At 68.8% G+C, this 54709-nt stretch carries 61 protein-coding genes and 1 pseudogene (1 of these 62 cut by a window edge); 34 read left to right on the top strand and 28 right to left on the bottom strand.

Annotation, left to right across the window (positions count from 1 at the left end):
- The 6 genes in view from AB0H36_RS20620 to AB0H36_RS20595 are tightly spaced (at most 20 nt apart) and all read left to right on the top strand, a layout consistent with a single transcriptional unit that may run on beyond the window.
- Positions 1 to 1522 carry the 3' portion of an ATP-binding cassette domain-containing protein gene (locus AB0H36_RS20620; protein ID WP_360525374.1) on the top strand. 44 nt of this gene lie to the left of the window's left edge, so 1522 of the gene's 1566 nt are visible here — the last part of the coding sequence; its start codon lies off the left edge, out of view; it ends in the stop codon at positions 1520 to 1522.
- A complete protein-coding gene (locus AB0H36_RS20615; protein ID WP_360525371.1) occupies positions 1519 to 2577 on the top strand; it encodes a pyridoxal-phosphate dependent enzyme in 1059 nt (352 codons plus the stop codon). Before AB0H36_RS20620 ends, AB0H36_RS20615 begins: the two co-directional genes overlap by 4 nt.
- An 8-nt stretch (positions 2578 to 2585) precedes the next feature.
- A complete protein-coding gene (locus tag AB0H36_RS20610) occupies positions 2586 to 3035 on the top strand; it encodes a phytanoyl-CoA dioxygenase family protein (protein WP_360525368.1) in 450 nt (149 codons plus the stop codon).
- Positions 3032 to 3841: a DUF364 domain-containing protein gene (locus AB0H36_RS20605; protein ID WP_360525365.1), complete on the top strand. Its 810-nt coding sequence runs from the start codon at positions 3032 to 3034 to the stop codon at positions 3839 to 3841. Before AB0H36_RS20610 ends, AB0H36_RS20605 begins: the two co-directional genes overlap by 4 nt.
- The gene (locus AB0H36_RS20600) at positions 3838 to 5073 is read left to right on the top strand and encodes an MFS transporter (RefSeq protein ID WP_360525362.1); all 1236 of its coding nucleotides are present in this window, start codon (positions 3838 to 3840) and stop codon (positions 5071 to 5073) included. The genes AB0H36_RS20605 and AB0H36_RS20600 overlap by 4 nt, the downstream gene beginning before the upstream one ends.
- 20 nt (positions 5074 to 5093) lie before the next feature.
- Positions 5094 to 5759 (top strand): DUF1707 domain-containing protein, encoded by a 666-nt coding sequence (locus AB0H36_RS20595; protein ID WP_360525359.1) that lies wholly within the window; start codon positions 5094 to 5096, stop codon positions 5757 to 5759.
- A 12-nt stretch (positions 5760 to 5771) separates the two neighbouring features.
- Here AB0H36_RS20595 and AB0H36_RS20590 read toward each other — a convergent pair whose 3' ends face one another.
- Complete coding sequence (locus tag AB0H36_RS20590) at positions 5772 to 7322, bottom strand: phospholipid carrier-dependent glycosyltransferase (RefSeq protein WP_360525521.1); 1551 nt, start codon at positions 7320 to 7322, stop codon at positions 5772 to 5774.
- A 186-nt stretch (positions 7323 to 7508) separates the two neighbouring features.
- Between AB0H36_RS20590 and rsmI the strand changes: the two genes are divergently transcribed.
- Together rsmI and metG (AB0H36_RS20580) are read left to right on the top strand one after the other, a co-directional pair.
- Positions 7509 to 8360: a 16S rRNA (cytidine(1402)-2'-O)-methyltransferase gene (gene rsmI, locus AB0H36_RS20585; RefSeq protein ID WP_360525356.1), complete on the top strand. Its 852-nt coding sequence runs from the start codon at positions 7509 to 7511 to the stop codon at positions 8358 to 8360.
- A 29-nt stretch (positions 8361 to 8389) separates the two neighbouring features.
- Positions 8390 to 9955, top strand: a complete 1566-nt coding sequence (gene metG / locus AB0H36_RS20580) for a methionine--tRNA ligase (RefSeq protein WP_360525353.1) — start codon at positions 8390 to 8392, stop codon at positions 9953 to 9955.
- Here the strand turns inward: metG (AB0H36_RS20580) and AB0H36_RS20575 are convergent.
- The 3 genes and pseudogenes from AB0H36_RS20575 to AB0H36_RS20565 all read right to left on the bottom strand — a co-directional run.
- On the bottom strand, positions 9912 to 10382 hold the full coding sequence (locus AB0H36_RS20575) for a nitroreductase family deazaflavin-dependent oxidoreductase (protein WP_360525350.1): 471 nt from the start codon (positions 10380 to 10382) through the stop codon (positions 9912 to 9914). The genes metG (AB0H36_RS20580) and AB0H36_RS20575 overlap by 44 nt on opposite strands.
- Before the next feature lie 95 nt (positions 10383 to 10477).
- Positions 10478 to 11746, bottom strand: a complete 1269-nt coding sequence (locus tag AB0H36_RS20570; protein ID WP_360525347.1) for a helix-turn-helix transcriptional regulator — start codon at positions 11744 to 11746, stop codon at positions 10478 to 10480.
- Between the two features lie 236 nt (positions 11747 to 11982).
- A pseudogene (locus AB0H36_RS20565) lies at positions 11983 to 12171 on the bottom strand (sigma factor); the annotation flags it as partial.
- A gap of 94 nt (positions 12172 to 12265) precedes the next feature.
- On the opposite strand from AB0H36_RS20565, the gene AB0H36_RS20560 reads away from it, so the two are divergent.
- The 16 genes from AB0H36_RS20560 (at position 12266) to AB0H36_RS20485 (ending at position 26573) form a co-directional block, all read left to right on the top strand.
- Positions 12266 to 13177: an NADP-dependent oxidoreductase gene (locus AB0H36_RS20560; protein ID WP_360525344.1), complete on the top strand. Its 912-nt coding sequence runs from the start codon at positions 12266 to 12268 to the stop codon at positions 13175 to 13177.
- A 105-nt stretch (positions 13178 to 13282) separates the two neighbouring features.
- Positions 13283 to 13708, top strand: coding sequence for a DoxX family protein (locus AB0H36_RS20555; protein WP_360525341.1), 426 nt, complete (start codon positions 13283 to 13285; stop codon positions 13706 to 13708).
- Between the two features lie 31 nt (positions 13709 to 13739).
- Positions 13740 to 14174, top strand: coding sequence for a hypothetical protein (locus tag AB0H36_RS20550; RefSeq protein WP_360525338.1), 435 nt, complete (start codon positions 13740 to 13742; stop codon positions 14172 to 14174).
- On the top strand, positions 14171 to 14560 hold the full coding sequence (locus AB0H36_RS20545) for a YciI family protein (RefSeq protein ID WP_360525335.1): 390 nt from the start codon (positions 14171 to 14173) through the stop codon (positions 14558 to 14560). The genes AB0H36_RS20550 and AB0H36_RS20545 overlap by 4 nt, the downstream gene beginning before the upstream one ends.
- Positions 14557 to 15819 carry a sigma-70 family RNA polymerase sigma factor gene (locus AB0H36_RS20540; RefSeq protein ID WP_360525332.1) on the top strand — a complete coding sequence of 421 codons (1263 nt, stop codon included), beginning with the start codon at positions 14557 to 14559 and terminating at the stop codon, positions 15817 to 15819. The genes AB0H36_RS20545 and AB0H36_RS20540 overlap by 4 nt, the downstream gene beginning before the upstream one ends.
- Positions 15820 to 15860: 41 nt before the next feature.
- Positions 15861 to 17615 (top strand): methionine--tRNA ligase, encoded by a 1755-nt coding sequence (metG, locus tag AB0H36_RS20535; protein ID WP_360525329.1) that lies wholly within the window; start codon positions 15861 to 15863, stop codon positions 17613 to 17615.
- A gap of 64 nt (positions 17616 to 17679) precedes the next feature.
- A complete protein-coding gene (locus tag AB0H36_RS20530; protein WP_360525326.1) occupies positions 17680 to 18105 on the top strand; it encodes an SRPBCC domain-containing protein in 426 nt (141 codons plus the stop codon).
- Positions 18106 to 18122: 17 nt separating this feature from the next.
- A complete protein-coding gene (locus AB0H36_RS20525; protein ID WP_360525323.1) occupies positions 18123 to 19037 on the top strand; it encodes a TatD family hydrolase in 915 nt (304 codons plus the stop codon).
- Positions 19034 to 19945 carry a hypothetical protein gene (locus AB0H36_RS20520; protein ID WP_360525320.1) on the top strand — a complete coding sequence of 304 codons (912 nt, stop codon included), beginning with the start codon at positions 19034 to 19036 and terminating at the stop codon, positions 19943 to 19945. Before AB0H36_RS20525 ends, AB0H36_RS20520 begins: the two co-directional genes overlap by 4 nt.
- Complete coding sequence (locus tag AB0H36_RS20515; protein ID WP_360525317.1) at positions 19927 to 20541, top strand: nitroreductase family protein; 615 nt, start codon at positions 19927 to 19929, stop codon at positions 20539 to 20541. Before AB0H36_RS20520 ends, AB0H36_RS20515 begins: the two co-directional genes overlap by 19 nt.
- A gap of 215 nt (positions 20542 to 20756) precedes the next feature.
- Positions 20757 to 21875, top strand: coding sequence for a ubiquitin-like domain-containing protein (locus tag AB0H36_RS20510; RefSeq protein ID WP_360525314.1), 1119 nt, complete (start codon positions 20757 to 20759; stop codon positions 21873 to 21875).
- Between the two features lie 73 nt (positions 21876 to 21948).
- Positions 21949 to 22767 carry a 16S rRNA (adenine(1518)-N(6)/adenine(1519)-N(6))-dimethyltransferase RsmA gene (rsmA, locus tag AB0H36_RS20505; RefSeq protein ID WP_360525311.1) on the top strand — a complete coding sequence of 273 codons (819 nt, stop codon included), beginning with the start codon at positions 21949 to 21951 and terminating at the stop codon, positions 22765 to 22767.
- Between the two features lie 3 nt (positions 22768 to 22770).
- Complete coding sequence (locus tag AB0H36_RS20500; RefSeq protein WP_360525308.1) at positions 22771 to 23709, top strand: 4-(cytidine 5'-diphospho)-2-C-methyl-D-erythritol kinase; 939 nt, start codon at positions 22771 to 22773, stop codon at positions 23707 to 23709.
- Between the two features lie 95 nt (positions 23710 to 23804).
- On the top strand, positions 23805 to 23996 hold the full coding sequence (locus AB0H36_RS20495) for a type II toxin-antitoxin system prevent-host-death family antitoxin (protein ID WP_360525518.1): 192 nt from the start codon (positions 23805 to 23807) through the stop codon (positions 23994 to 23996).
- A 2-nt stretch (positions 23997 to 23998) separates the two neighbouring features.
- On the top strand, positions 23999 to 24388 hold the full coding sequence (locus AB0H36_RS20490) for a type II toxin-antitoxin system VapC family toxin (RefSeq protein ID WP_360525304.1): 390 nt from the start codon (positions 23999 to 24001) through the stop codon (positions 24386 to 24388).
- A gap of 286 nt (positions 24389 to 24674) precedes the next feature.
- Positions 24675 to 26573: a translation factor GTPase family protein gene (locus tag AB0H36_RS20485; protein ID WP_360525302.1), complete on the top strand. Its 1899-nt coding sequence runs from the start codon at positions 24675 to 24677 to the stop codon at positions 26571 to 26573.
- Between the two features lie 4 nt (positions 26574 to 26577).
- Here AB0H36_RS20485 and AB0H36_RS20480 read toward each other — a convergent pair whose 3' ends face one another.
- Positions 26578 to 27423: a fructosamine kinase family protein gene (locus AB0H36_RS20480; RefSeq protein ID WP_360525299.1), complete on the bottom strand. Its 846-nt coding sequence runs from the start codon at positions 27421 to 27423 to the stop codon at positions 26578 to 26580.
- 49 nt (positions 27424 to 27472) lie between these two features.
- On the opposite strand from AB0H36_RS20480, the gene AB0H36_RS20475 reads away from it, so the two are divergent.
- Complete coding sequence (locus tag AB0H36_RS20475) at positions 27473 to 29263, top strand: ABC-F family ATP-binding cassette domain-containing protein (RefSeq protein ID WP_360525296.1); 1791 nt, start codon at positions 27473 to 27475, stop codon at positions 29261 to 29263.
- 463 nt (positions 29264 to 29726) lie between these two features.
- Here AB0H36_RS20475 and AB0H36_RS20470 read toward each other — a convergent pair whose 3' ends face one another.
- On the bottom strand, positions 29727 to 30224 hold the full coding sequence (locus tag AB0H36_RS20470) for a MarR family transcriptional regulator (protein WP_360525293.1): 498 nt from the start codon (positions 30222 to 30224) through the stop codon (positions 29727 to 29729).
- Between the two features lie 96 nt (positions 30225 to 30320).
- Between AB0H36_RS20470 and AB0H36_RS20465 the strand changes: the two genes are divergently transcribed.
- Together AB0H36_RS20465 and AB0H36_RS20460 are read left to right on the top strand one after the other, a co-directional pair.
- Positions 30321 to 31109, top strand: a complete 789-nt coding sequence (locus AB0H36_RS20465) for a methyltransferase domain-containing protein (protein WP_360525290.1) — start codon at positions 30321 to 30323, stop codon at positions 31107 to 31109.
- The gene (locus tag AB0H36_RS20460; RefSeq protein ID WP_360525287.1) at positions 31109 to 31456 is read left to right on the top strand and encodes a VOC family protein; all 348 of its coding nucleotides are present in this window, start codon (positions 31109 to 31111) and stop codon (positions 31454 to 31456) included. The genes AB0H36_RS20465 and AB0H36_RS20460 overlap by 1 nt, the downstream gene beginning before the upstream one ends.
- A 1-nt stretch (position 31457) precedes the next feature.
- Here AB0H36_RS20460 and AB0H36_RS20455 read toward each other — a convergent pair whose 3' ends face one another.
- The 17 genes from AB0H36_RS20455 to AB0H36_RS20375 all read right to left on the bottom strand — a co-directional run bounded on the left by AB0H36_RS20455 (position 31458) and on the right by AB0H36_RS20375 (position 45195).
- Positions 31458 to 33920 (bottom strand): FtsX-like permease family protein, encoded by a 2463-nt coding sequence (locus tag AB0H36_RS20455; protein WP_360525284.1) that lies wholly within the window; start codon positions 33918 to 33920, stop codon positions 31458 to 31460.
- 1 nt (position 33921) lies between these two features.
- Positions 33922 to 34701 carry an ABC transporter ATP-binding protein gene (locus AB0H36_RS20450; RefSeq protein ID WP_360525282.1) on the bottom strand — a complete coding sequence of 260 codons (780 nt, stop codon included), beginning with the start codon at positions 34699 to 34701 and terminating at the stop codon, positions 33922 to 33924.
- Between the two features lie 100 nt (positions 34702 to 34801).
- Positions 34802 to 35470, bottom strand: a complete 669-nt coding sequence (locus AB0H36_RS20445) for a response regulator transcription factor (protein ID WP_360525279.1) — start codon at positions 35468 to 35470, stop codon at positions 34802 to 34804.
- Positions 35467 to 36651 carry a sensor histidine kinase gene (locus AB0H36_RS20440; RefSeq protein ID WP_360525276.1) on the bottom strand — a complete coding sequence of 395 codons (1185 nt, stop codon included), beginning with the start codon at positions 36649 to 36651 and terminating at the stop codon, positions 35467 to 35469. The genes AB0H36_RS20445 and AB0H36_RS20440 overlap by 4 nt, the downstream gene beginning before the upstream one ends.
- Before the next feature lie 145 nt (positions 36652 to 36796).
- A complete protein-coding gene (locus AB0H36_RS20435; RefSeq protein WP_360525273.1) occupies positions 36797 to 37438 on the bottom strand; it encodes a TetR/AcrR family transcriptional regulator in 642 nt (213 codons plus the stop codon).
- 57 nt (positions 37439 to 37495) lie between these two features.
- Positions 37496 to 38497, bottom strand: a complete 1002-nt coding sequence (locus tag AB0H36_RS20430; protein ID WP_360525270.1) for an acyl-CoA desaturase — start codon at positions 38495 to 38497, stop codon at positions 37496 to 37498.
- Between the two features lie 250 nt (positions 38498 to 38747).
- Positions 38748 to 40019 (bottom strand): tyrosine-type recombinase/integrase, encoded by a 1272-nt coding sequence (locus AB0H36_RS20425; protein WP_360525266.1) that lies wholly within the window; start codon positions 40017 to 40019, stop codon positions 38748 to 38750.
- Positions 40019 to 40201 (bottom strand): helix-turn-helix domain-containing protein, encoded by a 183-nt coding sequence (locus AB0H36_RS20420; RefSeq protein WP_360525263.1) that lies wholly within the window; start codon positions 40199 to 40201, stop codon positions 40019 to 40021. The genes AB0H36_RS20425 and AB0H36_RS20420 overlap by 1 nt, the downstream gene beginning before the upstream one ends.
- 14 nt (positions 40202 to 40215) lie before the next feature.
- A complete protein-coding gene (locus AB0H36_RS20415; RefSeq protein WP_360525260.1) occupies positions 40216 to 41808 on the bottom strand; it encodes a replication initiator in 1593 nt (530 codons plus the stop codon).
- On the bottom strand, positions 41805 to 42005 hold the full coding sequence (locus tag AB0H36_RS20410; RefSeq protein ID WP_360525258.1) for a hypothetical protein: 201 nt from the start codon (positions 42003 to 42005) through the stop codon (positions 41805 to 41807). The genes AB0H36_RS20415 and AB0H36_RS20410 overlap by 4 nt, the downstream gene beginning before the upstream one ends.
- On the bottom strand, positions 42002 to 42394 hold the full coding sequence (locus tag AB0H36_RS20405) for a WhiB family transcriptional regulator (protein ID WP_360525255.1): 393 nt from the start codon (positions 42392 to 42394) through the stop codon (positions 42002 to 42004). Before AB0H36_RS20405 ends, AB0H36_RS20410 begins: the two co-directional genes overlap by 4 nt.
- Positions 42391 to 42750, bottom strand: a complete 360-nt coding sequence (locus AB0H36_RS20400) for a hypothetical protein (RefSeq protein WP_360525253.1) — start codon at positions 42748 to 42750, stop codon at positions 42391 to 42393. The genes AB0H36_RS20405 and AB0H36_RS20400 overlap by 4 nt, the downstream gene beginning before the upstream one ends.
- Positions 42743 to 43840: an FtsK/SpoIIIE domain-containing protein gene (locus AB0H36_RS20395; protein WP_360525250.1), complete on the bottom strand. Its 1098-nt coding sequence runs from the start codon at positions 43838 to 43840 to the stop codon at positions 42743 to 42745. The genes AB0H36_RS20400 and AB0H36_RS20395 overlap by 8 nt, the downstream gene beginning before the upstream one ends.
- Positions 43840 to 44118, bottom strand: a complete 279-nt coding sequence (locus AB0H36_RS20390; RefSeq protein ID WP_360525247.1) for a hypothetical protein — start codon at positions 44116 to 44118, stop codon at positions 43840 to 43842. Before AB0H36_RS20390 ends, AB0H36_RS20395 begins: the two co-directional genes overlap by 1 nt.
- A gap of 6 nt (positions 44119 to 44124) precedes the next feature.
- On the bottom strand, positions 44125 to 44397 hold the full coding sequence (locus tag AB0H36_RS20385) for a hypothetical protein (protein WP_360525244.1): 273 nt from the start codon (positions 44395 to 44397) through the stop codon (positions 44125 to 44127).
- Positions 44397 to 44759, bottom strand: coding sequence for a hypothetical protein (locus AB0H36_RS20380; protein WP_360525241.1), 363 nt, complete (start codon positions 44757 to 44759; stop codon positions 44397 to 44399). Before AB0H36_RS20380 ends, AB0H36_RS20385 begins: the two co-directional genes overlap by 1 nt.
- 25 nt (positions 44760 to 44784) lie before the next feature.
- Positions 44785 to 45195 (bottom strand): plasmid replication, integration and excision activator, encoded by a 411-nt coding sequence (locus tag AB0H36_RS20375; RefSeq protein ID WP_360525238.1) that lies wholly within the window; start codon positions 45193 to 45195, stop codon positions 44785 to 44787.
- Between the two features lie 139 nt (positions 45196 to 45334).
- On the opposite strand from AB0H36_RS20375, the gene AB0H36_RS20370 reads away from it, so the two are divergent.
- Together AB0H36_RS20370 and AB0H36_RS20365 are read left to right on the top strand one after the other, a co-directional pair.
- Positions 45335 to 46180, top strand: coding sequence for a winged helix-turn-helix domain-containing protein (locus AB0H36_RS20370; RefSeq protein ID WP_360525235.1), 846 nt, complete (start codon positions 45335 to 45337; stop codon positions 46178 to 46180).
- Positions 46177 to 46863 carry an HAD family phosphatase gene (locus tag AB0H36_RS20365; RefSeq protein WP_360525232.1) on the top strand — a complete coding sequence of 229 codons (687 nt, stop codon included), beginning with the start codon at positions 46177 to 46179 and terminating at the stop codon, positions 46861 to 46863. The genes AB0H36_RS20370 and AB0H36_RS20365 overlap by 4 nt, the downstream gene beginning before the upstream one ends.
- Before the next feature lie 456 nt (positions 46864 to 47319).
- On the opposite strand, the gene AB0H36_RS20360 is transcribed toward AB0H36_RS20365, so the two are convergent.
- Positions 47320 to 47805 carry a hypothetical protein gene (locus AB0H36_RS20360; RefSeq protein ID WP_360525229.1) on the bottom strand — a complete coding sequence of 162 codons (486 nt, stop codon included), beginning with the start codon at positions 47803 to 47805 and terminating at the stop codon, positions 47320 to 47322.
- A gap of 815 nt (positions 47806 to 48620) precedes the next feature.
- Here AB0H36_RS20360 and AB0H36_RS20355 point away from each other — a divergent pair.
- Entirely contained in the window at positions 48621 to 48881 is a 261-nt protein-coding gene (locus AB0H36_RS20355) for a hypothetical protein (protein WP_360525226.1), read from the top strand.
- Between the two features lie 166 nt (positions 48882 to 49047).
- Here the strand turns inward: AB0H36_RS20355 and AB0H36_RS20350 are convergent, their stop codons facing one another.
- Positions 49048 to 49452: an NUDIX domain-containing protein gene (locus tag AB0H36_RS20350; protein WP_360525224.1), complete on the bottom strand. Its 405-nt coding sequence runs from the start codon at positions 49450 to 49452 to the stop codon at positions 49048 to 49050.
- A gap of 695 nt (positions 49453 to 50147) precedes the next feature.
- Here AB0H36_RS20350 and AB0H36_RS20345 point away from each other — a divergent pair.
- Both AB0H36_RS20345 and AB0H36_RS20340 read left to right on the top strand, forming a co-directional pair.
- Positions 50148 to 50597, top strand: coding sequence for a DUF4304 domain-containing protein (locus AB0H36_RS20345; protein WP_360525221.1), 450 nt, complete (start codon positions 50148 to 50150; stop codon positions 50595 to 50597).
- 133 nt (positions 50598 to 50730) lie between these two features.
- Entirely contained in the window at positions 50731 to 51174 is a 444-nt protein-coding gene (locus tag AB0H36_RS20340) for a hypothetical protein (protein WP_360525219.1), read from the top strand.
- A gap of 84 nt (positions 51175 to 51258) precedes the next feature.
- Here AB0H36_RS20340 and AB0H36_RS20335 read toward each other — a convergent pair whose 3' ends face one another.
- The gene (locus AB0H36_RS20335; protein ID WP_360525216.1) at positions 51259 to 51531 is read right to left on the bottom strand and encodes a MafI family immunity protein; all 273 of its coding nucleotides are present in this window, start codon (positions 51529 to 51531) and stop codon (positions 51259 to 51261) included.
- Positions 51532 to 51855: 324 nt separating this feature from the next.
- On the opposite strand from AB0H36_RS20335, the gene AB0H36_RS20330 reads away from it, so the two are divergent.
- Positions 51856 to 52227 (top strand): hypothetical protein, encoded by a 372-nt coding sequence (locus tag AB0H36_RS20330; protein ID WP_360525213.1) that lies wholly within the window; start codon positions 51856 to 51858, stop codon positions 52225 to 52227.
- Positions 52228 to 52299: 72 nt separating this feature from the next.
- Here AB0H36_RS20330 and AB0H36_RS20325 read toward each other — a convergent pair whose 3' ends face one another.
- The gene (locus tag AB0H36_RS20325) at positions 52300 to 52551 is read right to left on the bottom strand and encodes a bacteriocin immunity protein (protein ID WP_360525210.1); all 252 of its coding nucleotides are present in this window, start codon (positions 52549 to 52551) and stop codon (positions 52300 to 52302) included.
- 251 nt (positions 52552 to 52802) lie between these two features.
- Here AB0H36_RS20325 and AB0H36_RS20320 point away from each other — a divergent pair, with 251 nt between their 5' ends.
- Positions 52803 to 53576: a DinB family protein gene (locus AB0H36_RS20320; protein ID WP_360525207.1), complete on the top strand. Its 774-nt coding sequence runs from the start codon at positions 52803 to 52805 to the stop codon at positions 53574 to 53576.
- A 397-nt stretch (positions 53577 to 53973) separates the two neighbouring features.
- Here AB0H36_RS20320 and AB0H36_RS20315 read toward each other — a convergent pair.
- Positions 53974 to 54709, bottom strand: a 736-nt coding sequence (locus tag AB0H36_RS20315; RefSeq protein WP_360525203.1) for an IS3 family transposase, incomplete at its 5' end; no start/stop codon positions are given.

Below are 54709 nucleotides of genomic sequence, written 5' to 3'. Positions count from 1 at the left end.
GCTTGAGGCGAGTGCTGGGTCGGCGATTCTGGTGGATGGGGTTTCGTTTGAGGTGTGGGGCGGGCGGGTGACGGCACTCGTCGGCGCCTCGGGGTCTGGAAAGACGACCTCCGCCCTCGCGTTGCTTGGTGAGCACGGGACTGGGGTGCGGCTCAAAGGCTCGGTTGAGGTTGAGGGGCGGGTGGTTGTTGACGGGGGCGGGCCTACGGACCAGGCGGCCGGCGTCCGGGGGCGGGTGGTGGCTTACATGCCTCAGCATCCGGGGAGTGCGTTGAATCCGGCGCGGCGGGTGGGGGCCACGTTGCGGGAGTTGGAGGGGTTGCACCATCCGGGGGAGAGGGTGGTGCGGGAGGCGTTGCGGGCGGCGCAGTTGGCGGACGATCGGGAGACGTTGCGGCGGTTTCCGCATCAGTTCTCGGGTGGGCAGCGGCAGCGGATTGCGTTGGCTCAGGCGTTGACCTGCCGGCCCAAGGTGCTCGTCTTGGACGAGCCCAGCACAGGGCTCGACTCGATCACCCGGCTGCAGTTGGTCAACGAGTTGGAAGACCTGGCGGCCGACGGGCTCGGGATTCTGCTGCTCAGCCACGACCTCGATCTCGTCCGCGCGCTCGCCGAGCACGTCGTCGTACTGTCCGCCGGGCAGGTCGTGGACGCCGGCGGTCCCGAGGTGCTGCCCGCGAAGCTGGAGCTCCCGCGACCAAGCACCCCCGCGCCGGCCAAACCATTGCTCCAGGCAACAAGCCTCACGGCATCACTCACCCGCGGCCGGGACCCGATCCTGCACGACGTCGACCTCGCCGTCCGGCCAGGCCAGTGCATCGGCGTGGTCGGCCGCTCCGGCAGCGGCAAGACCACGCTCGCCCGTACCCTGGCCGGCCTCCACGAACGCCACACCGGCAAGATCCTGCTGGACGGCGAACACCTCCCCGTCCTCCGGAAGCGATCGCTCGAGCAGAATCGCCGAGTCCAGTACGTCTGGCAGGAAGTCCGCGGCTCGTTCGACGAACGCCGTACCGTCGACCAGCAGGTCGCTCGGACCGCCCAACGACTCCGCGACCTCCCCGCAAAAGAAGCCCATGCCGAGGCCGTAGAGATTCTGGCTCGCCTGGGAGTCTCGGCGATCACCGCGGCCCGACCGCCAAGCCGGTTGTCAGGCGGCGAACTCCAACGCGCCGCGCTCGCCCGGGCCGTCCTCGCACACCCCGACGTGCTGATCTGCGACGAGATCACGACCGCCCTCGACGACCGAGGTACGACGCTCGTCGTCGAGCTGCTCGCCGAGCTGAAGGACCGCGGCACCGCGCTGGTCTGGATCGGCCACGACCTCGGCCTGGTCGCGGCGGTGTCCGATCACGTCCTGGTGATCGACGCCGGCCGCGTCGTCGAGGAGGGCCCACCGGCGACCGTGATGTCCGGCCCCACGTCCGAGCTGACCCGGCGGCTGGTGAGCGCCGCCCGGCTCGGACGCCCCGAATCTCCGCCCGTGCCGACCCCCGACATGAGGAGCGAATCGCGCCGATGACGCGACTGCACGACCACCTGGCGGAGGCGATCAAGGACCCGGATCCGATCCGGGTCAGTTCCCGATCAGGGGACGACCTGATCTGCCTGCGGTTCGAGACGATGAAGGTGTACTCCGCGCTCGGCGCCGTACGCAACCTGCTGGAGACCGGCGCGGTCCGGCCCGGCGACACGCTGATCGACAGCTCGAGCGGGATCTACGCGCACGCGCTGGCGCTGGCCTGCCACCGGTACGGGATGCGGTGCCACATCGTGGGCTCCACCACGGTCGACCGGACACTGAAGATCCAGCTCGAGATCCTCGGCGCGACCGTCGAGCAGGTGCCGTCGTCGAACAACCTGCAGCTCGACCAGAACCTGCGGGTCCGGCGGATCGGCGAGATCCTGCGCGAGAACCCGACGTACCACTGGATGCAGCAGTACCACGACGACATCCACTACCTCGGGTACGGCGCGGTCGCCGACCTGGTGAACGACCTGGTGCCGGACGGGACGCTGTGCCTGGTCGGCGGGGTCGGGACCGGTGCGTCGACCGGCGCGATCGCGGAGTACCTGCGCAACCGCGGCCGGGACGTGAACCTGGTCGGGGTGCAGCCGTTCGGCAGCATCACGTTCGGGGCCGGGCACACCCAGGACCCGGAGATGATCATCGCCGGGATCGGCAGCTCGATCGAGTTCCGGAACGTGCGGCACGAGCTGTACGACCGGCTGCACTGGGTCTCGTTCGAGTACGCGATGTCGGCGGCTGTGGACCTGCTGCGGACGTCTGGTGTCTTCGCGGGCCTGTCGGCGGGGGCGGCGTACCTGTCGGCGTTGTGGGAGCACAACTGCGACAGCGGTCGCAAGCATGTCTTCCTCGCGGCCGACACGGGCACCCGGTACGTCGAGTCCGCTTTTGCCCGTCATGCCGAGGCGCGGCCGATGGCGTCGATGCGGCCGCGGGAGATCGCCTCGCTGGAGGAGCTTGCGGTGCCGTGGTCGGCGATGTCCTGGGACCGTCGGGAGTCGGCGCTGCTCCGGCGTGAAGAGTTCCCATCTGCGACCCCGTCGCATTAAGCTGGAGGGTGTGCCTGACCGGGGTGGTGGGGCGGGGAAGGAATCTGTATGGCGTATGTGGTGCTGCGGGAGTTGTTCACGGCAACGGAAGTCGAGCGGCTGCCGGCGAGGCGGCGTACGACATCGCGACCGCGATCGTGATGCTCGACGACAACACCGTGGCCAACGGCGCGATGACGTTGATTCCAGGGAGTCCTGCGGAGGGCCCGGTACGCCGGGATCCGCAGGACCCGACCGGTCTGCTGGTGGATCCACTGGTCGTCGACGCGTCCCGCGCGGTGACGGTGGAGGCGCCGGCCGGGTCGGTCCTCATGTTCCCCGGGCTGATGGTGCACCGCTCGGCGCCGAACCGGACCGCGTCCGATCGCCGCTCGCTGCTGTACTGCTTCCAGCCCGCGGGTCGTCCAGAGTTGTCCGCCCTGACTTACGACCCCGAAAGGCTGGCCGATCTGCCATGACCGCTTCCGTGGCTGCTCTCACCTCCGACGTCCTCGCTGGTGCGCTCGGTCCCGACCCGTCCACGCTCCCCGTGGTGAGTGCTTTCTGGCTGCACCACACCACCCGGCTGCCCGGGGCTGATGTGACCTACCGGAACTACTACGTGTTGTTGCGGGTCGGCGAGGTGTTTGGCGCATGCTCGTTCGAGGCGGATGAGCTTGACCCGTCGTACTGCGCCGAGGCCTCGGGCCGATCGCTGGCCGAGCTGATCACCGACAGCCCGCTACCTGTAAAGATCGCGGCGCTGGACGCCTACCTGGCCGCGGTCGAGCCGCATCACGTATCGGCGGAGGCTGAGGAGATCGTGCTTCCTGACGGTACGCCGGAGGTGCGTGCACGCGCCCGGGATGCGGCGGTCGCCGGGCTGCTGGAGGTTGCGGAGGGCACCAAGGTCGCGTTGATCGGGGTGGTCAACCCGCTGGTCGACGCGATCACGGCGCGCGGTGGGATCTGTTTGCCGTGTGACTTCAACCTCCGCGAGACCGCGTCCGGGTTGCCGGTTTCCCGCGACATGACGGCGGTTGTCGATGCCGCCGATGCGGTCGTGGCGACCGGGATGACCTTGTCCAACGGGTCTTTCGACGTACTCCTTGATCGTTGCCGTCAGCAAGAGAAGCCGCTGGCGGTCTATGCTCAGACCGGAAGCGCCGTGATCCGGTCCTTCCTTGGCAACGGCGTCACAGCCCTCTCCGCCGAGCCCTTCCCCTTCTCCCAGTTCAGCTCCCGCCCGAGCAGCCTCTACCGCTACCCCAGGACGGACACATGAGCAGCCCCAGTCAGAACCCCGCGATCGCGACGCCTGTCGCTCCACCACTTCCCGCCGAGGTGCCGGGCGACTGGCGGATGGCTCGGCGGTTGTGGCCGTTCTTGGTGGCTTCGGCGGTGAGTTTGATTCCGTTCACGGTGTTCGGGATGTACCTGGTGCCGATTGCTGCGGCGGCGGGTGGGAACGTGGCCGAGATCGGCGGGCTGCGGGGGCTCGGTGGTCTGGCGGCGTTGGTGGTGGGGTTCTCGTTGGCGCCGCTGATCGATCGGATGGCGCGGGAGTTGGTGGCCGCCGGTGGGCTGGCGTTGCTGGGGATCTCGGCGGCGTTGGGTGCTGTGGGCAATGTGTTCGCGTTGGCCGCGTTCTGTCTGTTGATCGGTGCGTCCACCTCGATCCTGGCGCCGTCGATCGGGGCCGCCGCGGCGGACCGGTTCAAGACCCCGGCGGCGGCCGGGCGAGCGGCGACGCTCGTGTCCGCGACCACGTCGGCGATGGCGATGCTGGCCGCCCCGCTGCTCGCCGTACCAGGGATGCTTTGGGGCTGGCGCGGCAACCTGCTCGCCGCCGCCGTCATCTCGCTCGCGTTGTCGGCGGCGTTCTTCTGGCGCGGTCGTGGCCGGAAGGCCCCGCTCAGGACGGGGCAGCGGATGAGCTACCTCGCGACCTACCGGGAGCTGGCCCGGATTCCCGGCGCGCTGCCACTGCTCGTGGTCGCGATGCTGCGGACAGCCGCGTTCATGGGCTACCTGGCCTACCTCGCCGCGTTCTACGACGAGAAGTTCGACCTCGCGCCGGGCTGGTTCGCGCTGGTGTGGTCGCTGAGTGGTGCGTCGTTCTTCCTCGGCAACCTGCTGGCCGGCCGCTACATCGCCCTCGAGCGCCCCTGGATCGGCCCCGAGAAGATGCTCCTGGTCGGTCTCGCTGTTGCCCTCACCAGCGTGTCCGCGTTCTACTTCTCGCCCAGCCTCCCGCTGACCCTGCTGCTGACCGCACTCATGGGCGCGAGCCACGCGACCGTCGCCGCCTGCGTCACCACCTTGCTCGTCCGCCGCAGTGGCGACCTGCGTGGGTCGGCGCTCAGCGTCAACGCGGCCGGCATGAGCCTCGGCACCTTCCTCGGCGCCGCACTCGGTGGTCTGGGCCTCGGGCTCGGTGGATACCCGGGCACCGCCCTGACTTTCGCGTCGATCACCCTGATAGCGGTCGGATTTGCGCTGCGGGTGCGACGCTGAGGGAGTTATCGTTCGGTGCTATGGAGAACCTGCCCGACCGCCAGCACCCGCACGCACACCTGCGTGCTTCCGACACCGATCGTGACCGCGTGGTCGACGTACTGCGGGACGCGCTGATGTCGGGCCGGTTGACGCAGGACGAGCACGCCGAGCGGCTCGAGCAGACCCTGCAGGCGCGGACCCTGGGCGAGCTCGAGCCGATCACGCAGGACCTCGTCATCCCGGCGCAGGCGACGCCGGTCGCCGTACCGTCGAGCAGCCCGGTGCCGATCGAGGAGCCGGCCAACCCGTCGGACAGCTTCGACACCTTGTTCGCGGTCTTCGGCGGTGGCGAGCGGAAGGGCCGGTGGCGGGTCAAGCGCCGGACCAACGCAGTCGCGATCTTCGGCGGGCACGACCTGGACATGACGGACGCGGTGTTCGAGGGCCGCGAGGTGACGATCTACGCGTTCGCGGTGTTCGGCGGGATCGACCTGACCGTGCCGGACTCGGTCGAGGTCCGCAACCAGGGCGTGGGCATCTTCGGCGGCTTCGGCGCCCGCGGCGGCGACTCACCCGACCCGAACGCCCCCGTGGTCATCGTGAAGGGCCTGGCCCTGTTCGGCGGCGTCGGCGGCCAGGTCTCCTCCAAGCGCCACAAGAAGCGCTTCAAGAACCACGGCGGCCACGGCCGGCTGGACCACTGACCGGACACGGCCTCAGATCCAGGTCTTGAACCACATTCGCTGCAGCCAGTCGGGGTGCGGCATGACCTGGTCGGTCAGGATCGGCCAGATGTAGGCGAAGTTCAGGACGACCAGTACGACGAAGGCACCGACGACCGCGCTGCCGATCAGGCGGCGAGGGCTGGCCTGGCCGAACGCCGTCCGGGCCGGGCCGAGGACCTTGCCGAGGACGAGGGACAGCGCCATCACCGTGAACGGGACCATCGTGACGGCGTAGAAGAAGAAGATCGGTCTGTCGTCGAACGCGAACCACGGCACCCAGCAGGTGACGAAGCCGACGATGGGTATGCCGAACCGCCAGTCCCGCTGGGCGACCCAGAGCACCAGTGCGGCGAGCAGCGCCAGCGCGCCACCCCACCACAGCAGCGGCGTCCCGAGGGCGGAGATCACCGACAGGCAGTTCGTCCCGGCCGGGGCGGTGCAGCCGTTCGTGCCGGGCTTGATGTCGTTGACCGCGTCGAACCCGATCGGGCGGGCGATGATCGGCCAGCCGGCCGGGTTCGAGGCGTACGGGTGGGTGGCGTTCTTGATGTAGTCGCCGGTGTGGAAGGCCAGCACTTCCTGGTGGTAGTGGATCAGTGACCGGAAGTCGTCCGGGACCACCTTCATCACGCCGTGCGCCGGGTTCTTGGACGCGTAGTCGTGGTCGTAGGCGTTGTCGTGCAGCAGCCAGCCGGTCCAGGTAGCGGTGTAGGTGACGAGCGCGACCAGCACGAGGCTGATGAACGCCGGGATGCCGTCGACCAGCGCCGACTTCACGAACGCGTGCCGGACGCCGAGCGCCCGGCGCGCGCCGAGGTCCCAGGCGAAGGTCAGGAGGCCGAAGCCGGCGATCACCCAGACCGCGGACCACTTGGTGCCGAGCGCGAGCCCGAAGCACACGCCCGCCGCGAGCCGCCACGGCCGGATCAGCAACCAACGGCCGAGGGTACGGCGCTCGCCATCCGGGACCGGCGTGTCGAGGGAGTCGGCGTGCCGGCGCCTGGTCCAGTCCCGGTCGGCGACCAGGCAGGAGACCGCGGCGACCAGCCAGAACGCCAGGAAGATGTCGAGCAGCGCGACCCGGGACATCACGAAGTGCAGGCCGTCGACCGCGAGCAGCAGGCCGGCGACACACCCGATCAGGGTCGACCGGGTCATCCGCCGTACAGTCCGGATCAGCAGCAGCACGGTGAGCGTGCCGCACAGGGCCGGCATGAACCGCCAGCCGAACGTGTTCATCCCGAACAGTTGCTCGCCGGCCGCGATCATCCACTTGCCGACCTCGGGGTGCACGGTCAGGCTCGGGGTGTCCTTGAAGACGTCCAGGTTGCCGGCCAGGATCGCCTTGTCCGCGGCGCCCTCCGGCTGGTCGATGAACTGCCGCGCGTAGCCGAACTTGAGCAGGCTGAACGCGTCCTTGGCGTAGTACGTCTCGTCGAAGACGAACTTCACCGGGTTGCCGAGGTCCCAGAACCGCAGGAACCCGGCCAGCGCGGTGATCGCCAGGGTCGCGATCCAGCCGCCCTCGAAGTCCTTCGGCATCGGCGGGTACAACCGCTCCTTGAGCGGTGGCAGCCGCCTCCCGAGCACGTCCCGCCCGAGCGTTTCCCGCCCCTCGGCAGCGTCTCCCCGCCGAGCGGTACCGTCCTCGATCACAGCAGTCACGACCGCCATGGTACGGAGCCCCCAGTAGCACTGCGCCCCGCCGTGCGTCCTGGGACTGCGATGATGGGGCCCGTGACCGGGCGATTGGTACTGGCGGGGAGTCCTATCGGCGACGTCCTGGACGCGTCGCCCCGGCTCGGGAGAGTGCTCGGCGAGGCCGATGTGGTGGCGGCGGAGGACACCCGCCGGCTGCGGCGGCTGACCTCGGAGCTGGGCGTCGTGGTCGCCGGCCGGGTGGTCAGCTACTTCGAGGGCAACGAGCGGGAACGCACCCCGGAGCTCCTGGACGCGCTGACCGCGGGACAGACCGTGGTCGTCGTGACGGACGCGGGCATGCCGAGCGTCTCGGACCCGGGCTACCGGCTGGTGGCCGCCGCGATCGAGGCCGGCGTCGACGTCACCGCCGTACCCGGGCCGTCTGCCGTGCTGACCGCGCTGGCGTTGTCCGGGCTCCCGGTGGACCGGTTCACGTTCGAGGGCTTCCTGCCGCGGAAGCCGGGGGAGCGGGCCCGGCGGCTGGGCGAGCTGGCGGACGAGCCGCGGACGATGGTGTTCTTCGAGGCTCCGCACCGGCTGGCCGCATCCCTCGAGGCGATGGCGGAGGCCTTCGGCACGGACCGTCGTACGGCGGTCTGCCGCGAGCTCACCAAGACGTACGAAGAGGTCAAGCGCGGCCCGCTCACCGAGCTCGCCGAGTGGGCGGCGGACGGCGTCCGCGGCGAGATCACCGTGGTCGTCGCGGGCGCGGACCCGCACAAGGTGCTGACCCCGGAAGACCTCGCCCGTGAGGTCGCGACCGACGAGGACGCCGGAACACCCCGCAAACAGGCCATCGCGGATGTGGCCAAGCGCTTCAACGTTCCCAAACGGACCGTGTACGACGCTGTGCTCGCCGCCCGGGACCCTGGTAAATAGCGCTGGCGCGCGGCACTACCCTTTTCCTTATGTCCGAGAAGGCCTATTACGTCACCACCCCGATCTACTACGTCACGGCCGCGCCGCACATCGGCAGCGCGTACACGACCGTGGCCGGGGACGTCCTCACCCGTTGGCACGCGCAGCGCGGCGAGCGGAAGTGGTACCTGACCGGTACCGACGAGCACGGCGAGAAGGTGATGCGCAGCGCGCAGGCCCAGGGCATGTCGCCGAAGGAGTGGACCGACAAGCTCGTCGAGGAGGCCTGGAAGCCGGCCTGGGTCGACGTCGACATCGCGTACGACGACTTCATCCGGACCACCGAGCAGCGCCACACCGAGCGGGTCCGCGAGTTCTGGCAGACGCTCTACGACAAGGGCGACGTCTACCAGGGGCAGTACGAGGGCCTGTACTGCGTCGGCTGCGAGGAGTTCAAGCTGCCCGCGGACATCCGGGTCGACGAGGACGGCACCCAGCGGTGCATGATCCACGGCACCGAGCTCGAGACGGTCGCGGAGACGAACTACTTCTTCCGGCTCTCGGCGTACGCCGACAAGCTGATCGAGCTGTACGAGTCGCAGCCCGACTTCGTGGCGCCGGCCAGCGCCCGCAACGAGGTGATCGCGTTCGTCAGGCAGGGCCTGCAGGACCTGTCGATCACCCGGTCGACCTTCGACTGGGGCATCCCGGTCCCGTGGGACGAGGAGCATGTCCTCTACGTCTGGATCGACGCGCTGCTCAACTACGTGAGCGCTGCGGGCTACGGCACCGACCCGGAGCGGTTCGAGGAGCTGTGGCCGGTCGACGTGCACCTGGTCGGCAAGGACATCCTGCGGTTCCACGCGGTGATCTGGCCGGCGATGCTGATGGCGGCCGGGGTGGCGGTGCCGAAGCAGGTGTTCGCGCACGGCTGGCTGCTGGTCGGCGGCGAGAAGATGAGCAAGTCCAAGCTGACCGCGATCGCGCCGCACGAGATCACCGACCACTTCGGCTCGGACGCGTTCCGGTACTACTTCCTGCGCACGATCCAGTTCGGCTCGGACGGCTCGTTCTCGTGGGAGCACCTGAGCGCGGTCTACACCTCCGAGCTCGCCAACGGCCTGGGCAACCTGGCCAGCCGGATCGCGGCGATGGTCGGCAAGTACTTCGACGGCGTGCTGCCGGAGCCGACCGACCACGGCCCGGCTGAGCAGGCGCTGGCGGACAAGCTGGCCCAGACGGTGGCGACCGCGGACAAGGCGATCGACACCCTGGCCTTCCACGACGCGCTGGCCGCGATCAACGACCTGGTCGGCGCGATCAACGGCTACGTCACCGAGCAGGAGCCGTGGAAGGTCGCCAAGGACGACTCGAAGCGCGACCGGCTCGCCACGATCCTGTACTCGTCCGCCGAGGCGCTGCGGGCGGTCGCCGTACTCCACAATCCGACCATGCCGAAGACGTCGGCCAAGCTCTGGACCCTGCTCGGCGCCGAGGAGAAGCTCGGCTCGCTCAAGGACCAGCGCGTCCAGGACGCGGCCACCTGGGGTCAGCTCCCGGCCGGCGCCACCCTCACGAAGGGCGACCCGCTGTTCCCTCGCCTCGAGGAGTCCTGACGTCGGGGCGCAGCCGCAGCACGGGAATCGTGCGATCGGCTGCCCACCGGCGGTACCGGGTGAACCCCGGGAACACCTCTTCACCGCGCCGGTAGTCGCGCTCCCGCTCCGCGCCGTGTAGCTCGTAGGCGACGACATCGCGGCTCTGGCCGTCGATGACGATCGTGGCGTGCTGGTCGGCGCGGAGGTTGTAGTACCAGGCCGGGTGGCCGGGGCGGCCGTAGTTGGAGGCGATCAGGATGATCTCCTCGCCGTCCGGCAGCCCCAGCAACGGCGTCGTCCTGGGCAGGCCGGTCCGCGCGCCCGTCGTGGTCAGCATGGTGATCGGCAGCCCCGCCAGCCAGGCCGTCGCGCTCGTCCGGCCGTGGCTCAGGCGATAGACGAGCCGGTCGAGGGGCGGCTGGATGACCCCGTAGAACCTGGCCATCGGCAGGGTGGCCGCTGACCGGCGCACGAGCCGGTGGAGGCGTCTGGGTCGGCGATCGGGCCTCACCCCGGCCACGCTAACAAACGGGCGGCGTTCTAGAGCGCGGTTGCGTGGTAGAGGGCGGCTGCCTGGGTGCGGCTCGTGACGGAGAGCTTGGTGAGGATGTTGGCCACGTGGAACTTGACCGTCGACTCGCTGATGTGGAGGTCGTCGGCGATGGAGCGGTTGCGGTGACCTTGGGCCAGGCGTTCGAGGACTTCGAGCTCGCGGGTGCCGAGGGGCGCCAGCGGGTCTGAGGTGACGGTCTGGGGCGCGGAGCCGGCGTGCAGGGTGATGCGCGCGGTGAGACCCCAGCCCGGTACGGCGTCCAGGTCCAGGTCGCCCTCGTGCAGGCGGAGGCGCTCGGCCAGCTGACCGAGGTCCAGGACGTCCTCGAGTCGGCCGGGGCCGTCGTCGCGGACGGTCGCCTCGAGGTCCGTGCCGTTCCACCGCCAGCCGACGCGGATCCGCCGTACGCCGTCCTGCGTGAGCATCGCCAGCACGACCGAGCGGACCGCGACCCGGGCCCGGTGCGCGACCCCGGCCGGGATCAGCTTGTCGTTGCCCGGGGTGTCGAGCTCGAGGTCGACCGGGCCGTGCCGGAGCAGCGCGCGGAGCGAGTCGGCGAGCCGGTCGAACGCCTTCCCGGCCGGCTCCTCGCCACTGCACACTCGGTCCCGCTGAGTGTCGTGACGCAGGTCGGACAGGCCGTTCAGCGCCATCTCGACCGCCATCGTCCGGGCTGAGGCGTCGTCGATCCGCTGGTTCCGCAGTACGCCGAGGATCGTGGCGAGCGTGGCCGCGTGCGCCTCACCGAGCTCGGCGGCGACGTCGTTCCGGGCCTCCGCGACCGCCCGGTTCTGCGCGAGCACGCCCGGTTCGCGTTCGAGCGTGAGCCGGTACATGTGGATGGTGACCAGGTCCCACAGCTCCTGCACGACCGCGGCCGCGGCAGTCGGCGTCTCGTCGTACCGGATGAAGACGACCACGGATCCGCGCGGCGCCCGGTCGCTGGACACGGCCAGGACGGGATACTCCGCGCCCGCGATCGGTACGACGCCCTGCCACGGCTGACCGGCCGTCACGGTGCCGAGCAACGCGGCCAGGTCGGCCCCGGTGATCGCCTCCGCGAGCGCGGGCTCGCCGTGCGCGGTGACCGGGGTCGACGCGCACTGGGAGGCGAGCTGCGCGACGGCGCGGTGCCGGACGAGCTCCGCGGTCGCCGTCGACAGCCGGTCGAGGATCTCACTCGGCGGTCCGTCGATGATCTGCGCCGCCGCCGCGAGCACCGCCGCCGCGTCGACCACCTCGTCAGTCGTCAGCATGTCCTTCAGAGTACGTCGGTTGACGCGTCCACCCGAGCCCGTCCAACCGGCGACGCCTGAGACTGCGTGATGCGCCGCCGCCGGACCGGCATCCCGAGCATCGGGTTGGCGACACCCCAGTACGCGCCCTTGCAGATCAGTTCCTTGTACACAGCTGCCGCGCGGCCCCGCAACGAGAGGTTCACCGCCCGGTCGTCCGCGGTGACGTACTGGATGAGGCCCTCCTCGATCCGCTCGCGGTCGGCGGCCCGCCAGCGCAGGAACGTCTCCTGAACGGCGTCCTCGGCCTCGCTCGCCGAACCGAGCAGGCGGTAGGCGATCGCGCCCAGCCGGGGCCTGGAAGCCTCGAACACGTCGACGTCGCTCAGAGTCAGGGACACGTGCCCACGGTATCCAGATTCCGGGGATCGACGCCTCCTGGCCATCGGACGGGTGCACAACTGTCCGAACGGCCAGTACGGATCCGGCGCCGGACGGCGACCATCGATTGAAGCATCAACCAATCGATGGAGGCAGGATATGCAAGCGGTGGTGTTCGAGGAGTTCGGCGGTCCTGAGGTGCTGCGGACCCAGGATGTGGCCGAGCCGCACGCCGGTCCGGGCGAGGTGCGGGTCCTGGTGCGGGCCGCCGGTGTGAACCCGATCGACTTCAAGATCCGCCGCGGCTGGACCCAGGGGTTCATCGACGTGACCTTCCCGGCCACGCCGGGCCTCGAGGTCGCCGGGGTGGTCGACGAGGCCGGCGAGGGTGCGGGTTTCGCGGTCGGTGACGAGGTGGTCGGCTGGGCCAAGACCGGGGCGTACGCCGAGTACGCGATCGTCGGCAACGTCGTACGCAAGCCGGCCGGGGTGAGCTGGGAGCAGGCGGTCGGCCTGCCGGTCGCGGGCGAGACGGCGCAGCGCGTCCTGGACGAGCTGAACGTGAAGGAAGGCGAGACCCTGCTCCTGCACGGCGCCGCCGGTGCTGTGGGCTCGATCGCCGTCCAGCTCGCCAAGGCGGCCGGCGTGACTGTCGTCGGTACGGCGTCGCCCGCCAACCACCCGTTCCTGCGGGAGCTCGGCGCGATCCCCGTCGCGTACGGCGAGGGCCTGCTCGACCGGGTCCGGGAGGCGGCGCCGCAGGGAGTCGACGCGGTGTTCGACGCCGCCGGTCAGGGCGGACTGGAGGAGTCGATCGAGCTCCGCGGCGGCACCGACCGGATCGTCACCATCGCCGCGATGAACGCCGGTGAGCTCGGCGTCGCGGGATCGATGGCCGCCACGGCCACGCCGGAGGAGATCGCGGCCGCTCTGTCGGCCCAGCTCGAGGCAGCCGCCGACGGCGCCCTCCGCGTCCGCATCGCCGAGACCTTCGCCCTCGCCGACGCAGCCAAGGCCCAGGACCTGAGCGAGTCCGGCCACGCCCAGGGAAAGGTCGTCGTACTGCCGTAGGGCGCCTGATCAGAAACTTCGGGGAATCTCCGCCCGGCTGTCGAGAACAGCCGGGCGGCTCCGATGACGGGGTGAAGTCCACACCTCGAGAATCGGAGCAAGACCATGACGCAGATCGACATCCGGCCGACCGCCCGCCCCGCGACCGCCGGTCGTGCGGCGCGAGCCCGGAAGGTGGCCGTAGTGGTCATCCAGGTGGCCTTGGCGGCGCAGTTCGTCGCCGGTGGAGCAAGCAAGCTGCTCGGCAGCGACCAGATGGTGACGATGTTCGACGACATCGGCGCGGGGCAGTGGCTCCGGCTGCTGGTCGGCATCCTGGAGATCGCCGGTGGCGTCGGCCTGCTGGTTCCCCGGCTGACCGGCCTGGCTGCCACCGGGCTGGTCGCCCTGATGGCTGGTGCGGTCGTCACCAATGTCTTCGTGCTGGGCATCGCCCCGGTCATGCCGCTGGCCTTCGGAGTCCTGGCGGGCGTCGTCGCCGCCAGCCGCCGCGGGCAACTCGCCGCCCTCGTCCACTTCGTCCGCCGCTGACGGCCCCGGCTCACAGGTCAGGAGAACTCCCATGCCCGAGAACACTCCCGCCACCGACCGCTCACCGGCCGAGGCCCTGCAGGTCCTTGCACCGCTCATCGGCCACTGGAACGTCAGCGGTCCCGGCCACAGCGGAACCGTCAGCTACGAGTGGTTCGACGGCGGCAACTTCATCGTCCAGCGGGTCGACCTCGGCGACGAGGGCGGCCGGGGAGTCGAGTACATCGGCCTGGACCCCGACAGCGATATGCTCCGTTCCCATTTCTTCGGCACTAACGGCAAGATCCTGGAGTACACCTACGAGCTGGCCGGCAGCACGCTGACGATCTGGTTCGGCAGCCCGGGCTCGCCGGCCAGGTTCGTGGGCGAGTTCGACGCCGACTTCACCGTCAACACCGGCGCCTGGCAGTGGCCGGGGGGCGGCTACGAGTCGACCATGACGCGCAAGGACGGTGACGACCGATGAAGTACATGATCATGACCTTCGGGGACGAGTCGGCCTGGGACACGCTGGGCCTCGGCGGCCGCGAGGCCAGCTGGTCCCAGGAGCAGATCGACGCGCACTTCCAGGCGATGGGGGAGTTCTACGGCGAGCTGGCCGCGAACGGCGAGCTCGTCACCGGCTACGGGCTGGCCGATCCCTCGCACACGATGACGATCGAGATCTCCGACGGCCGCCCGGTCGCCTCGGACGGTCCGTACGCCGAGGCCAAAGAGGTGCTGGCCGGCTTCGGGATCATCGACGTCGCGTCGCACGACCGCGCGGTCGAGCTGGCGGCCCGGTTCTCGGCCCTGGTCCAGACTCGGGTCGAGCTCCGGCCGGTGATGGAGCAGGGCGGCCAGGAGATGTGACCGTGGAACCGGACCCGGCCGAGCCTGTCCGCATCGAGGACCTGCTGCGTGAACACGCGCCGCGGGTCCTCGCTGCGGTCACCCGCCGGTTCGGCCGGTTCGACGTCGCCGAGGACGCGGTCCAGGAAGCCCTGCTCGCCGCGGCGACCGGGTGGCCGGCCGACGGCATTCCGCCGAACCCGGCAGCCTGGCTGACGACTGTCGCAGTACGGCGGATGACCGACCTGTTGCGGAGCGAGCAGTCCAGACGGCGCCGGGAGCAGTTGGACGCCACCAGGCGACTGCCCGAGGACCTCCTCGGCTCGCCCGCTGACAGCGGCGGAAGGGTCGCTGACCAGGACGACACGCTGGTGATCATGTTCCTGTGCTGCCATCCGGATGTGCAGCCGGCCAGCCAGCTGACGCTCACGCTCCGAGCGGTCGGCGGCCTCACCACTGCCGAGATCGCCCGTGCCCTGCTGCTCCCCGAGACCACCGTCGGCCAGCGGATCAGCCGGGCGAAGCAGCGCATTCAGCAGTCGGGAGCGAGATTCCGCCTCCCCGAGGGACCGGAGCGCCGGTACCGGCTCGACGTCGTGATGCAAGTGCTCTACCTGATCTTCAACGAGGGGTACGCCGCCTCGTCGGGTGCGGACCTGCAACGGGTCGAGCTCGCATCGGAGGCGATCCGGCTGACCCGAATGCTCTGGGCGAAGCTGCCGTCCGAGCCGGAGGTCGGCGGCCTGCTGGCGCTGATGCTGCTCACCCACGCCCGCCGTACGGCGCGAACCGGTCCGACCGGCGACCTGATCCCGCTGGCCGAGCAGGACCGGACGCTGTGGGACCGGGCCATGATTGCCGACGGCATCGGTCTGCTCGAGGAGGTGCTGCCGCGACGCCGTCCCGGGCCGTACCAGTTGCAGGGCGCCATCGCCGCCGTACATGCCGAGGCCGACCGGTTCGCCGACACCGACTGGCGGCAGATCGTCGCGCTGTACGACGTCCTGGTCCGGATCTCCGCCGATCCGATGGTCCGGCTGAACTCGGCGGTCGCGGTGGCGATGCTGCGCGGCCCGTCCGCCGGCCTCCAGCTCCTCGACGAGCTGGCCGCGGACCCGAAGATCGCGGACCATCACCGGTTGGCCGCCGTCCGTGCACATCTGCTCGAGCAGTCGGGTGACCTGCCGGCGGCCCAGGAGGCCTACATCGAAGCCGCGAAGCGCACCACGAGCGCCCCGGAGCAGCGTTACCTCCGCAACCGCGCCGCCCGGCTACTGTAAACACCTGGTCCTGCAGTCGTCTGGACTCCTACAGTCGGCAGATGACCAGCATCTTGTCTGCCGTGGCCTGGCCGTATGCGAACGGGCCCAGGCACATCGGCCACGTCTCCGGCTTCGGGGTTCCGTCCGACGTGTTCAGCCGGTACCTGCGGATGGCCGGTCATGACGTGCTGATGGTGTCGGGGACCGACGAGCACGGGACGCCGATCCTGGTGGAGGCCGAGCGGGAAGGTGTCAGCCCGCAGGAGCTCGCCGATCGGTACAACCGGGTGATCGTCGAGGACCTGCAGGGGCTCGGCCTGTCGTACGACCTGTTCACCCGGACCACCACCCGCAACCACTACGCGGTCGCGCAGGAGCTGTTCAGAGTCGTTCACCGCAACGGATACCTGGTCCCGAAGACCACGATGGGCGCGATCTCGCCGTCCACCGGACGCACCCTGCCGGACCGCTACATCGAGGGCACCTGCCCGATCTGCGGGTACGGCGCCGCGCGCGGCGACCAGTGTGACAACTGCGGCAACCAGCTCGACGCGATCGACCTGCGCAGCCCGCGCAGCCGGATCAACGGCGAGACACCGGTGTTCGTCGAGACCGAGCACTTCTTCCTCGATCTCCCGGCCCTGGCCGACGCGCTCGGCTCCTGGTTGCAGACCCGGACCGGCTGGCGGCCGAACGTGCTGAAGTTCGCGACCAACCTGCTCGACGACGTCCGGCCGCGCGCGATGACCCGCGACATCGACTGGGGGATCCCGGTCCCGCTGCCCGGCTGGGAGGACAACCCGAACAAGCGGCTGTACGTGTGGTTCGACGCCGTCATCGGCTACCTGTCCGCGAGCATCGAGTGGGCGCGGCGGTCCGGCGACCCGGACGCGTGGCGCCAGTGGTGGTGCGATCCCGACGCGCAGTCGTACTACTTCATGGGCAAGGACAACATCACCTTCCACGCCCAGATCTGGCCGGCCGAGCTGCTCGGCCACAACGCGTCGCCCGGCGAGTACGGCGTACTGAACCTGCCGACCGAGGTGGTGAGCAGCGAGTTCCTCACCATGGAAGGCCGGAAGTTCTCGTCGTCGCGGTCGGTGGTGATCTACGTCCGCGACGTGCTCGAACGGTACGGTCCGGACGCGCTGCGGTACTTCATCTCGGTGGCCGGGCCGGAGACGCAGGACACCGACTTCACCTGGGCCGAGTTCGTCCGCCGGAACAACGACGAGCTGGTCAGCACTTGGGGCAACCTGGTGAACCGGACCGCGTCGATGATCGCGAAGAACTTCGGCGCGATCCCGTCGGCCGGTGACCTCACGCCGGCCGACCGCGCACTGCTTGCCGCCAGCAAGGAGGCGTTCGGGACGGTCGGCGAGCACCTGCGGCACCAGCGGCTGAGGCTCGGGATCGGTGAGGCGATGCGGAACGCTTCCGAGGCCAATCAGTACCTGTCCCAGCAGGCGCCCTGGAAGGAGTCCGATCCGGCGCGCAAGGGCACGATCCTACATGTTGCCGCGCAGGTGGTGGCCGACAGCAACCGCCTGCTCGCGCCGTTCCTACCGCACTCGGCGCAACGCGTCCACGAGGCGCTTGGCGGTGTTGGTGCCTTCCTGCCGCAGCCGGAGATTCACGAGGTGGAGGATCTCGACGGCGGTGCGCCGTACCCGATCATCACGGGAGACTACTCGGCCCAACCACGCTGGGTGCAGGAGCCCGTCGTACCAGGCACTCCTGTGCGCTCACCCACTCCGATCTTCACCAAGCTCGCGCCCGAGGTGGTGGACGAGGAGCTTGCGCGACTCGGTTGACGCTTTTCTACAAGCGCGTAAGGCGGGGGCGTCGTACGGTCGGGGGAGAAAGGAGTTGAGGACGATGGCGAACTTCCTGGCCACGGCGGAGACCGATATCGAGGCCTCGCCCGCACGGGTGTGGGAGGTGCTGACCGATCCGGATCAGCTGAAGGCGATCTGGTTCGGGGCCGACGTGAAGACGGACTGGAAGCCGGGCAGCCCGGTCACCTGGAGCGGTGAGTTCGAGGGCAAGGCGTACGAGGACAAGGGCGAGATCCTCGAGGTCGACCCCGGCCGCCTGCTGAAGGTGACCCACTACAGCCCGATGAGCGGGCAACCGGACGTCCCCGAGAACTACCACACCCTCACCTACCAGCTCGACGACCACGGCACGTCGACCCACCTGTCCCTGACCCAAGACAACAACTCCACCGAAGAAGAGGCCACCCACTCCCAAGGCATGTGGGAGATGCTGGTAGCCAAGGTCAAGGAATCGGCCGAGAAGTAGTCAGTAACCTTGGGCGTATGTCTGGTGATGGTGTGGAGGTTGGGCGGCCGACTCGGGAGCGGGCCTCGGTGGGGGAGGACGGGCGGTCCCGGGATCGGAGCCGGCCGGCGGTGCCTGATCCGTTGCCGATGAGTGTGGTCGACGCGCACTGTCATCTGGACATCGCCGACGGCGAGGACGGGGCCTGGCTGAGCCCGGCCGAGGCGATCAAGCTGGCGTCGTCGGTCGGGGTCACCCGGATCGTCCAGGTCGGCTGCGACCTGCCGGGCGCGCTGTGGGCGGTCGAGGCAGCGCAGCAGTACAAGAACGTCGTCGCCGGCGTCGCGCTGCACCCGAACGAGGCCCCCAAGCTGAAGGCCGTCGGTGAGCTGGACAGCGCGCTCGCCGAGATCGAGCGGCTGGCGAAGAGCTCGGACAAGGTCCGGGTGATCGGCGAGACCGGGCTGGACTACTTCCGCACCGGCGAGGACGGGCGCGCCGCGCAGCACGAGTCGTTCGCCGCGCACATCGACATGGCGAAGCGCCTGGACAAGGCGCTGATGATCCACGACCGGGACGCGCACGACGACATCCTGAAGATCCTCGATCGCGAGGGCGTGCCGGACCGGTTGATCATGCACTGCTTCTCCGGCGACACCGAGTTCGCCCGCGAGTGCGTGAACCGCGGCGCGTTCCTGAGCTTCGCCGGCGTGGTCACGTTCAAGAACGCCCAGTCGCTCCGGGACGCGCTCGCCGTGACCCCACTCGACCACGTGCTGGTCGAGACGGACGCGCCGTACCTGACCCCGTCACCGCACCGCGGCCAGCCGAACGCGTCGTACCTGATCCCGCACACCGTCCGGAAGATGGCCGGCGTCCTGAACATCTCGGTCCCCGAGCTCTGCGACGCCCTGAACACCAACGCGAACAAGGTCTTCGGCGGCGCCTGGTGAGGGTCGTCACGGATGCGGACATTCGTGAGCACCTGTCTGCGGCCGACGCAGTCGCGTGGATGCGGGAGGCGATCCTCGCCGCGCACGAGGGCCGGCTGCACACGCCGCCGCGCGTGTACGCCGAGCTCGGCGACGGGAACCTGATCTTCACCACCGGCGCGCTGACAGGGGAGTGGTACGGCTACCGCTCGTACGACACCTTCGACACCGACCCGGGCAGCCAGTTGGTCGTCGTACACGACTGGCACTCCGGCGCCGTCCGAGGTGTTGCTGTGGGCAACGAGCTCGGTCCGCGCCGGGTCGGGGCGATCGGCGGCGTCGCGGTCGACGCGCTGGCCCGGAAGGACGCGACCACACTCGGCTTGGTCGGCACCGGCACCCAGGCCTGGACCCAACTCTGGGCGATCTCCGCGGTGCGCCCGCTCGCGTCCGTCGCCGTCTTCAGTCGCGACATCGGTCGCCGGAACGCCTTTGCTGCAAGGGTTTCCGAGGAACTAGGGCTGCCCGCGACGGCTGTCGGATCGGCCCGAGAAGCGGTTGAGGACCGGGATCTCGTCGTACTCGCGACCAGTAGCCCGGTGCCCGTGATCGAGTCCGAGTGGATTGCGCCGGGCACCTTCGTGACCACGCTCGGGCCGAAGGTGGTCGGGCGGGCCGAGTTCGGTCCGGACCTGATCGACCGGGCGGACCTTGTGGTGACGGACTCGGTCGCCCAGACCCATGCGTACGACCCGCCCTTCATACTCGCCGGCACCCCGCAGCACGACCGCCTGATCGGCTTGGGCGAGGTGCTGACGGGTACGGCGTCGGGCCGGACCGTCGTGTTCTGCTCGGTCGGGCTGGCCGGGACCGAGGCGTACCTGTTGGCGCGGCTGGTAGACAGTGCCCCATGGAGTTCAGTGAGGTAGTCCGGCGGCGCCGGATGGTGCGTAACTACGACGCCGATCGGCCGGTGCCGGCGGAGGTCCGGGAGCGCATCCTGGAGAACGGGTTGCACGCGCCGTCCGGCGGGTTCAGCCAGGGCTGGGCGTTCCTGACGCTGGAGGGCGCCGACCGCGAGCGGTACTGGGGAATCGCGGCCGAGGAGGTCGACGACAAGTATGTGGAATGGATCACAGGCCTGCGCCGCGCGCCGCTGCTGATCCTGGCCTTCGCGCACAAGGACGCGTACCTCGACCGCTACACCGAGCCGGACAAGGGCTGGACCGACCGCGACGAGTCCCGCTGGACGGCGCCGTACTGGTACGTCGACACCGGGATGGCCGTGCTGCTGATGCTGCAGACCGTCGTCGACGAGGGCCTGGGAGCGTGCTTTTTCGGGCCTCCCGCGGACAAGGTGGGCAAGCTCTACCAGGAGTTCGGGGTGCCGGACGGGTTCGACCTGATCGGCCTGCTGTCGGTCGGCTACCGGGCCCCGGACAAGCGGTCGCCGTCGCTCAAACGAGGGCGCCGGAGTACGGCGGAAGTCGTTCATCGGGGGCACTGGGGCCGTCACGAGGCGTGATCGCTCCATTACACCTTTTTGCGACTCGCCGACGAGGGGATTGGCACTTCCGCGACTTCTTCGTTATGGTCCCGTGATGTTGGCCGGGATCGGGGAAGGTTCCGGGCAGCACGCCCCTCGGCGTTCATCGTGATGCCAGCCCTCCAGTCTGGAGCACGCGGTCGGTGCCAGTGCTGTCCTGCCCCGTGCCCGGGTAGCCCTACCTGGGAGCGTTAGTGCGTAAGTCCATCATCGTGGCCGTCGGTGCGACGGCTGCGTTTGCCGTCGCGGGCGGCTCCGTGGCATATGCCAGCAAGAGCAAGACGGTCAGTCTTTCCGTCGACGGCCAGGTGCAGAAGGTTCACACCTTCGGCTCCACCGTGGCGGACGCCCTCAAGGCCGAGAAGGTTCAGGTCGGCGAGCATGATGTCGTGGCGCCGGGCCTGGACGCGAAGCTGAAGGACGGCCAAGAGATCGCGGTGCAGTACGGTCGCCAGCTGACCGTCACCGCGGACGGCACCAAGAAGACCTTCTGGACCACCGCCGACAGCGTCAACGAGGCGCTGGCGGACCTGGGCCTGCGGTACGACACCGCGGCCGTGTTCTCGACCAGCCGGAGCGCGCCGATCGGGCGCGAGGGGCTGAGTCTCGTGGTCCAGACCCCGAAGACCGTGCAGATCGTGCGGCAGGGCAAGGTCGCGACCATCAAGTCGATGGCCGGGACCGTCGGTGAGGCCCTGACCGCGGCGAAGATCGTGTGGGACCAGGACGACCGGATCAGCCCGGCCGCCGCCACCGCGCTCAAGCCCGGCGTCAACAAGGTCGGTTACGTCAAGGTCGACCAGAAGAAGGTCACCAAGACCGAGGCGATCGCGTTCGGCACCGACGAGACCGAGTCGGCCACCCTGCTCGTGGGGACGAAGAAGACCACCGCCGCCGGCAAGGCGGGCGAGAAGTCGATCACGTTCCTGTACACCTACCTGGACGGCAAACTGTCGGCCACCAAGGTGGTCTCGAGCAAGGTCGTCACCGCCCCGGTCGACGCCAAGGTCACCGTCGGCACCAAGCCGAAGCCCGAGGAGCCGACCACCGACACCGACCCGCCGATCGGCGACACGAGCGCGTGGGACCGGATCGCCGAGTGCGAGTCGGGCGGCAACTGGGCCACGAACACCGGCAACGGGTACTACGGCGGCCTGCAGTTCAGCCACCAGACCTGGGTCGCGTACGGCGGTGACGCCTACGCGGAGAACGCCCACCTGGCCAGCAAGGCGCAGCAGATCGCGATCGCCGAGAAGGTCCGGGCGGCGCGGGGCGGCTACGGCGACTGGCCGGTCTGCGGCCAGCGGGCGTAGTGCAAGACTGTGCTGTGTGAGCAGCGCTGATTCATCCACATCAGCCGGACCGAGGCTTCTCGGTCCGGCTGATGTGCGTTCACTGGCCGCGTCGCTCGGGGTCCGCCCGACCAAGCAGCGCGGCCAGAACTTCGTCATCGACCCGAACACGGTCCGCCGGATCGTCAGGGCCGCTGCGCTGGCCCCCGGCGAGACGGTGCTCGAGGTCGGCCCCGGGCTCGGGTCGCTGACCCTGGCGCTGCTGGCCGAGGGGCACAAGGTCACCGCGGTCGAGATCGACCCCCTGCTCGCGTCCGCGCTGCCGTCGACGATCGCGTCGTACGCGCCGGGTCAGGCCAGTGCGTTCACGGTGATCGAGGCTGACGCGATGACGGTCGGCCCGGACCAGATCGGCACGCCGACCGCGTGCGTGGCGAACCTGCCGTACAACGTCGCCGTACCGGTACTGCTGCACCTCCTCGAGGTCTCCGACTCCCTTCGGCACGGCCTCGTGATGGTCCAGTCGGAGGTCGCCGACCGGCTCGCGGCCGGGCCGGGTTCGCGCACGTACGGCGTGCCGTCCGCGAAGGCGGCCTGGTACGCCGAGGTCCGCCGGGCCGGTCCGATCGGGCGGAACGTCTTCTGGCCGGCGCCGAACGTCGACTCGGGCCTGGTCGCCTTCGAGCGCCGCGAACCGCCTGCCACGGCAGCGAGTCGCGAGGAGGTGTTCGCGGTCATCGAGGCGGCGTTCTCGCAGCGCCGGAAGACGATCCGGTCCGCGCTGGCACGCTGGCTGCCGGACCGCGAGCAGCTCGACGAGGTGTTCCGCCGTACCGGGATCGACCCGAAGCTCCGCGGAGAGATGCTCGGCATCACCGAGTTCGCGGCTTTGGCGGACGCCGCGAGGCACTAGCCTGTGCGAGTGCCACCTTCTGCTGAGGTCACGGTGCGAGCGCCGGCCAAGATCAATCTCGGTCTGTCGGTCGGTCCGCCGCGCCCGGACGGGTTCCACCCCGTCGCCACGGTCTACCAGGCCGTCGCCCTGTACGACGACGTCACCGCGGTGCTGCGGGACGACGACTCGTCGATCTCGGTCGAGGTGCTCGGGGACTTCGCGGCCGACGTGCCGACGGACGAGACCAACCTCGCGGTCAAGGCGGCCCGCCTGCTGCAGGCGGAGTACGACGTCGAGGAAGGCGTCGACCTGACCATCCGCAAGACCATCCCGGTCGCGGGCGGCATGGCGGGCGGTTCGACTGACGCGGCAGCGACTCTGGTCGCGTGCAACCGGCTGTGGGGGCTGCAGCTGTCCCAGACCGAGCTGCAGCATCTCGCCGGCGACCTGGGCAGCGACGTACCGTTCTGCCTGGTCGGTCACACCGCGCTCGGTCGCGGTCGCGGCGAGCAGGTCACCGAGGTGATGTCGCGCGGGACCTTCCACTGGGTCTTCGCGATCGCCGACGGCGGCCTGTCCACACCGGCCGTGTACGGCGAACTGGACCGGCTGCGCCCGCTTCGCCGGGTCGAGGCGCCCCAGGTCCGTCCGGAGCTCCTCTCGGCGCTGTTGTCCGGTCAGCCCGGCGCACTCGCGGTTGCTCTCAGCAACGATCTCCAGGTGGCGGCCCTGTCGCTGCGCCCTCAGCTCGGCGAAACCCTGCAGTTCGGCCTCGACCAGGGCGCGCTGGCCGCGCTGGTCTCCGGCTCCGGCCCCACCTGCCTCTTCCTGGCCGCCGACAGCCGCAGCGCCGTCGACCTGGCCGTCGAGCTCGCCGAGTCCGGCCTCTGCCGCATGGTCCGCCAAGCCGAAGGCCCGGTCCCCGGCGCCCGAATCCTCCCCGCCCCCGTCAACCGCTGAGCGCGGTACGCTTAGCTAAGTGGACTAAGGAGGGCTGATGGGCGACCCGGCGGCGCAGTTCAACATCCACGAGGCGAAGACCCCAACTCTCGCGGATCATCGATCGTGTCGAGCACGGCGAAGAGGTCATCATCAGCCGTGCCGGACGTCCGGTTGCCAAGGTCGTTCCGCTGCCGACGACTGTGCGGCGGGCAGGTCGCGGGTCGCTCGCCGGCCGGATCCACCGGGCTGACGACTGGGATTCGGCCGAGACCAACGAAGCCATCGCGCGCGACTTCGGCCTCTAGTCGTGACTGCTACGTCCGCCAGGCTCCTGTTGGACACTCACGTCTTGCTCTGGTGGCTCGAAGACAGTCCAGAGCTCTCCGACGACCTCAAGGACCGGATCGACTCCGAGCTCGAGGTGCACGTCAGCGCGGCAACCGTCTGGGAGCTCTCGGTCAAGACCGCGCTGGGCAAGCTCGAGATCCCAGCCGATCTGACCGACTTGCTCCAACACAGCGGGTTGAGCGAGTTGCCGATCCGGTTCCAGCACGCAGAGCTCGCCGGACGCCTGCCGGCTGTGCACCGGGATCCGATCGATCGCATGCTGATCGCCCAGGCGCTCACGGAGCGACTGACCCTGGTGACCCGCGACGAGCTCATGCATCAGTACGACGTACCGCTCCTCAAGGCCTGAGATCCGCCCCCGGTCAACCGCTGAGGAGTTGGTGGGCCAGGGCGCGCGGATGGATCACGACGGTCACGCCAGTGGTCATGCGGCGGCTCCTGCCGAGGGACCCGTCCGGCAAGCGAGTGTTTGAGTCGGGAAAATCGGTCGCGGCCGCATCGGGGCGGCGTTAGCATCCAAGCGTTTGCCCCTTGGAATGCCTCGTGATCGGAGAACGGGATGCGCCGCACGGTGTTCGACCTCGACAGGACGAATCACTTCGACGCATTCGCGAGGACCCTTGAACTCTCTGACGATGGGCATTGTGGCGCATGTCGACGCCGGTAAGACCAGCCTGACCGAGCGGCTGCTGCACGCCGCCGGTGTGATCGACCGGGTCGGCCGGGTCGACGACGGGAACACCCAGACCGACTCGATGGACCTCGAACGCCGCCGCGGCATCACGATCCGCTCCGCGGTAGTGTCGTTCGAGCTGGGCGACCTGACCGTCAACCTGATCGACACGCCGGGACACTCGGACTTCATCGCCGAGGTCGAACGCGCGCTGTCGGTGCTCGACGGCGCCGTACTGGTGATCTCCGCGGTGGAGGGTGTGCAGGTGCAGACCCGGCTCCTGATGCGTACGCTGCAGCGCCTCGGCATCCCCACCCTGCTGTTCGTGAACAAGATCGACCGGCTCGGAGCCCGGTACGACGACTTGCTGGCGGACATCGCGCGGTTGCTGACGCCTGCCTGTGTGCCGATGGGATCGGTCGCGGATCTCGGCACTCGCGCAGCACGCTTCGAGCCGGCCCCTTCGATGAACAAGGCTGTTGCCGAGCTACTTGCTGAGCGCAACGATGACTTCCTGGCGCGCTACCTCGACGACGAGTTGGCGGCTGACGACTATGCCGCCGAGCTGCGACGGCAGGTGGGTGCGGCCTGGGTCCATCCGGTGTACTTCGGGTCCGCGATGACCGGCGTCGGCGTGCAAGAGCTGATCGGCGGCATCCGGGCCTGGTTGCCGCGGGCAACTCCTGCCGCCGGAGATGCCTTGTCTGCAAGGGTTTTCAAGGTCGAGCGTGGTGCGGCCGGGCAGAAGGTCGCCTCCGCGCGGGTGTACGCCGGGACGTTGTCGGCGCGTTCGTACCTCGACGTGCACCCGGCGGCAGGTACGTCGTACCAGGTCCGGCCGAGCGCGGTCGAGGTATTCGCGCGCGGCTCTCGCCATCAGGTCGAGCGGGCCGAGGCCGGGCAGATCGTCGCGTTGCGGGGGCTCAAGGAGGTCCGGATCGGCGACCAGCTCGGCGTCCGGGGTGACGGGCTCGGGCAGTTGTTCGCGCCGCCGACGCTCGAGACGGTCGTCCGGGCGCGGGACCGGATGAAACTCTTCCAGGCGCTGACCCAGCTCGCCGAGCAGGACCCGCTGATCCGCGTCCGCAAGGCCGACGACATCACGGTCAGCCTGTACGGCGAGGTGCAGAAGGAGGTGATCGCGTCGCTGCTGGAGTCCGAGTACGGCGTGGCCGTCGACTTCAGCGAGACCACGCCGATCCATGTCGAGCGGCTGACCGGCGTCGGAACGGCGTACCGGGAAATGGGTGCCCCTGACAACCTGTGGGCAGCGACTGTCGGCTTCCGGGTGTCGCCGGGGGAGGCTGGTGTGGACTACCGGGTCGAGTCCGAGCTCGGCGCGCTACCGCGGGCCTTCCACACCGCGATCGAGGAGACCGTCCGGCTGACGGTCCAGCAGGGCCTGTACGGCTGGGAGATTCCCGACCTGGAGGTCGCCGTCACCCACACCGGCTACTCGTCCGTGGACACCGTCGCCGCCGACTTCCGCCGCCTGGTGCCACTGGTCCTCATGCAGGCCATCGCCGAGGCCGGCACCACGGTCCTCGAACCCGTCCAGCACTTCGAGCTCGACATCCCACCCGACTCGATCTCCCGAGTCCTCGCCCTGCTCGCCGAATCCCGAGCCGTCGTGGACCAGACCACCCTCTCCGACCAGACCGCCCACCTCACCGGCACCCTCCCCGCCGCCACCACCCACACCTTCGAAACCCACCTCCCCGGCGCCACCCACGGCGAAGGCATCCTCACTCCCACAACCACCACCTACACCCCCGCCCCCTCCCCAACCCCCACCCGCCCCCGAACCGACGGCAACCCCCTAAACCAAAAGCAATACCTCCTCCACCTCAACCAGTCCTGAGGCCTCAGCTGAAGTGGTCGAGAGTCTGTTGGATCTTGGTCAGGGCTTCTCCGGTGTTGCCGAAGTGGGCGAGGACGGCTAGGTGTTCTCGGAGGTGGAGGAGGGGGAGGCGGGCTTGCCAGCCTTCAGTGAGGGGGTGGAGCTCTTCGTAGGCGGTGTAGAAGGTGTCGGGGATGTTGCCGCAGCCGTCGAGCATGGAGAGCTCGGCTTCGGGCCAGCCGTAGTAGACCGCCGGGTCGATCAGGGCAGGACCCGGGAGGAGGTTGCCGTGCCACAGGTCGCCGTGGAGGAGGGACGCGGGCTGGTCCGGGATCAGGTCGGGGAGACGGCTGGCGACGCGCTCCAGGCGGTGGCGGTCGGTCGCGGGGAGGGCGTTGTAGCAGCGCGGGACTTCCAGGAAGCGCAGCAGGCGGTGTTCTGCGAAGAAGGCGTGGCCGTCGGAGGTGCACGGGTTCCGCTGAGGGAGTAGCCCCAGGTAGTTGTCCTGGTGATAGCCGAACTTGTCCGACGTCTGCTGGTGCTGAATCGCCAGGCGGTGGCCGGCGTCCCGCCAGAAGTCCGGCGACTGGTCCGCCAGCGCAGCGCTGCCGAGATCCGAGAGCACGAGGAAGTCCGCGGCCACCCGCAGCACCTCAGGTACGGCGAACCCGCCAGGTACCCGCAGTGCGTTCAGCCCGTCGGCCTCGAGCTCGTACAGCCGCGGCGGCGGATCGTCGTGGGTCTTCACGATCGCCGACCGGCCGAGCGTCGTACGCACCCGGTAGGTCTTGTTGGCGACTCCGCCGTCCAGCGGATCGCAGGAAACCGGGTCGCCCAGGTCGAGGCCGTCCAGCCAGGATCGAGTCAGCACGTGGACGATCCTGGCACGCGCGCAGGCGTCGGATACTCTGGTCCGCGATATGGCGGCACCTAACTTGGTCAATCTGGAAGCTGTTTCCAAGGGCTTCGGGACTCGGACACTCCTCGACACTGTGAGCCTCGGCATCGGCCGGGGTGAGCGGGTCGGCGTGGTCGGGCGCAACGGCGACGGCAAGTCGACGCTGCTCCAGCTCCTGGCCCGGCGGGAGGAGCCGGACAGCGGCCGGATCGTCCACAACCGCGACGTCCGGCTCGGGTACCTCGGCCAGACCGACGACCTCGACCCCCAGCACACGGTCCTGCACGCGGTGCTCGGCAACGCCGAGACCTACACGTGGGCGGCCGATCCGCGGGCGCGCTCGGTGATGGAGCACCTGCTCGGCGGAGTCGACCACCAAGCGCTGGTCGGCACCCTGAGCGGTGGTGAACGCCGACGCGCGTCACTGGCCCGGCTCCTCCTCACCGAGGTCGACCTGCTGATCCTCGACGAGCCGACCAACCACCTCGACATCGAGGCCGTCGACTGGCTCGCCAAGCACGTGGTCGACCGGGCCGGGGCCCTGCTCGTCGTCACCCACGACCGCTGGTTCCTCGACGCTGTCTGCACCGACACCTGGGAGGTCCAGGGCGGCCGCGTCACGTCGTACGACGGTGGGTACGCCGCCTACGTCCTCGCCAAGGCGGAGCGTGCCCGGACGGCCCAGGTCACCGAGACCAAGCGGCAGAACCTCCTGAAGAAGGAGCTGGCCTGGCTGCGTCGCGGCGCACCGGCCCGGACCAGCAAGCCCAAGTTCCGGATCGACGCCGCCAACGCCCTGATCGAGAACGAGCCACCCCCGCGCGACAAGCTCGCCCTGTCGCAGTTGGCGACCGCGCGGCTCGGCAAGGACGTGTTCGACGCCGAGGACGTCAGCCTGAGCTTCGGCGACCGCGTCATGCTCGACCACGTCACGTTCCGCCTGGGCCCGGCCGACCGGATCGGCCTGCTCGGCCCGAACGGCGCCGGCAAGACGACGTTCCTCAGGGTCCTCACCGGCCAGCTCGCGCCGGACCGCGGCGTGGTGAAGCAGGGCAAGACGGTCCGCGTCGCCAGCCTGACGCAGAACCTCGAGGAGATCGACAGTACGGCGACCGTCCTGGAGCACATCACCGCCATCCGCCGTACGGCGGCACTCGCCGGACGCGGCGGTGAGCTGACGTCGTCGCAGTTGCTGGAGCGGTTCGGGTTCAGCGGCGACAAGCTGACCACGCGGATCTCCGACCTGTCCGGTGGTGAACGCCGGCGGCTGCAACTGCTGCGCATCCTGCTCGACGAGCCGAACGTGCTGATCCTCGACGAGCCGACCAACGACCTCGACGTCGAGACGCTGACGGTCCTGGAGGACTTCCTGGACAGCTGGCCGGGCGTGGTCGTCACGGTGACGCACGACCGCTACTTCCTGGAGCGGGTCAGCGACATGGTCTACGCGATCATGGGCGACGGCCGGGTCCGGCACCTGCCGCGTGGCGTCGACCAGTACATCGACGAGCTCGGCGAGGCCGCTCCCCGCCGTACGACGGTCAGCGAAAGCCCAGTCGTGGACGCGAAGCTCGCAGCGGCCGAGCCGGTGGTTGACGCGGCAGCGGCCCGGGCGGCGAAGAAGGAGCTGAACCGGATCGAGCGCCAGCTCGCCAAGCTGACCGAGACCGAGGCGAAGCTGCACGACCAGCTGGCCACCAACGCCAGCAACTACGAGCGGCTGGCCGAACTGGACACCGAGTTGCGCAAACTGGCCGAGGAACGCGCCGAACTCGAAACCGCCTGGTTCGACGCCGCCGAACGCGCTGAATGAGCTGCGGCCGCATTTGATCGTATTCCCGAGGTTGTGAACCGAAGCACGACCACGACCGGTGAGTAATATGCAGCGCGCGCCTGTGGAAAACGTGTGAAAACAGAACTGAGTCGCGGCGCACCCTCCGATCCCCTGTGATTCGGAGGGCGCGCCGCGCCTCCGGGTGAGCGGGCCCCGTGCCGGCCGGCGTTGTTCGGGCCCCGAGCCCCGGACACCGCGCGGCCACTTTCGGCGGACCACCTCTTGCCGCCGAAGTCACCATATTCTTGACGTTTCGTGGTCAACCAACCACCGACAGTGAGGACCCTAGTGCGGTCGATCACTCAGTGTCGATAGTCGACCGCTACAGCAGTCTCACGATCTCGTTGCAACTAGCAACGATCGGAACCGGGGTGAAGTGACGGGTCGTCTTTTCGGATAATTCCGGCCGAATTCCGGCGGGTTTGTCCGAGCCTTGGAAAATTCAGTGCTTTTCGAGGTCGAACGGCCGGACCAGTTCGCGCAGGACCCGCGCGATCTTCGCCTGGTCGCGGTCGCTGATCGACCCCAGCAACTGCCGCTCGTGGGTCAGCAGGTCGGCCATCGCGGCGTCGACGGCGTCGCGTCCGGCGTCGGTCAGCTGCACCAGGACCCCGCGCCGGTCGGCCGGGTCGGGAAGCCGCTCGACCAGGCCGCGAGCCGTGAGCCGGTCGACCCGGTTCGTCATCGTGCCCGAGGTGACCAGGGTTTCCTTCAGCAGCTTGCCGGGGGACAGCTGGTACGGCGCTCCCGCCCGCCGCAGCGCCGCGAGGACGTCGAACTCCCAGGACTCCAGGCCGTGTGTCGAGAACGCCTGGCTGCGCGCGCGGTCCAGGTGCCGCGCGAGCCGGCTGACCCGGGACAGCACCTCCATCGGCGCGACGTCGAGGTCGGGGCGCTCCCGGCGCCAGGCCTCGAGCAGCCGATCGACCTCGTCTTCCATGCTGTCGAGATTACGCCATCAAGACTCTTGACATCAAGACAACTTCCAGGTTTAGAGTATCTCGACATCAAGATAAATCCTGGGAGAGGCGGCAGCATGCGAACGTCACCGGTCTGGAGCCCGCGCCAGTACGGCACCTACGCCGAGGAGCGCGGCCGCCCGTTCGCCGACCTGGTCGGCCGGGTGCGCGCCGACACCGTCCGAACGGTCGCCGACCTCGGCTGCGGTCCGGGCAACCTGACCGTCACCTTGCGGGAGCTGTGGCCGGAGGCCACCATCCGCGGGATCGACAGCTCACCCGAGATGATCGAGGCGGCGCAGAAGTACGCCGACGACAAGCTTACCTTCGAGATCGGCGACCTGCTCGAGTGGACCGCCGAGCCCGGCTCGCTGGACGTCATCGTCACCAACGCGGTCCTGCAATGGATCCCGGAGCAGCTCGACCTGCTGCCCGGCTTCGTCAAGGCGCTGCGGCCGGGCGGCTGGCTGGCGATCCAGATCCCCGGCAACGGCAACGCCCCGTCGCACTCGATCCTGCGCGATCTGGCCGCCTCCGAGCCCTATGCGCAGTACGCGAAGAACGCGTCGCTGCGGGCGGAGGTCCCCGGCCCGGACACGTACGTCGATGCGCTCACGGCCGAGGGGTGTGTCGTCGACGCGTGGGAGACGACGTACTACCACCTGCTGCAGGGCGACAACGCCGTACTGGAGTGGGTGAAGGGGACGGGTGCGCGGCCGGTGCTGCAGTCGCTGCCGGATGACATGCGGCAGCGGTTCGAGGACGAGTACGGCGCCCGGCTGGCGGATGTGTACCAGCAGAAGGACTACGGGACGCTGCTGCCGTTCCGCCGGATCTTCGCGGTCGCGCAGAAGAAGGAGGCCTGATGCGGCTCGATCATGTGCAGGTGTCCTGTCCGCCCGGTGGGGAGGACGTCGCGCGGGCCTTCTACCGGGACGCGCTGGGGATGACCGAGGTGGAGAAGCCGCCGTTGCTGCAGGCTCGCGGCGGCTGCTGGTTCCGAGCGGGCGCGGCGGAGGTGCACATCGGGGTCGAGCAGGACTTCCAGCCGGCGAAGAAGGCGCATCCGGCACTGGCGGTCGACGACCTCGACGGCTTGGCCGAGAAGCTCGAGAAGCTCGGCTATCCGGTGTCCTGGGACAACGAGACGATCCCGGGCCGCCGGCGGTTCCATACCGCCGACGGCCACGGGAACAGGGTGGAGATCGTCTGAGCTACTCGGTCGCCAGGGCTCCGGCGGGCGCCACCTTGGCGGCCCGGCGAGCCGGGAGGACCGAGGCGAGCAGGCCGGCCACGGCGGCGACTGCGGCAATGATCACCAGCAGGCTCACGGGTACGGCGTACTCCACGCTGCCGTCGACGGTCTGGCCGCCCATCAACGCACTGGTGCCGGTCCAGCCATAGATCAGGCCGAGCGCGATCCCGAGGCCTGCCGCGACCAGTGCCATCAGCAACGACTCGACCGCGAGCATGCTGCGCAACTGGCGGCGGGTCAGGCCCATCGCCCGCAGCAACGCGTTCTCCCGGGTCCGTTCGAGCACCGACAGGCTGAGCGTGTTGCCGACCCCTACCAGCGCGATCAGCACGGACACCCCGAGCAGCCCGACTCCGACAAGCAGCAGGACGTCGAAGACCTGGGTGTAGCTGTTCCGCTCGGCCAGGCCGCCCTCGACCCCGAGCTCCTTGACCGTCGGGATGGACTGCTCCACCGAGTCGATGACCGCCGACCCGTCGGCCTTCGGGTCGGACGCCAGCCAGAAGCCGGTGACCTGCGCCGCGGGCGCCAGTTTGCGGAGGTCCGTCGACGTGACTGTGATCGGATCCAGCCCGGTCGCCCGGTACGCCGTCAGCGTCAGCTTCTGCCCGGCAGCCACGATGGTCAGCGGCGCGCCGTCCTTCAGGTCGAGCATGGTCATCGTCGGCGAGTCCAGCAGGGCGGTGCCCGGCTCGAGCCGCGCGGCCAGCGACGGGTTGTGGATGACGGATCCGGCCGCGGCCTGGTCGATCCCGGTCACCGGGAGTTCCTGGCCGGCGGTCTTCGCCATCACCTTGCTGACCGGGACGACCTGGGTGACGCCCTTGATGTCGCGCAGCTGCTGCTCGGCGCCGGCCGGCATCTTCTCGTTGTACGCGGTCACGATGATGTCGACCGGGTACTGGCCGTCCATCGACACGTCGAACGTCTTCCGCACCGACGCGATCCCGACACAGGTGAGGCTGATCAGCGTGACGCCGATCAATAGCGCCGACGTCGTGGCAGCCGTACGCTTCGGATTCCGAATCGCGTTCGCGACGGCGATCCGGGCCGGAACTCCGCCGCCCTTGGCGGGCAGCGCGCCGATCAGCCGGATCAACGCCGGGACCAGCAGCGAACCGATGGCCAGTACGCCGAGGAACGAGAGCACACCGCCCGCGACACCGACCAGCACCTGGTGACCGGACGCGCCGACGGCCAGCAACAGCCCGCCGCCGGCCAGCAGCAGGAAGCCGAGGATCAGCCGCACGACGCCGGCCTTCGACGCGGCGACCGGGGCGACCTCGGGCCGAAGCGCGGCCAGCGGAGCCACCTTGGTCGCCCGCCGAGCCGGTACGACGGCCGCGAGGACGGTTGCCACGGTGCCGAGCGCGAGCGGGATGAGCACCGACCACACGTCGAGGTGGAGTGCGATCGGCGGGAGGCCCCAGTCGAACTCACGGGCCAGGGTGAGGGCGAGCGCGGACAGTGCGACGCCGAAGACGACACCGATCGCGGACGCGATCACCCCGACCACGGACGCCTCGGCGAGGACGGACGAGAACACCTGCTTGCGGGACGCGCCGACGCAGCGCAGCAACGCCATCTCCCGCGTCCGCTGGGCGATCACGATGGTGAAGGTGTTGCTGATCACCAGGCAGGCGACGAACAGCGCGATCACGGCGAACATGCCGAACACCCCGCCGAGCACGTCGATGCCGTTCGTGTAGCTCTTCACCTCGTGGTCGATCCAGGCCTCGCCGGTGAACACCTTCAGGTCGCTCGAGACGACGCCCTGCGCGGCCGAGGCGAGGGTCGCCGGGCTGACGCCGGGCTTGGCGGCGAGCCCGACCGACTGGATGAAGGCATCCGGCTCGAAGGTCTTCACCGCGGCCGCGGTCGCCACTGCGGACGCCGAACCGATCGCCTTCGAGTCGTCGAGCAGACCCACGACGGTGACGGTGAAGGACTTGCCGGTGTAGGCGTTCAGTCGCAGCGTCTGGCCGATCGCGACCTGGTGCTTGGCGGCCAGCTTGGCCGGCAGGGCGATCTCGTTCGTGGCGGTCGGCAGGCGGCCGGACGACGTACCCGGGCCGGCGATCCGGGTGGTGTCGTACAGGGCCTCGACGGCGAGGCCGTCGGGCCGGACCAGGTCCGGGAAGGCAGCCGTCATGTACGCCGTGGTAAATGCGACGACCGAGTCGGCCTGCGGGAGCTTCTGGAGCTTGGGCACGTCGGCCGGGGTGATCTGCGCGTTCTCCGGGTAGACCATCGTGTCGACCCCGCGGTACTGCGCGCCGATCGACTCGTCGATGCCGTTCGACGCGGAGGCGTGCGCGGTCAGTGCGAGGGTGCCGAAACCGACTCCGAGCACGATCGCCAGGCAGGCGGCGACCAGGCGGCCCAGGTGGGCGCGCAGCGAGGAGAGGATGGAGCGTCGCACCTCAGGCTCCCAGCTGCCGCAGCGCGTCGAGCACGGTCTCCGGAGTCGGCTCGTGCAGCTCGCCGGCGAGTTTGCCGTCAGCAAGCATCACGACACGGTCGGCGTACGACGCGGCCAGCGGGTCGTGGGTCACCATGACCACCGTCTGGCCGAACTCGCGGACCGAGCGGCGCAGGAAGCCGAGCACCTCCGCGCCGGACCGGGAGTCCAGGTTGCCGGTCGGCTCGTCCGCGAACACGACCTCGGGCCGCCCGACCAGCGCGCGGGCCACCGCGACCCGCTGCTGCTGACCGCCGGACAGCTCCGACGGCCGGTGCGTGAGCCGGTCCTGCAGCCCGAGTACGTCGACCAGCGTCGACAGCCACTGCTGGTCGGGCTTGCGGTTGCCGAGCTCGAGCGGAAGCAGGATGTTGTCCTTCGCGGACAGCATCGGCAGCAGGTTGAAGGACTGGAACACGAACCCGACCCGGTCCCGCCGGATCCGGGTCAGCTCGGCGTCCGGGAGCTGGGTGAGCTCGGTCTCGCCGAGCAGCACCTGGCCGCCGGTCGGGGTGTCCAGGCCGGCCAGGCAGTGCATCAGCGTCGACTTGCCGGACCCGGACGGGCCCATGATCGCGGTGAACCGGCCGACCCCGAAGTCGACCGAGACGCCGTCGAGCGCGGCGACCGCCGTGTCGCCCTGCCCGTACACCTTGCGCAGCTCGTGCGCCCGGATCGCGGTCCGCGGCGCGCCGTCCTGCGGCAGCCGCCCCACCGGTAGCTGACCGGTCTGCAAACTCATGTCACTCCTCGGCTCAAAAACTGACGTTGGCCAAGAAGTTAGTGATTTCGTCCGGTGATCTCGTCGGACTGCGGACTGCAGTTGGCGTAGTACCTGGGTATTACTTGTTCGGCCGGACCAGGCCGGTCTCGTACCCGAGGACGACCAGGGCGACCCGGTCGCGGAGCCCGGTCTTCGCCAGGATCCGGCCGATGTGCGTCTTGACCGTTGCCTCGGACAACGTGAAGAGCTGGGCGATCTCGGTGTTCGACAGACCGCGGGCGACCTCGACCAGAACCTCGCGTTCCCGGGCGGTCAGCTCGGCCAGGTCCGGCCGTTCCACCTCGCCGTCCGGAAGGGACCCGGCGAAGTGCTCCAGCAGGCGTTTCGTCGTACTGGGGGAGACCACGGCGTCACCGGAATGCACCTGCCGGATCGCCGACAGCAGGTCGGCGGGCGGTGTGTTCTTGAGCAGGAAGCCGGCCGCGCCGGCCTTGATCGCGGCGAACGCGTACTCGTCGAGGTCGAACGTGGTCAGCACGATCACCTTCGGAGCCTGCGGCAACGACTGGAGCCGGCGGGTGGCCTCCACCCCGTCCAGCCGCGGCATCCGGACGTCCATCAGCACGACGTCGCAGGCGGTCACCTGGATCTTCTCGATCGCCTCGCCGCCGTCACCGGCCTGGCCGACCACCCGCATGTCCGCCTGGGAGTCCACCAGCATCGTGAAACCTGCTCTGACGAGTTCCTGGTCGTCCACGAGGAAGACCCTGATCACGTCGTCATTCACTGCTCTCCTCCAGTGGGCAGGTGGTACGGCAGCCTGGCGATCACCTCGTAACCGCCACCCGCCTTCGGGCCGGCGTTCACCGTACCGCCGGAGATCGAGGCTCGCTGCCGCATCCCCACCAGGCCGTGACCCGGGTCGGAGCTCGGCGCGACCCCGGCGCCCCGGCCGTCGTCGGTGACCACCACGGTCAGCATCTCGCGGCCGAAGTCCAGCGCGACGGAGGTCCGGGCTCCCGGCCCGGCGTGTTTCAGCGTGTTGGTCAGGCCCTCCTGGACGATCCGGTACGCCGTCAGGCCGAGCACCGAGGGCAGGTCCCGCGGCGCACCGGTCACCTGGTAGTCGACGGAGAGCCCGGCTTCACGGACGTTCTCGATCAACTCGGGCAGGCTGGAGACACCCGGTTGCGGGCGGGGCTGGTTCGGGTCGAGCTCGAGCTGCTCCTCCTGCTTGAGCAGGCCGAGCATCTTGCGCATCTCGGTCAGGCTCGCGCGGCCGGTGTCGCCGATCGTGGCCAGCGCCTTCTTCGCCTGCTCCGGCGACTGGTCCGCGGCGTACAGGCCGCCGTCGGCCTGGACGATCATGATCGACAGCCCGTGCGCGACCACGTCGTGGATCTCCCGGGCGATCCGGGTCCGCTCGTTGGAGACGGCCAGCTTGGCCTCGCGGTCGCGATCCCGTTCGAGCTGGGCGGCCCGATCTTCGAGCTGAGCGACGTACAGGCCTCTGGTACGGCGCCGTTCGCCGGTCGCCCAGACGCCGAACACGAGCGCGCCGAGGGCGACCATCATCGTGACCTGCTGCTTCCAGTCGGAGTTCGACCAGTAGCGCGAGACCGCCATCAGGACGCCGAGGCCGCCGACCCCGAGAGCGATCCGGCTGTACCGCACCTCGCCATACACCGAGATCGTGTAGAGGGCGACGAGCAGGCCGAAGTTGGCCGGCATCAGCTGGGTGCCGGACAGCCACTGCAGGACGGCGACCGCGCAGACGCCGAAGAAGACCACTTCGGGATGGGTGCGGCGCCAGACCAGCGGAACCAGCATGCCGAAGCCCAGGATGCCCTCGAAGCCCGTCTGCGCGATGCCCAGGAACCCCAGGATCAGGCACATCGCGCCGGCCAGCAGCAGGTCGAACGCCTTGCTGCGGGCAGGCACGGGCCGCGCGGTCAGGATCCCCGTCATGCGGGCCAGGGTACGGGGAAGCGCCGCCCGGGTGGTCATGCCACGGGCGGATGTCGTGTCCTACCGGGGTCTACCTGTCCTACCGGGGTCTACCTGTCCTGCCGGGGTCTACCTGTCCTGCCGGGGTCTACGTGTCTGCCGGGGTCTACTTGTGCGGCCGGGTCGAGAGCGTGGGCTTGGCTTCCAGGCCGGACAGGCCGTTCCAGGCGAGGTTGACCAGGTGGGCGGCGACGTCCGGCTTCTTCGGCTTGCGGGCGTCCAGCCACCACTGACCGGTGAGCGCGACCATGCCGACCAGCATCTGCGCGTACATCGGAGCGTTCTTCGGGTCCAGGCCGCGGCGCTTGAACTCCTCGGCCAGGATGTGCTCGACCCGGGTGCCGACGTCGCTCAGGATCGAGATGAACGAGCCGCTGGACGACCCGACCGGCGAGTCCCGGACCAGGATCCGGAAACCGTCGGAGTTGTTCTCGATGTAGTCCAGCAGCGCGAGCGCCGCCTGCTCGACCAGCTCGTGCGCGCGCCCGGCCGTCAGCGACTGGGTGACACCGTCGAGCAGCGCCCGGACCTCGCGGTCCACGACGACGGCGTACAGGCCTTCCTTGCCACCGAAGTGCTCGTACACGACCGGCTTGGAGACCTCGGCGCGCGCCGCGATCTCCTCCACCGACGTCGCCTCGTACCCCCGCTGGGCGAACAGGCCGCGGGCGATGGTGATGAGTTGTTCGCGACGTTCGGCACTCGTCATCCGGATCCGGCCGGACCGCCGCGGTTTGGGTTCCGTCACGTCGAGATCACGTCAGCATCATGCCGTACTTCGGTGTTGCAAGTCGGAGGTTTACGGTCAGGCTGCTTTCAGAGTACGCGTGGTGGCATCGGCACGGCGCGCCTCCAGACGCTCCTTGACCGGCCAGCGGACATCGCTCACCCAGCCCATCTTCTCGAAGAACCAGATGCACCGGGCGGACGTGTCGAGCTGTCCCTTGAGGACGCCGTGCCGCGCGCAGGTCGGGTCCGAGTGGTGCAGGTTGTGCCACGACTCGCCCTGGCTCAGGATCGCCAGCCACCACACGTTGCCGGACTTGTCCCGGCTCTTGAACGGCCGGTCGCCGATCGTGTGGCAGATCGAGTTGATCGACCAGGTCACGTGGTGCAGCAGCGCGATCCGGACCAGGCTGGCCCAGAAGAACGCGGTCAGCGCGCCCTCGATCGACCACGACCACAGCCCGCCGATGACCGCCGGCGCGAGCAGCGAGATCGTCACCAGCAGTGGGAACATCCGGGACACCTTGACGATGTCCTTGTCCCTCAGCAGATCCGGCGCGTACTGCCGCTGCGGGGTCTGCTCGGTGTCGAACAGCCAGCCGATGTGTGCGTGCAGGAAGCCCTTGGTCAGCGCGCCGAGGCTGGTGCCGTACTTCCACGGGCTGTGCGGGTCGCCGTCGCGGTCGGAGAACTTGTGGTGCTTGCGGTGGTCGGCCACCCAGCGGATCACCGGCCCCTCGATCGCCAGCGAACCGGCGATCGCCAGCGCGTACTTCATCGGCCGGTTCGGCTTGAACGACTTGTGCGTGAACAGCCGGTGGAAACCGATCGAGATGCCGTGCCCGGCGACCGTGTAGAACACCACGGCCAGGATCACGTCCCGCCAGCCCAGGAACCCGCCCCAGGCGATCGGTACGGCGGCCAGCACGGCGAGGAACGGGATCCCGATGAACAACGCCAGCGCCACCTGCTCCCACGGGCGCTTCTGCTCACCCCCGAGCGTCCCGGTGTGCACGTCGAGCTCGTCGGCCTGCGCGGCGCGTTCGGGCGCCTCCGGTGCGGCTACGGCGGGTGGAGTCATGGCGTAATTCCCTCAGCTGGAGGACTGCTTACCTACGCCACCGTAACCTACGGAGCCGTAGGTAAGGAACCCCACAGCGTGTCGCTCACCCCACTCCATGGCAGACTGTCCCGGCGACCACGATCCCCCGTGGGGTACTCGGCAGCCCGCGAGACTTTGAATCTCGAAGACCTGGATCGAAACCAGGCGGGGGAGCAGCGCAAAACCCCGGCTCGGAAGTCTCTGAGCCGGGGTTTTGCTAACGGATTTGCTAACAGGCCACTGGCACCGGCGCATCCGGGTCGTCATCGTCGGGGTCGGTGGCCGCCGCTTCGGTGTCGCCGTCGACGGCGGCCGCGAACGTGTTAGCAACCTCGTCGGCGTGCTTGCGGATGACGTGTGCGTAGACGCGCAGGGTGATAGCAGGGTCCGCGTGACCGAGCCGTTCCGCCACCACATGAACCGGCACACCGGCCGTCAGGAGCAGGGTGGCGTGAACGTGGCGCAGGTCGTGCAGCCGAGCATGCGGAAGTGGCTTCGGCGGCCGGGGAAGTTCCTGCCGTTTGGTGCGCCGGGTGCCGGGGATCGCAGGCTCGTTGTGTTGCCGAATCAGTACCGAAATGAGGTTGGTCACGGTGTCAGGTGGCACCGGCCGACCGAGCCCGGTCGTGAACACATAGTCACCGCCCTGCCAGGCATCCCCCGCGATCTCCTGTTCAGCCCGCTGACGGCCCCGGTGCTCGCGCAGTACCGCCAGGGTCTCGGCATCGAGGGAGACCGTGCGCTCACGTCCGCTCTTGGGCGTGCCTTCCTGGCGCTTACCGGCCACCATGCCCGCCGTGCCCCGGATGTGGATCGCTCCACGGTCCCAGTCCACCTCAGACCAGCGCAGGTACAGCAGCTCACCTCGTCGAGCGCCGGAGTACGCCGACAGCCGGTAGAAGGCGTACAGCCGGTGGGACTCGGCCAGCCGGAGGAACGTCCGAAGCTCGTCAGCCGACCAGATCGTCCCAATCGGCTTGACCTCCCGGCGAGGCCGCTTGGCCGTTGTGCACGGGTTGGACGGGATCAGCCGGTCAGCCTTCACCGCGTCGTTCAGCGCCTTCCGGAGAATCGCGTTGATGTACTCGATGCTGCGGGGTGACAGGCCCTTGCCGCCCTTCCCTCCCTTCGTCGACAGCTCCTTGTACATCGCCGTCAGCGTTGCCGAACGAACGGCCTGAAGGCGCATCTTCCCGATACGCGGGTAGACGTGCCGCTCCATCCACTCGCGATACCCGGCGAGGGTGCTGGGCTTGATCTCCATCGAGTGACCATCGAGCCAGCCGGTCAGGTACTCCTCGACGGTGATCCGGCTCTTCTCGACGTACTCACCGCGTCTCGCAGATCGGCGTGCCTCATCGCGCGCTTCCTTGGCTGCATCCTTGGTCGGGAACCCGCCGACCCACTTTGGCTTGCTCCTGCCCGTGATCGGGTCGGGCACGCGAACGACGTACGACCAGGTCTTGCCCCGCTTGGTGAGTCCGTCCTCGACCCCGGCCATCAGGCAGCCTCCCCGAGTCCGGCGACGAACTGCCGCAGGTCGGCCGCCTTGACCAAGCGGGAGCTGTCGATCTTGACGGAGCGCAGCGTGCCGGACTGGATGAGCTGGTACACCTTCGCTCGGCTCAGCCCGAGCGCGGACGCGACTTCCGGGACGCGGTACAGCAGCTTGGTTTCCTGCATGGTCTCTCCCCAGATCAGGCCGCAGGTGCGGCGGTGTCGTTGGTGGTGTCGGTTGCCGAACGGGTATCGGCGGGTGGTGCGTTGGCGGCGCGTTGCTTGGCTTGCTCGTACTCGGTGCGCCAGCGGATGCGTTCGTTGATGCCGCGTGTGAGTACGCCGTGCCAGGTCGGTAGGTCGTCGTCGTTCGCCCGGTCGACCGGCGACCAGATGAACCGGGGCGAGCCGTCCTCGAGCTGGGCGGTGGCGGCGTACCGGTCGGTGTCGGGCATGTCGACACCGGCAGCCGCGAGGGTCTGGCGGACAACTTCGGCGCGGTCGGCGCGGTGGTCTGCGAGGGTCTTGCCGGTCCACTGACGGGACACGAGGACGCGGCGGCCACCCAAGCCCAGGTGGTGCCTGTCGTGGGCTTTGGAGGGGCACCAGCCCGGCCGCATGCCCGGTTCCGCGTCCTTGGGTTGTACGCCGAAGCGGAGCCAGTTCGAGCACGACGGGGAGCAGGGCAGCCAGCGGACCTCGCGGTGCAGCCGGTCGAGGTGGATCGCCTGTGCGGTGGTGATGCTGTCGTCGTCGCCGTAGGTGTCTGCGATGGACTTGGCGAGGTACTTGGTCAGGTAGCCGATCGCCTTGCCGACCTTGTCCTCAGCGTCCGCGATGATGCCTTGATAGTCGAGCTGGCGGCCGAGCTTGACCACGTGTGCCGGGGTCGCGGCCGGGTCGGCGTCGATCGCGTCAAGCGCCTGTTCCCAGGTGGGCAGCGGCGCACCGTTCAGGGGGTCGGTGTAACCGCCGGCCAACTCGTCCCATCGAGGCAGGTCGTCCCCGACGTACACGGGTTCGGTGCACTGCGGCGACCAGAGCTGGTGGTAGGTCGCGGCGGCCACGTCCTTGACGGTCTGGCGGGGGATGACGCCCCGGACGGCGGCGTGCAGGTGCGGGGCGAGGCGTCGTTGTGCTTCGACGGTGGCGAAGTACTGGACCTTGTACCCGGCGCAGCGGCGCAGGTTCTGCCAGAACCGGTCAACGAGCTTCGGGAAGTGCAGCGCGTCCATCGCGGCCCGGTGGTAGTCGTAGCTGCTGGGGTCGAGCGGTGTGCCATCCGGGCCGACCTTGCCGTACGACGGCAGCGTGAGCGTGAGGAACATCGACGGCCGGTAGGCGCGTCCGTTTGGAGCGGTGAACGTCGTACCCACGGTGCGGTTGTCCATCGGGACCTTGGGCAGGTCCGGGGCGTCCTGGCGGCGACGAGTCGAGCGGACCCGGCGGCCTGATTCTTCAACGTCTGCGGGGGTTTCGTCGTCGGTGTCGGTGTCCTCGTCAGCGTCATCCGAAGCCGCGGGGACCTCCTCGGCCGGGTCGTCGTCGGTGCCGGGGATCTCGTCGTCGCGGTGCCAGCCCTCGCGGCACTGCTGCATCCGGAGCTTGCGGGCGCGGTCGGCGCAGGGTGGGCACTGGCGTTCCTGAGTCGAGCCGCACGGGATCGGTACGACGAGCTGTTCACCGGTGGTGGTGTCGGTCAGCCGGGACAGCACGGGGCGGACGCAGACGCCGTTGCGTACAGCCAGGTCGTGCAGCACGTCGGGCGCGACGTGGCCCAGGGTCGAGATCATTCCGAACCACCTCCTCGGCGCGGGGTTTCTCGTTCACCGGCCCAGGGGACCCGCGCCGTGAGGTAGACGCGGACCCCCGTCGAGCCGTGGTTGGGGTAGAGGCGGCCGGAGCCGGTGAGGTCGAACACCACGCCAAGGACCTTGACCATGACCTCGATCTCGTCGGGGTCGCCCGAAACGCGGAGCCGGACCGTCATGCCGCCTGCCTCCACAGGAATTCCGGCAGCAGCGTCGCCCCGTCCAGGGCGTCTACGACCGGGGCACCGTCGACCAGGTCGCGGACCAGGACGCCTCGTTGAAGTTCGGTGGTGCCGCCCCAGACGCCGTACTCCTGGCCGGTGGACAGGGCGTAGCCGAGGCAGGAGCGCCGGACCGGGCAGAAGCTGCACCGGTCGACCGCGTTCGTCTTGCCGGTGGTGTCGGTCTCGGCCGGGAACCAGGTGTCATCACCGGTCGAGCGACATGCACCCATGGCCTGCCAGCCGGGTACGACGTGCGCGGTCAGCTCGGCCCGCAGCTCGTTCGTCAGCTCCGGAGCGGTGTCGAAGACGAGCTCCAGTTGCCCCGGGACCTGCTGCCGGTTCATGCCGCCGCTCCCGTCTCGTCCAGCCCGCCCAGCTCGTCGCGGTCGTCGACGTCCACCAGGTCGGCAGGGGTGTCGATGGGGCGGAGGTTGTGGGCCGGGCGGTAGTCGCGTGCCATGGCCTTGATCTCGTCATCGGTGACGTAGGCGGCGCGGACCCGGATCGGGACGGGCGAGTGCTCGACCTTGACGAACCCGACACCCGGCTGCGAGAGCGCGATGTTGTCGGCCTCGGCTCCGAGATCGCGCTGTCCTTCCCCGAGCACCATGTCGACCTGCGAGGACGAGCCGAGCCGAAGCGCGATCCGGTCGGGGAAGATGTCGCGCCACGTCACGATGTCCTTCGTGGGTTCAACCACGGTCGCGAGGACGGCGTAGCCGGGGCCGCGTCCCTTGGACAGCAGGCGTCCGAGCGCGGTCTTCTACCCGGCCCATCTGCCGCCGACCGTCCGGACCAGGAAGCAGCGTCGTGAGCTGCATTAGCTCGTCCACGAGGATCAGCACCAGCGGTGTCTGTGTCGACACGGTGAACTTGCGGGCACGGCCGCGCAGGTACCGGGCGCGCTCGTCCAGGTCGTCGGCGTCCTGCTCCAGCAGCGACACCATGGCTTCGTAGTCGTCGGCCTCGTACCGGGTGAACAGGTCCCGGCCGAAGTCCAGTTCCATGCCGCCTTTGGGGTCGATTGCGTGCACCTGCACCAGGCCCGCCCGGATGTACGGCGCGAGTGCCCGCAGCACTGACCAGATGATCGCGGACTTACCCGATCCGGTGCCCCCGGCAACGAGGATGTGAGTGCCCTGGACCCGCAGCCGCCACGGCGTACCGTCCTCGGCGTACCCGATCACCAGCCCGTCCAGGTCCTCCACCCGCAGGGTCTCCGGGATCGGAACTGCGGGGAGGGTCTTGACCAGCGGGTCCCGCTTGTACAGGTCCAGCCACACCCGGCCCGGTCGCGCCTGCCGAGTCGTGGCACGGCGGGCACGGGTCGCGTGCTGGAGCCGTTCCAGGCAGTCGGTCACGTCGCGCGGGGTGATGCCGTCCGGCAGGTCCAGCAGCAGCGAATCCGTGGACGCATTGGAGACCACCTTGACGATGCGGGGCCGCACGATCCATTCCCGAACCTCGGTCTTAATCGACAGCCCGAACCGGCCCATCCACCACCACCAGCGCGGCGCGTACACGAACCAGCGACGCCACCACGCCTTCACCCGCCAGGTGACCAGACGCCGGAACGACCCCGGTCGACGCCACCGCCACACACCCAGCAGCAGCCCCAGCAGACCGCCGGCGGTGATCACCCAGGCCCAGCCATGCTCCGAGCCGAACCAGGCCACGAACCCGGCCAGCAGCAACGGGACCATGACGCCGGGGTAGCGCAGCAGCGAGGCCAGCATCCGCACCACCGGCACGCCACCGGCAGCCTTGCGGCCGGTCTTGATCTTGCCCATCACTTCCGCCCCCTCTCGTGCTTGGCGAACCGCCGTTCGACGGCCAGCAGGTTTTGCCAGGTCTGCTCCAGCGCGGCCATGGCACCGGTCGCGCCGACGTTGGCGTCCGGGTCCGGCACGTTCTCCAGCACCCGGGTCGTCTTCTGCAACTGCGAACGGGCGTCGTCCAGCTCATTCATCACCGCGCGCAGCTTCGCCATCGCCTCCAGGTCGTTGCCGACCCCGAGCGCCCGCGCCCACTGATCCAGGAACCGGCGCTTACCAGCAATCGTCACCATCACCAATCAGCCCCTCTCGTGCACTGCGAACCCGCGCAGCGCCTCACCGACCACCAGCACGGCCAGATCGATCCGGCCCAACGCGAGCGCCAGCGACCGGGGGACCTCGTCGTTGGGTGCCTTCGACAACGACCGGGCCACCTTGCGGACCCGGTCCTGACCGTCCAGCAGACGACCCATCAGCTTGTGCAGCTCGGCCGACGCCTCGTCGTCGTTCCGAGCGCCGAGCGCATCCGCCCACCCGTCCAGATCCCGCCGAGTGGCGAACAGCGCGGTCATCACGCCACCGTCCCCAGGTCGCCGCCGGCGGTGGTGGTGGTGGGCCGGTACGGGACCGGCTCATCGACCAGGTGCTCAAGGCACTCGTCGTGATCGTGCTCGTTCCACTCGATCGACCCGAACACGTCCGCGTACGCGCACGGCTCACCACTGGGCAGCAGACCCAGCGCCACAGCGAGATCCTGACGCGCCCGCTCGATCAGACCCGCCAGGTCCTCCAGCACCGCGAGGTCACGGACGTACAGGCGCACGTTGTCGCCGATATCCCCGATCGTCAGCGTCACCCACGGCGACCGGCCCGCCCTGTCGAACACGTGGTGCGAAAGGCCCGTCCCGGTCTCCACGTGCGCATCAACCGTCATCGACGGAGCCACCCCGCGCCCCATCTCACGCCGCCTTCGGGGCAGCCGGGGCGTTCTTCGGCGCACGCACCGCCATGGCCTTGAACGACCACGCCAGACGCGGACGGTTGCCGTTCTCCGCGATGTACGGCGTCGCCGTCATGCCCTCGAACTCGACCGGCGTGAACGGCATCCCCTGCGGCTGCGGCGGCAATACCGGCTGCTGCTTGGCCAGGATCTTCACCGAGATCTGCCGGTCAGCCTTCCGAGCGTCCCGGTCCCCGTCCATCACGTCGACCGACCACACGTTGAGGCCGGTCTCCTCGTCGATCGCGTACACCGGCCGGTCCTTCGTCGACCGCTCGAAGTCCCGCACCTGCGTGACCTCCGAGACCGCGAACACGCCGTACGGAAAGACCTCACCGAACTCGATCTTGATCTTGCGCGGCATACCCATGACTTCAGCTCCTCTGTATAGGCCACCTAGGCTGACTAGCCAGGTTGGAATATGACTAAGGTAGCCAGGCTGGCTAGCCAGGTCAAGCATTTGGACAGAGAAATTCCTAGGCTGGCTAGCCAGGTACTACGCTGGAGTCATGGAGCTAGACCCGAACGACCCACGTCCGCCGTACCGGCAGGTGGCCACTGCGCTGCGCGCCGGGATCCTGACGCAGAAGTTCACGGCGGGGGAGAAGCTGCCCTCACAGCAGGAGCTCGCGACCCAGTACGGCGTTGCCCGCATGACGATTCAGCAGGCCTTGAAGCTGCTGCGCGACGAGGGGCTGATCGTGTCGCGGGTCGGCAGCGGGGTCTACGTTCGCGACCGGGCGGACCAGGCGGTCGGCCTTCGGCCACACATCGAGCAGGCGTTCGAGCGGACGCGCGTCACTGTCGATTTCGCGGGCCTGACCGGTGAGACTCTGCTCGGAGCGCTGGAGGAGCCGATCGAGCGCATCCGGCGCGGACGACTCACGCCGGACTCGGTCACCATCCGTCTGCTGTTGCCGGACTTGTCGCAGCCGCTTGCGGTCCCGTCGCGTGCCGGTTCGAAGCCTGGCGATGACCCAGCCGTCCGCAGCCGAGTGGCCGAGATTGCGCACCGGTCCGCCGGGGCGATTGTCGAGTCGGTCCGAGAACTTGGTGAGCTGGGGTTGGTCCAGAAGACCGAGGTTGAGGCTCGGGTCATCCCGCTGTCGATGATGTTCAAGATGTACCTGATCAACGACGAGGAGCTGTTCTTCGGCTTCTACCCGGTCGTTGAGCGTGAGGTGAAGATCGGCAGCAAGGACGTTCCGATCTTCGATGCGGTGGGCAAGGACACCGTTCTGTTCCACCACTCAGTGAGCGACGGCGACCGGGCCACCGGTGCGCAGTACGTCGAGCAGGCGCGACGCTGGTTTGACAGTCTCTGGGGCACACTCGGCCGGACCTACGAGCCGTGACCGCCGAGGCGCTAGCCGTCCTTCTCCGCCATCACCCGGCCATCCTGCTCGACTTCGACGGCCCGGTGTGCTCCGTCTTCGCCGGGTACCCGGCCGCGCAGATCACCGACGAGCTGCGTGCCGTCGCCCTCGAACAGCTCTCCGATCTGCCCCCCGAGCTTGCGCGCCTGTCCAGCCCTCACGAGTTCCTGGCGGCGTCCGCCAAGGTCTCGCCCGATCTCGCGCGGCGCATCGAGTCGGCTCTACAGCTCGCCGAGATCAAGGCGGTCGAGACTGCCACGCCGACCCCCGGCGCGGACGAGTTCCTAGGCGCCTTCCACGAGACCGATCGACCCCTGGCAATCGTCAGCAACAACACTGCCGGATCGGTGACCGCATACCTAGCCCGAACCGGTCTGGCTGATCTCGTCCACCACATCGAGGCACGAGACCCATCCGACCCCGCTCTGATGAAGCCAAGCCCTCACCTGATCCGGAGAGCAGCCGAGGCGCTGGCCGTTCCCCCGGTCGCATGCGTGCTGATCGGTGATCAGACCACCGACGTCCAGGCCGCCCGCGTGATCGGGACCGCGAGCATCGGCTACGCGAACAAACCCGGCAAGGCCGACGATCTCACCGCAGCCGGAGCGGACGCCGTCATCGTCCACATCTCCGAGCTGACCGAGGCAGTCCGCGCCGGTTAGCCCTGCCGAATTTGGCTCTTATGGATCAAGGCGCGCCTTCGGCGCGCGGCGCGGGCGTGCGCATGCGGCCTCCGGCCGTTCGCCGCCCGCGCCCGCTCTCGGTGTCTTTCTGGAGAGCCCAAGGAATCGCCTCCGGCGGGGGCCTCACGACTCCGGGATGACGGGCCGATTTTGGCCGGCTGGTCGGAGTGGGGTCGGGGTGCGTCTTCCCGTCTGCCGCTCAGCCCAGTCAGGACCTATCAGGAGCCACCAGAGGGGCCAAGATCGTTCGTCCAGCGGGGCGCTCCATCTTGGCCCCTCTGGCGTCTCCTGATCGCGCTACGCGTGGGCTGAACGGCAGACGGGAAGACGTAAGTCGGCCCATGTGCAGGGGCAGCTCCGGAAACGCTCAGTAGAGCGACCTCGCCATAAGAGGCGCCGTCCTGGCCGGTCCGCTCCGTCCTCTGCGGGCGACGTTCAGGACTGGTGCTTCCGGCGTTGCTTGCGGACGTGCCGCCACTCCCGGTATGGAATCAAGCTTGCCTGACCTAGCTCGGCAGCAACTGCCCCGTAGTGCTCAGGCGTGAGGCGCACGAACGCCGACCGGCCCTCGTCGGCAAGAGAGACGATGTCATCTCCGGCTGGGTTCCAGACCGTAGCGTCGTACGCCCACGGTGCGAACGTCACGAACGCTGACCAGACCTCGTCCCGTGTGACAGCGATGACTCCGGTCTGCGCGTAGTCGTAGCGCCCTTCAACCCGACCAGTTCGGGAAGCGATTTGCCGCAAAACCTCGGCGGCCGAGACAACATCGGGCGGCCAGTCCTCGCCGCCACCCGGTATGTCGGTCTCGCACCGATTCGCACTGACCTCCACCGTTCTCAGGATCAGGCGGCACGCCTCCACCACGTCAGCATGGCCCCACCCGTCGCTGTCGAGGATGAACGCCTCCATGGTCTCCACCCTGGCAGTATCGACCGTAGCTACCAGCGTTCGACCAGGCGGGGTCAACAGGGAGTGAATCACGTCAGGGGCGAGCCGGACCTGCTAACGGATTTGCTAACAAACGGTACGGACGGCGGTGGACGACCAGGCGCGAGCTGAGCCGGGTCCACGCTCAGGCGAGGTTGGGCGACACTGTCACGTGGACTGGTGCGGACGGGTCAGCGGCAACTTTGAATCTCGAAGACCTGGATCGAAACCAGGCGGGGGAGCTTTCTCACGTAGGACCCGTGTTGCTCACGGGTCCTACCCACGCGCCGCGACGCCCGGCTCCTACGTCGCCGTGCTCGCGTCGCTCCCACCCACCCGACGACGGTGCGTGCTCCGCGCGCTCCTCACCGCTTATCGCGCGGCCTGCCGCGTGCTGCCGCCCGCCGTTTCGCGCTGCCGCGCGGGTCTTGGCGTGCTGTCGCCCGCACTTGGGCGCTGCCGCGCGCCCACGACCGCCCCTGGTCCCGCCGACACGTGACGTGCTGCCTGCTGTGGTCAGGTGGCGGGCCCCCAGGTGGTGACGGGCACGGTCACGGCGCTCGCGCTGGGGGTAGGCGGCTCGTCGTACTGCCGAATGGGTACCGACATGAGGTTGGCCGTGGTGTCCCGGGGGAGGATGCGCCGCTCGACCTGGCCCGGCAGATTGGAGCGCGAAGAGTTGCGCGACGAGACTGTGCCCGTGACGGAACGGCGGCTCATCGGCTACTGGCGCAACGAGAGGCATCCCGAGTTACCCGGAGCCGACGGATCTTGTCGACGAGTCCTGGGATGCGGACGAACGCCACATGGCCTGGTCCTACCTGTCCAGCGGAACAACGGTCGTCTCCTACATGGGCCTCTCGCCCTGCCGCATGTGTGGCAACCAGAACGGCGCGCTGGAGTTCTCCGACGGCACCTATCAGTGGCCCGAAGGCTTGGCCCATTACGTGTACGACCACGCCGTTCGCGTACCAGCGGAGCTCGTCGAGCATGCGGGCAAGCAACTCGACCGCCTGGAGGCCGGAAGCGCCACCCTCGACTGGTGGCTCACGGTCACACGCCCCTAACCCACAAAGCCGCACTCACGGGCCGCGATCCCCGGATTCGCACTGATATACGTCCGCCCACACGGCTCGGCGGTGGCTATTTCGTCGCAAGTCGGGCGTTCTCTAGTACGACGCCCGGAGTGGCCGCCGGCAGGGCACTCAACTGCCGATGACAGCGCGTTGAAGTTCAGGCACGGTGGCTCCGCATCGCATCCACCAGGGCTGTGCGCACGAGTTCGTGGGCAGGAGGAGGAAGCTCCTCGAGGCCGAACCATGCGATGTCGTCGTGTTCCTCGGGAGCGACGTTCGCCGGCGTTCCCTGCCAGTCACGCACAAGCCAAGCGCTGAGGAGTGCCGGCTCTTCTGCAGGTCCTGCGGTCACCCGACACAGATGAGACGCCGAGTCCGTCGCTATCTGCACGCCGAACTCCTCTTGCAGTTCCCGCGTGAGCGCGCCCAGTTCTGACTCGCCGGCCTCCATGAGTCCACCGGGCAAATCCCACACGTCTGGGTACGCACGTTTGTTCGGCCTCCGATGCACGAGTAGGACTCGACCTTCACGAACCAGCGCGCCGACGACGACCTTATGCATTCGCGTATCAAAGCATCGACATCCGACAAGCGAGCCTCGCTCATGCCGCGGACAGCGTGGTCTCAGCCGGCGATGTTCGATCGCCGCGTCTGCGAGACTGCCCTCGTGGCAGCGAACCCGGGAGCCGGTCGGCACGAGCCGACCCGCGCTGAGGTGCACGCCTGGTGGGAGGACGTCGTTGCGGGGCGTCGTACCCGAACCGAGGCATCGGAGTTGGCCCAGCCGTGGCTGCAGGCCAACTTCATGGGGGAGGAGCTGGTGCTTCAGGGCCTCCTCTACCTGCAGGCGTTGGACCTTGGCGTTGACGCCCCGGGGGACACGCCCCGACATCGGTCCGGATCCGCCTCCGAGTACTTGGTATCGGACGCGGACATGGCTACGGCGCTCAGTCGATGGTTACAAGAGCTGGATGTCGTTGACGAGGATCCTGCCGGTTGGACGGTCCGGCACTTTCAGAGGATGGTCAGTGGCTTCGCCACGAGATGCGGCGCTGACCGGGCGCGCTCCTTCGGCGCGAAGCTCGTCGCTGCCGGCCACCTCACCAGCGCAGACGTTCTCGACGCGTTACGATAGCCAGGCCCGGGACCTTCGGCGCCACACCAACGCCCGGATCAAGCTCGCCGCCGGCCTTCACCTACTGTTGCGGGCGACCGTGACGAGGATCTTTGGATCGACGGCGTGGAAGGCGGAGGGCAATGACGCCGCGTGAGGCGATGGATGGCGCCTTGAAGGATGCGATCACGCAGTACCTGCGTCCAATGGGGTTCACCGGATCTCTACCGCATCTGCGTCGCCGTTCCGACGCCCAAATCTGTTTGATCAGCTTCCAGTTCTACTCGGCCGGCGGAAGCTTCGCCGTCGAGGCGGCTGAGTGCGGGCCCGACGGATTCACCACCTCCTGGGGCGAACACAAACCACCTCACAAGGTAAAGGCCTGGGATGTCCCGGCGCCTCGGCCGCGACTTGGAAGTGCGGATTTTCCCCACGGCGATCATTGGTTCGTCTTTGGCCCGCGAAACTATGAGCCGGGCGCGGAGAAGCTGCAGCGCCTTGAGGTCTACGAGGCGCTCGCTGCCGAAGTGATGCGATCTGTCGAGTCGCAGGCAGGGCCGTTCTGGAAGCAACAACTCTCGGCGCGGACGTAGCGCCAGCTGACTCAGCGGCGTAGTGCGTAGGCACCCAGCGCTGCCGAAACGCGCTCATGGCTCCGATGTGCGGACGCACCGCCCTCTGCACCGAGTTCTCTCGGGAGACTTGACGAGCCGCTAGCATCCGTCCATGCCGATGCTTGAGGTCCCTGGGACCTTTACGATGCTCGTCCCAGAAGGTTGGAACGCCAGCCAAGACGGGCGGACCTACGAGTTGACGCGACCCGGAGAGGACGGCGCGGTCCATGTGTCCGTCTACGACCGCGATGGATCGCCCTTGGGGGAGGACGAGGCGGGTCGTCTTGCGTCGAGGTTCATCGAACGGGCCGTCGTGTCAGACTCCGTTGCAGTCACCGTTCTGAAGGAGGATCAGAGCCAGCACCGTGCAGTCGCCCGATTCACCTCCGACGGCGACGGATCGGCGTACGCCTGGCTGGTGTTCCTCGTGTTGTGGCGCGAACGGTTTCTGATCTGCTCTTGCAACGCGGTGCCGGACTCGTCGCTGCTGGACGAAGCGGAGCGCATGTTCGCCACCATCTTCAAGCCCAAGAAGAGCCTCTTCCGGAAGAAGTGACCCGCAGGCTCGGGCCCGAACGCGGACGTCCGGTAGCCGCGGGTCAGCAAGGCGGTGTCATGCGGATGGGCCCGGCGTTCGCCGTCAGCTCTCCGGAAGGAACGACAGCGCATTCGGAACGCGATCACCCAGATGCATCCGGTCGGCGAGCGCGAGCAGGTCGGCTCGCTCGTCGCGTGCGAGCGGCAACTCATCCTCGGAGAGGACGTCCGCTAACTGTTCGAGTGCCAGGCCGAGTTGGTTCGCGTCGACGAACTCAGCGATCAACGCGATGTCCTTGCCTCGAAGCCGGTCATCCAGCCGGATGAGGAGGCCGTGCAGAAGTCCGGCGATCTCTTCGTAGTAAGCGCGATCCACGCAAGAAGTATCACCTGGCGGACGAGAGTCGCGCAGCAGTCGACGGAGGACAACATATGTCCGCCAACTGATCCGCGACAGATGTCCGCCAACCGATGTGCGACAGGCTAGAAGTCTGTCCACGTGTCGAAGCAACGCAAGCAGCTGGATTGCGGACACGTCAACCGACGACGTACGGACGAACGGGCTCGGTCCGCGGATCTCGGTTGATCCACGCGGGCAGCGGAACGACACTGGACGCCATGCGAGGTCCCAAGCAGCCTGTCTACCGGTTCTCCGGCGCACCCTCGTGGGATCCGTCTGCCCTTCGCGACGCGCTCTCCAATGCGCGATCTGCAACTGTCGCGCGGCGGATTCCTGATCTTCGCCACGGATCGGCACGCTGACGTCCTCGACGACACGACAGCGAAGTACGTATCCGTTGTGCGCAGCGAAGACGGCCCGCTCATTGACGAACCCGGAGCCGTCGGGGATCTGGTCGAAGCGCTTTCTGTCACTGAGGTCACCGACATTCTGTGCATGTGCACCGGCGACGTTGCCGCCGAGTTCTTCGACGACGACCGCAAGTTGCTCGCGGTTGTCCGACTCGACTTCCCAAACCGCATCGAGTGGCCGCACTGGCCCGGCCAGGCCTACGTCGCCGACCCGGACCGGCTTCGCCGATGGTTCACCGCCCACCACGACATCGCGAAGTAAGCGGCCTCGCGTAAGCGCCCAGCGCTGCTGAAGCGCGCTCAGCCGATGTGCGTCCACCCGGGGCACCGTCGTTTACTCGCCGAGAGAATCGCTCAGAGTTCGATCGCGCGGTAGGGGAGCCCGGTCGACCACCTCTTCCGGGGTTGGGTCGTGGTCGAACTCATCGCGAGGCCAGAAAATGAGCCCAGTAGCGCGAGGATGCGGCACAGCGGCCTGGAAGTCAGCAACGAGACGATCGACTTTCTCCTCGCTTGTGTAGTCGCCCGTCATGATCCGGTGCACGATCCGGATCAGTTCGGCGCGCTCGCTTGGTGGAGGACTCATGGCCGTCTCCCATTTCTGTGGACTGGCCGATCATGCCAGGCGACGCAGAACGTCTTTCTATGCCGCGATTCGTGCTTGCGCTCTGGCGTAGATCGCTTGGCGGGCAGGTGTCGCACATCTGCTCGTTGTCTGGCGCGTCGCGGTCGCGAGCGGGGCAAGGGGCGGGCTGAGGGGCCGCGTCGTGGACGCTGTGCCGGATTCGACCAGCGGTGGCGGTTGGGTTGTGGGGGTTGTCGGTGGGGGGTGGAACGATGTTGTGGTCGGCGATGGAGGGAGAGGTTGTGGCGCGGTTTGGTAAGGGTGATGAGCTTCGGGGGGCGGAGTTTGTGGGGGTGGATCTGCGAGGGGCTCGGTTTGTCGAGGCTGATTTGTCGGGGGTGGTGATGCGGGGCGTGGAGATGCGGGAGGTGGATATCGACGCGCCTTGGATCGCCCACGGGGAGAGCTTCTTTCGGGTGAACGGGGTTGATGTGACCGCGTTCGTCGAGGGGGAGCTTGATCGGCGGTTTCCGGGGCGGGCGGAGCGGCGGGCGGTGGATCCGGACGGGTTGCGCGCGGCTTGGGGTGCGGTCGAGCGGGCCTGGGGAGCGGTGCTCGAGCGGGTCGCGGGGATGCCGAACGGGACGGTTGACGTTTCGGTGGATGGCGAGTGGTCGTTTGCGCAGACGTTGCGGCATTTGGTGCATGCGACGGATTTGTGGTTCGGGAAGGCAGTTCTGCAGGTCGAGGAGCCGTTCCATCCGCTCGGTCAGCCGTATGACGATCGTGAGCTCGGAGGATCGGTCGCCGCTACGAGCACGCCGCCGTACGGCGAGGTGCTCGAGGCCCGCGCCGGTCGGGTCGCGATGGTGCGCGACTACATCGCCACAGTGACGCCGGAGGTGCTGGATGCGGAGTGCACGAATCCGCACAACCCTGATCATCCCGAGACCGTTCGGTCCTGTCTGCACGTGATCCTCGAGGAGGAGTGGGAGCACCAACGGTTCGCCGTGCGCGACCTCGACACCATCGAGGCGCGCGGCTGAGCGCGGTCAGCGGTTGGGTGGCTTTCAACGGGTGAGGTGGTCGGCGAACCCACTGCGCGGCGGCACGCTGCGCTGGCTGGATCGTTCGGCGACAGGCTCAGGCCGTCGGGTGGAGTTGTGTCGATCTGGGCGTCGAGCGCGCGGACTCCAAGGTCCCAGTTGAAGCACGCGGGCACTGGGCACGTGGGCCGACAATGCAACGGAGCTTCTCTGTTCGGCAATCCCCTCAAACCGTAGAGACTTGAGTTTGTTGTTTCGGTTGTTGGCCGGCTTCCCGCTGGCTGCCTGCCGATCTCGCCCGGAGCCGGGGTCGAGGCTGGCCGGAGGCCACCCCGGAGGGGCTGGGCCTTGACGTCGGCGAGGACGAGGTCAGACTCGGTGTGCGGGATCCGGTCGTTCATGCTGCCTGGTCGTCTGGTGGGCCGTGGCTGGCCTGGAGTGTGAGTTCGTAGGTGATCGGTGAGCGCATTCCGAGCGCGGAGTGGCGCCGGTCGTGGTTGTACTCCTCAATCCAGGCGGCGATCCGCGCGCGGGCCTGGGCCTTGGTGGTGAAGTGCTCGAGCCTGCGTAGCTCGAACTCGACGGTGGAGTGCCACGCCTCGATCACGGCGTTGTCCAGCGCTGAGCCTGGCCTGCCCATCGACTGGGTGATGCCGAGCCGGGTGCAGGCGGCCCGGAAGCTGCCGGCGGTGTATTCGCTGCCCTGGTCGGTGTGGAAGACGACGCTGGCGACCGCGGGCTTGCCGCCGCGGACCGCGACCGCCATCACCAGCGCGTCGTAGGCCAGCTCGGCGTTGTGGTGTTCACCCAGGCAGAACCCGACGATGCGCCGCGACCCCATGTCCAGCACCGAGTCCAAGAACAGCTTGCCCTCGTCGGTCACGATCTCGGTGCCGTCGCCGTACCACTTGCGGTTCAGCTGTTCGGTGCCGAAGTCACGACCGATCAGGTCCGGTGCCCGCCACCCGCCCCGCCCCGGACGAGTGGTCCGTTTGCGGCGCCGCTTCCGCCGGGCCTGCAGACCAAGCTCCCGCATGAGTTTGGCGACGGTGTTCTCGCTGACCCGCCAGCCCTCGTCGCGCAGGTCCGCGGCAATCCGCGGCGACCCATAGGTCCCGTGATGCTTGGCGAAC

The organism is Kribbella sp. NPDC050820 (assembly GCF_040653975.1).
In the GTDB taxonomy this organism is placed as follows: Bacteria; Actinomycetota; Actinomycetes; order Propionibacteriales; family Kribbellaceae; genus Kribbella.
The sequence above is the reverse complement of the archived record's forward strand: the minus strand, read 5'-3'. Positions and strand labels throughout refer to the sequence as shown.

Coding starts and splice junctions, on each gene's coding strand:
- AB0H36_RS20595 (WP_360525359.1), top strand. CDS start 5,094: ATGGAGAACCTGCCCGACCGCCAGCACCCGCACGCACACCTGCGTGCT.
- metG (WP_360525353.1), top strand. CDS start 8,390: ATGTCCGAGAAGGCCTATTACGTCACCACCCCGATCTACTACGTCACG.
- AB0H36_RS20415 (WP_360525260.1), bottom strand. CDS start 41,808: ATGATCTCGACCCTGGGCCACGTCGCGCCCGACGTGCTGCACGACCTG.
- AB0H36_RS20320 (WP_360525207.1), top strand. CDS start 52,803: ATGTTGTGGTCGGCGATGGAGGGAGAGGTTGTGGCGCGGTTTGGTAAG.
- AB0H36_RS20485 (WP_360525302.1), top strand. CDS start 24,675: ATGGGCATTGTGGCGCATGTCGACGCCGGTAAGACCAGCCTGACCGAG.
- AB0H36_RS20430 (WP_360525270.1), bottom strand. CDS start 38,497: ATGACTCCACCCGCCGTAGCCGCACCGGAGGCGCCCGAACGCGCCGCG.
- AB0H36_RS20530 (WP_360525326.1), top strand. CDS start 17,680: ATGGCGAACTTCCTGGCCACGGCGGAGACCGATATCGAGGCCTCGCCC.
- AB0H36_RS20545 (WP_360525335.1), top strand. CDS start 14,171: ATGAAGTACATGATCATGACCTTCGGGGACGAGTCGGCCTGGGACACG.
- AB0H36_RS20350 (WP_360525224.1), bottom strand. CDS start 49,452: ATGCATAAGGTCGTCGTCGGCGCGCTGGTTCGTGAAGGTCGAGTCCTA.
- AB0H36_RS20395 (WP_360525250.1), bottom strand. CDS start 43,840: ATGGGCAAGATCAAGACCGGCCGCAAGGCTGCCGGTGGCGTGCCGGTG.
- AB0H36_RS20460 (WP_360525287.1), top strand. CDS start 31,109: ATGCGGCTCGATCATGTGCAGGTGTCCTGTCCGCCCGGTGGGGAGGAC.
- AB0H36_RS20555 (WP_360525341.1), top strand. CDS start 13,283: ATGACGCAGATCGACATCCGGCCGACCGCCCGCCCCGCGACCGCCGGT.
- AB0H36_RS20590 (WP_360525521.1), bottom strand. CDS start 7,322: ATGCCGAAGGACTTCGAGGGCGGCTGGATCGCGACCCTGGCGATCACC.
- AB0H36_RS20600 (WP_360525362.1), top strand. CDS start 3,838: ATGAGCAGCCCCAGTCAGAACCCCGCGATCGCGACGCCTGTCGCTCCA.
- metG (WP_360525329.1), top strand. CDS start 15,861: ATGACCAGCATCTTGTCTGCCGTGGCCTGGCCGTATGCGAACGGGCCC.
- AB0H36_RS20420 (WP_360525263.1), bottom strand. CDS start 40,201: ATGCAGGAAACCAAGCTGCTGTACCGCGTCCCGGAAGTCGCGTCCGCG.
- AB0H36_RS20615 (WP_360525371.1), top strand. CDS start 1,519: ATGACGCGACTGCACGACCACCTGGCGGAGGCGATCAAGGACCCGGAT.
- AB0H36_RS20380 (WP_360525241.1), bottom strand. CDS start 44,759: ATGACGGTTGATGCGCACGTGGAGACCGGGACGGGCCTTTCGCACCAC.
- AB0H36_RS20550 (WP_360525338.1), top strand. CDS start 13,740: ATGCCCGAGAACACTCCCGCCACCGACCGCTCACCGGCCGAGGCCCTG.
- AB0H36_RS20425 (WP_360525266.1), bottom strand. CDS start 40,019: ATGGCCGGGGTCGAGGACGGACTCACCAAGCGGGGCAAGACCTGGTCG.
- AB0H36_RS20560 (WP_360525344.1), top strand. CDS start 12,266: ATGCAAGCGGTGGTGTTCGAGGAGTTCGGCGGTCCTGAGGTGCTGCGG.
- rsmI (WP_360525356.1), top strand. CDS start 7,509: ATGGGGCCCGTGACCGGGCGATTGGTACTGGCGGGGAGTCCTATCGGC.
- AB0H36_RS20370 (WP_360525235.1), top strand. CDS start 45,335: ATGGAGCTAGACCCGAACGACCCACGTCCGCCGTACCGGCAGGTGGCC.
- AB0H36_RS20525 (WP_360525323.1), top strand. CDS start 18,123: ATGTCTGGTGATGGTGTGGAGGTTGGGCGGCCGACTCGGGAGCGGGCC.
- AB0H36_RS20450 (WP_360525282.1), bottom strand. CDS start 34,701: ATGAGTTTGCAGACCGGTCAGCTACCGGTGGGGCGGCTGCCGCAGGAC.
- AB0H36_RS20440 (WP_360525276.1), bottom strand. CDS start 36,651: ATGACGGGGATCCTGACCGCGCGGCCCGTGCCTGCCCGCAGCAAGGCG.
- AB0H36_RS20515 (WP_360525317.1), top strand. CDS start 19,927: ATGGAGTTCAGTGAGGTAGTCCGGCGGCGCCGGATGGTGCGTAACTAC.
- AB0H36_RS20575 (WP_360525350.1), bottom strand. CDS start 10,382: ATGGCCAGGTTCTACGGGGTCATCCAGCCGCCCCTCGACCGGCTCGTC.
- AB0H36_RS20345 (WP_360525221.1), top strand. CDS start 50,148: ATGACGCCGCGTGAGGCGATGGATGGCGCCTTGAAGGATGCGATCACG.
- AB0H36_RS20325 (WP_360525210.1), bottom strand. CDS start 52,551: ATGAGTCCTCCACCAAGCGAGCGCGCCGAACTGATCCGGATCGTGCAC.
- AB0H36_RS20405 (WP_360525255.1), bottom strand. CDS start 42,394: ATGAACCGGCAGCAGGTCCCGGGGCAACTGGAGCTCGTCTTCGACACC.
- AB0H36_RS20475 (WP_360525296.1), top strand. CDS start 27,473: ATGGCGGCACCTAACTTGGTCAATCTGGAAGCTGTTTCCAAGGGCTTC.
- AB0H36_RS20410 (WP_360525258.1), bottom strand. CDS start 42,005: ATGACGGTCCGGCTCCGCGTTTCGGGCGACCCCGACGAGATCGAGGTC.
- AB0H36_RS20605 (WP_360525365.1), top strand. CDS start 3,032: ATGACCGCTTCCGTGGCTGCTCTCACCTCCGACGTCCTCGCTGGTGCG.
- AB0H36_RS20330 (WP_360525213.1), top strand. CDS start 51,856: ATGCGCGATCTGCAACTGTCGCGCGGCGGATTCCTGATCTTCGCCACG.
- AB0H36_RS20355 (WP_360525226.1), top strand. CDS start 48,621: ATGGCCTGGTCCTACCTGTCCAGCGGAACAACGGTCGTCTCCTACATG.
- AB0H36_RS20465 (WP_360525290.1), top strand. CDS start 30,321: ATGCGAACGTCACCGGTCTGGAGCCCGCGCCAGTACGGCACCTACGCC.
- AB0H36_RS20570 (WP_360525347.1), bottom strand. CDS start 11,746: ATGCTGACGACTGACGAGGTGGTCGACGCGGCGGCGGTGCTCGCGGCG.
- AB0H36_RS20390 (WP_360525247.1), bottom strand. CDS start 44,118: ATGGTGACGATTGCTGGTAAGCGCCGGTTCCTGGATCAGTGGGCGCGG.
- AB0H36_RS20385 (WP_360525244.1), bottom strand. CDS start 44,397: ATGACCGCGCTGTTCGCCACTCGGCGGGATCTGGACGGGTGGGCGGAT.
- AB0H36_RS20340 (WP_360525219.1), top strand. CDS start 50,731: ATGCCGATGCTTGAGGTCCCTGGGACCTTTACGATGCTCGTCCCAGAA.
- AB0H36_RS20470 (WP_360525293.1), bottom strand. CDS start 30,224: ATGGAAGACGAGGTCGATCGGCTGCTCGAGGCCTGGCGCCGGGAGCGC.
- AB0H36_RS20375 (WP_360525238.1), bottom strand. CDS start 45,195: ATGGGTATGCCGCGCAAGATCAAGATCGAGTTCGGTGAGGTCTTTCCG.